Origin of the sequence: Streptomyces sp. NPDC058307, assembly GCF_042880295.1 — a bacterium.
GTDB lineage: Bacteria > Actinomycetota > Actinomycetes > Streptomycetales > Streptomycetaceae > Streptomyces.
Genome location: NZ_JBHVYZ010000046.1, coordinates 1 through 55,551, shown reverse-complemented (window position 1 = coordinate 55,551; position 55,551 = coordinate 1). Strand labels below are relative to the sequence as shown.

The following is a 55,551-nucleotide window of genomic DNA, read 5'->3' as shown; positions in this document are numbered from 1 at the left end:
ACCGAGGCCCTGCGCGTGGCGACGGCGCTGGCCGCCGGGCCCGCCAGCGCGATCAGCTGGACCAAGCGGTCCCTCAACCACTGGTACCGCACCGCCCAGCCGATCTTCGAGGCCTCGCTGGGGCTGGAGTTCTTCGGATTCGGCGGGCACGAGGTCGTCGAGGGACTCGCCGCACACCGCGAGAAGCGGCCCGCGGACTTCGAGGGCGTCAGCGGCAAACACCCGCTCGACCTGTGACCACCGACCGTACGAGAGGAACCGAACATGGCGCCGCAGCAGACCATCACCGAGGCCCCCCTGCTGGTCAAGGGGTTGACCTATGAGGAGATGCCGGTCGGGCAGGTCTTCCGGACCGCCCGCCGCACCGTCACCGAGACCGATCTGGTCAACTTCGTCACCTGGGGCGGCTTCACCGAGCCCCTCTTCTGGGACGCCTCGCACGCCGCGGACGGCGGCTACACCGGGCGACTGGTGCCGGGCGGGCTGACGTACTGCCTGGCCGAAGGACTCGTCCTGCAGACGAACGTCCTGCACGGCACGGGCCTCGCCTTCCTGCACATGGAGCTCGACGTGCTGGGTCCGGTGTACGTCGGCGACACCGTGTACGCCGTCGTGGAGACCACGGGGTCCCGGCCGTCCAGCAAGCCCGGCCGGGGCGTGGTGACCAGCCGGATCACCGTGCGCAACCAGCGGGACGAGGACGTCCTCGTCTACACGCCGGTGCGACTGATCCGCGGCAGGGACTACGAGGCTCCGGCATCCTGAGACCGGAGTCGGGCTAGGAGGTTGTGCCGTCCTGAGCCCGGGGCGCGGTCGGCACCAGGCTCAGGCCGGTCGGCCGCCCCGCTTCGGGTACGGGGGCGAAGGCGCCGCTGCGCAGCCAGTCGGAGGGAATCGGGGGGCGCGGCGGGGCCTCGTGGTCCGGGACCGCCATCGAGTAGAGGCGGGTGTAGCGGAACTTGGCCTCCAGGTTGTCGAGGACCGACCAGTACTCGTAGGCGCACACCTCCACACCGGCCGCGGTGAGTCCGGCCAGCCAGGAGAGGCGGGCGCGCAGCAGGGACCGGCGGCGGTCGTCGTCGCTGTGTCCCGTGGCGTCGACGAGGTCCAGGTCGCCCATGCCGTTGTCGATGACGGACAGTGGCGGCAGCGCGTCGCCGTACAGCTCGTAGAGGCCGGCGACGGCGTCGGCGAGTCCTTCGGGGATGATCGGCCAGCCGTAGGCGGTGGTCTCCACGTCGTCGAACGGGACGATCGCGAAGCCGAGGCCCACGAGCAGGCGGTTCACCTCGTTGAGGGCGCTCAGACAGGTTGTCGTCGGCAGCACGCGGGGCAGGTTCTCCGGCGCGGTGACGCGGAACGGGGTGTGCCAGGACAGGCCCAGCAGGTCCTGCTCGGTGGTGATGGTCTCCAGGTCGCCGGGGTGTACGCAGCCGCTGTCCGCGACCGGTGCGTCGCCGTCCTCGGTGACCATGTGCTCGCCGAGCAGCAGGGGGTCGAGGAAGAGTCGGTTGGTCCAGCTCTCCAGGCGTTCCAGGGCGAGACGGTCGTAGGGGTCGTCGGTGGCCGGGTAGCCGCCGACGAGGGTGACCGTGGTGCCGATCCGGCCGCGCGCGCCGGTGGCTCTCAGGGCCTGGGTGGCGAGGCCGTTCGCGAGCAGGATGTGGTGGACCGCGGGCAGTCCGGCCCGGCCCGCGCCCCGGTTCGGGGGATACATTCCGGCCACATGGTCGGCGAGGGTGGGACCGGCGAGGTCGGTGGAGGTGATCCAGCGTTCCACCCGGTCGCCGAAACGGCGGCCGAGTTCGGCGGCGTAGGCGGCGAAGTGCTCGGCGGTGTCGCGGGCGAGCCAGCCGCCGGCCGCCTCCAGCCAGGGCGGCAGTGAGCGGTCCAGCAGGGTGAGCGCGGGCCGGATGCCGCGCGCGAGCAGTGCGTCGAGCGCGCGGTCGCAGCGGTCCAGGGCTTCCCGGTCCCAGCCGCCTGGGCCGTCGGGCTGGAGGTGCGGCCATCCGGCGACCATGCGGTGGGTGTCGGCGACGACACCGGTCAGCTGCCGGAGGTCGTCGGTCCACTGGTGGAAGTGACCGCCGCGTTCCGGCAGGGGCGGCGGTGGCGCCGCGATGGTGTCCGCGGTGGCGACCCCCCAGTCGACACGGCGAAGGGATTCGTGCAGGAAACCATCGCTCATGGTTACCGTCCAGGCGGTGAATGGTTTAGCGCATTCAGCTGAATGTCCGCCGACCGGACGCTAACAGGTCAAACAAACTACGACAATGTTTCGGCCAGATCTCCCGATACGGGATCAGACCGTACCCAGGATGAAGTCCGCCGCCCGCCAGGCCATGGCCATGATCGGCGCGTTGAGATTTCCGGACACCATGGTCGGCATGACCGAGCAGTCGACGACCCTCAGTCCTTCGATGCCACGTACCCGCAGCCGGCCGTCGACGTCGTCGTCCTCTTCCGGGCCCATGGCGCAGGTGCCGAGCGCGTTGTCCTCGATCCGCCGGAAGACCGGCAGCATGGTGTCCCAGCCCCAGCCGGGGTTGCCGAGGCGTTCCAGCTCGTCGTAGTCGGCGCGGTCACCGCGGTTGTAGACCATGCCGTTGACCGAGCTGGATCCGCCGAGCGTCCGGCCCCGGACCCAGTGCTCGACGCGGCGACTGGGGCCCACCGGCTCGACCGGGTAGTGCCAGGCGAACCGGGGGTCGCCAAGGAGCTTGCCGAATCCCTTGGGCAGCCTGATCAGCGGTGTGGAGTCCCGGCCGCCCGCCTCGATCAGCAGCACGGACGTCTTCGGGTCCTCGGAGAGACGGTTCGCGAGCACGCAGCCCGCGGACCCCGCGCCGACCACGATGTAGTCGAACGTCGTCATCCCTGGGCCTCCCGCGCCGGTGCCTGCTCGTCGACGTCGAAGGGGCGGAACTCCTCCTCCTGCCACCAGGGGTACAGGGGCGGCATGTCCTTGCTGACCCGGCCCGGGAACTCGGGCGGCCGTTTGGCGAGGAACGACTGGACGCCCTCCACGGGGTCCGGGCCGCCGCCGATCTGGCTCATGATCCGGGAGTCGAGCCGGTGGGCGGCCATCGGGTGCGGCTCGCCCAGCATCCGCCACATCATCTGGCGGGAGAGGGCGACGGAGATCGCGGAGGTGTTGTCCGCGATCTCCCGGGCGAGCTCGTACGCCGCCGGCAGCAGTTCCTCCGGCGGGTGCACGGAGCGGACCAGCCCGGCCGCGAGGGCCTCGTCCGGCCCGAAGACACGGCCCGTGGCGACCCATTCCACGGCCCGCTGCATGCCGACGGCCCGGGGCAGGAACCAGCTCGCCGCCGACTCCGGCACGATGCCGCGGCGGGCGAAGACGAACCCGAACTTCGCCGAGGTCGACGCCATGCGGATGTCCATGGGCAGGGTCATGCTGGCCCCTACGCCCGCCGCCGGGCCGTTGATCGCCGCGATCACCGGCTTGGTGCTGGAGAAGATCCGCAGCGCGACCCGGCCGCCGGTGTCCCGGTGCCAGGCGCCCGCCTTGCGGTGGTCGAAGGAGGAGCCGCCGGAGCTGACGTCGGCGCCCGCGCAGAAGCCGCGCCCGGCGCCGGTCACCACGATCACCCGGACCTCGTCGTCGGCGTCGGCCGCGTCCAGGACGTCGAGCAGGTCGGCCATCATCCGGGGGTTGAAGGCGTTGAGTTTCTCGGGCCGGTTGAGGGTGACGGTGAGGATCCGGTCCGCCACCTCGGCCCGCACGGTCTCGTACTCCTGCACGGACATACGCGTCCTCCGTCACTCCAGCGAGCCGTTTCCAGAAAGCTTAATTAGTTATAGCATTCAACTCTACTGACTCGTTCGATGACGACTGATGGCGGTGGAGATGACGGACCTCTTGGTGACGGCCGTCGGGCCGGTCCGGCTGATCGAGCTGAACCGGCCGGACCAGCTCAACGCGATGAGCGAGGAGCTCCACGCGGGTCTCGCGTCGCTGTGGGACTCGCTCGCCGACGACCCGGAGGCCCGGGTGGTCGTGCTCACCGGGCGCGGCCGGGCGTTCAGCGCCGGGGGCAACTTCGACATCATGACCCGGGTCCAGCGCGACCGCGCGTTCCGGGAGCAGAACGTCGACGAGGCCCGGCGGATCATCACCGGCATGGTCCGCTGCCCGCTGCCGGTGATCGCGGCCGTCAACGGGCCCGCGGTGGGTCTGGGATGCAGCCTGGCGCTGCTGAGTGACCTGGTCCTGATGGCCGACGACGCCTATCTCGCGGACCCCCATGTCCAGGTCGGACTCGTCGCCGGCGACGGCGGTGCCCTCGTCCTCCCGCTGCTCGTCGGCCTGACCCGCGCGAAGGAACTGCTGTTCCTCGGCGACCGGGTGAGCGCCGAGGACGCGGTCCGGCTGGGCATCGCCAACCGTGTCGTACCGAAGGACAAGCTCCTGGACGAGGCGATGGACCTGGCCGTGCGGCTGGCCGCGCTGCCCGCGCAGGCGCTGCGCGAGACCAAGCGCGCGGTGAACCTGCATCTGGAGCAGGCGCTCACCACCGTGCTCGAACCCGCTCTGCTGGCCGAGCAGAGGACCATGCACTCGCCGGACCACATCGCGGTCGTCGAGAACATCATCGCGTCCCGCGCCCGTCGCCGGACCGCCGGGGAGGGCTGAGGCATGGACTTCGCGTTCAGCGAGGAGCAGGAGGAACTGGGGCGCACCGTACGGGCGTTCCTGGCCCACACCTCGCCCGAGACCGAGACGCGCCGCCTGATGGAGACGCCGGAGGGCTTCGACCGGGCGCTGTGGCGCCGGATGGGGACGGAGCTCGGGCTGCAGGGCCTGGCGGTCCCCGAGGAGTACGGCGGTGCCGGGTGCGGACCGGTCGAAGTGGGCGTGGTGATGGAGGAGATGGGCCGTGCGCTGCTGTGTGCGCCGTTCCTGTCCTCGGTGGTGCTGGCGACGACCACGCTGCTGCGCTGCGCCGACGAGGACGCCCGCAAGCGCCTGTTGCCGGGCCTGGCCTCCGGTGAACTGGTCGGGACACTCGCCCTGACCGAGGACTCGGCCCGCTGGGACGCGGCGGGTGTCCGGCTCACCGCACGGGAGAGCAACGGGAGTTGGCTGCTGAGCGGGCACAAGATGTTCGTCCTCGACGGCGCCACCGCTGATGTCGTCCTCACCGTCGCCCGAACCGGCGACGGCACCGGTGACGGCATCGGTGACGGCATCGGTGACGGCATCGGGGTGTTCTGGGTGGACGGCGACGCGACCGGCCTGACCCGCACACCGCTGCCCACGATGGACCCGACCCGCCGCCAGGCCCGCCTCGACTACCGGGACGTACCGGCGACCAGGCTGCGTACGCACGGCGACGGCTGGGACCTGGTCTCGGAGGTGCTCGACCGGGCCGCGGTGGCGTTGGCCGCCGAGCAGGTCGGGGTGGCCTCCCGCGCGCTCGACATGGCGGTGGAGTACGCCAAGGTGCGCCACCAGTTCGGACGCCCCATCGGCTCCTTCCAGGCCGTGAAGCATCTGCTCGCCGACGTCCTGCTGGAGGTGGAGTCGGCGCGCGCCGCCGCCCACTACGCCCTGCTCGCGTCGGAGAACTCCGAGAGCGCCGACCCGGAGCTGCCCGCTGTGGCCAGCCTGGCCAAGGCGTTCTGCTCCGACGCGTGCGTACAGGCGACACAGGAGAACATCCAGGTGCACGGCGGCATCGGCTTCACCTGGGAGCACCCGGCCCACCTCTATCTGAAGCGGGCCAAGACGTCACAGCTGCTGTTCGGGGATCCGGCGTACCACCGGGAGCTGCTCGCACAGCGAATCGGCCTGGACAGCGGCACGGACAACGGCATGGAAAAGGACAAGGGAGCGGCATGAAGGTCGACGGCAAGCTCAACGTGTGGAGCACCACGGAGGTCGTGGAGGAGGCCCGGCACCACGAGAAGGCCGGCTACGACGGCCTGTGGGCGTCGGAGTCCAAGCACGACCCCTTCCTGCCGCTGGTGCTGGCGGCCGAGCACACCGACCGGCTGGAAGTGGGAACGGCCATCGCGGTGGCCTTCGCCCGCTCCCCCATGCAGCTCGCGTACACCGCGCACGACCTGCAGACCTACGCCGGCGGACGGTTCTCGCTCGGCCTCGGCAGCCAGATCAAGCCGCACATCGAGCGGCGCTTCGACATGCCGTGGAGCCGGCCCGCGGCCCGTATGCGGGAGTACGTGAGCGCGCTGCACGCGATCTGGGCCGCCTGGAACGAGGGCGCGAAGCTCGACTTCCGCGGCGACTTCTACACCCACACCCTGATGTCGCCCTTCTTCTCTCCCCCGCCCGCTCCCGGCGGCGCGCCGAAGGTGTTCGTGGCCGCGGTCGGCCAGGCGATGACCCGGGTGGCGGGCGAGGTCGCCGACGGGCTCCTCGCGCACGGCTTCACCACAGAGCGGTATCTGCGGGAGGTGACCCTGCCGACCGTGGAGGCGGGGCTCGCCGCGTCCGGCCGTACGCGGGCCGACTTCGCCGTGTCCCATCTGCTGCTGACCGCGACCGGTCGCACGGAGGAGGAGATGACCCGCGCGATCGACGGCACCCGTGCCCAGATCGCCTTCTACGGCAGCACACCCGCCTATCGCGGGGTGCTGGAGCTGCACGGCTGGGGCGAACTCGGCGACGAGCTGCACGCGTTGTCGACGTCCCGGCGCGAGGACAAGTGGGAGGCGATGAGCCGCCTCGTCGACGACGAGGTGCTGCACACCTTCGCGGTCGTGGCGGAACCGGAGCGGGTCGCGGGCGAGATCCGGCGCCGCTACGGGTCGCTGGTGGACCGGGTGTCCTTCTACACGGCGTACGAGATCGACGCCGAGGTGTGGGAGCCCATCGTGCAGGAGCTGCGCACTCCCGAGTGACGCTCGCCGAGCCGGTGGGGGGTGTCAGCCGAGCAGGTCCAGGACGGTGGTCATGGACCTGTTCTGCAGCAGATAGTCCTCGGCCTCCTGCAGGTGCACGCGCCACAGCTCCTCGGCGGCCTCAGTCCGGCGCGCGGCGACCAGTTCGACGAGCGCTCCGTGGGCGCGGAAGCCCCGGCGGTTGGCCCGTACGTTCTCGGGGGTACCGGCGTCGAGGTCGACGTGGGACCAGTTCGCCTGGTCGATGATGTTCCGGACCATGCCGTTGAGGACGCTCAGCGTCTCGTTGCCCGCCAGCTCGACGACGAGGGCGTGGAACTCCATGTGGGCGCGGATGAACGCCGAGGGGTCGTCCATGAGCCGCTCGGCCTCGGCGACGGCGGCCCGCAGCCGCTCGAGGTCCTCGTCCGTGCGCCGCTCGGCCAGCAGCCCGGCGCACGGCGCCTCGATGACCGTACGGGCGTCGTAGACGTCCTTGAGGGTGGTGCCCCGGTATTCGAGGACCACCCCGGCGTACCGGGCCGCGACCGTGCCTTCCGGGGTCTGCACGCGTGCCCCGCCCCGGGCGCCCCGGCGGACGCTGATCAGCGACTCCGACTCCAGGACCCGGAACGCCTCACGCAGCGTCGGCCGGGAGACGGCGAACTCCGCCATCAGCGCCGATTCGGCCGGCAGCGCCTCGCCCTCGGCCAGCTCTCCGCGCACGATCTTGCGGCGCAGCTGTGCCGCCACCAGCTCGGCCATCTTGGGGACGCGAACCTTGACACCGTTCACACCCCCGCCGGCACCGCCCTGCCGCCCCGTCGTACTCGTCACCGGGCCCACCTCCGTCCGACCCACAGGTGCGGGACACAGTCCGAGCACCGGGTAGACGGTTCACTCTACTAGATAACTGATTGAACTAGGTTACCGAGTTCGCGGCAATGAGATGTTCGGCCAGCGCGAGCAGCAGGTCGCGGCCGACCGCCCGCTGTCGCATGTCCCCCATCACCAAGGGGACTTCCGGGTCGAGGTCGAGCGCTTCCCGGATCTCCCGCTCGCTGCGCTCCTGGCGGCCGTGGAAGCAGTTGACGCCGATCACGAAGGGGATGCCGCGGCTCTCGAAGAAGTCGATGGACGCGAAGCTGGACTCCAGCCGCCGGGTGTCGGCGATGACCACCGCGCCGAGCGCGCCGTGCACGAGGTCGTTCCACATGAACCAGAAGCGCTCCTGGCCGGGCGTCCCGAAGAGGTAGACCACCAGTCGGGGGTTGACCATGATGCGGCCGAAGTCCATGGCCACCGTGGTGGTGGCCTTCCGCTCGACGCCCTCGACGTCGTCGACGCCCACGCTCGCGACGGTCAGGTACTCCTCGGTGCGCAGCGGCGCCACCTCGCTCACCGCCCCGACCAGGGTCGTCTTTCCCACCCCGAAGCCACCGGCCACAAGGATCTTGACCGCCGCGGGAGCCGAGCCGTCATAGGGTCGGCCCGCGGGGTCAGAGTCTACGAAGGCCATCCCTCACCGCCCGAAGAAGTGTCATGTCCATTGTGTTCCCTACCGCTACGGCGATCGGCGGGCGGGTCGTCGCCCTGCCCAGCGCCACCAGGTCGTCGATCAGGATCTTCGTCACCGCCACGGGCAGGTTCAGTTCCGCGGCGATCTCCGCCACCGCCGCGGGTGTGCGGCACTGCTGGAGGATCGAGCGGTGCTCGGGCTGCAGGCCGCGCAGACCGGCCCGGCCCGGTGCCGGTTCGACGGTCGTCACGAGGGTGATCAGGGTGAGGTCGTCGCGCGCGGGTGCCGTTCGGCCCTGGGTGATCGTGTAAGGCCTGACCGACAGCTCCTCCGCATCCCCTGCTTCGAGGCCGTCCATCCAGTGGCTCACTCACGTACACCGCGCTCGTCGGCGGGCGCCCCGAAGCGCGTCTCGGTGCTCATGCGCTGGCCCACCTGCTGCATCAGGGTGTGCATGGCCACGGCCATCAACTCGGCATCCACTTCCTGGGACGCCACGACAGCCAGATGAGTGCCACGGCCCGCGGCGGAGATGAACAGCCACAGGTCGGCCAGCTCGACGATCACCTGGTGCACCGAACCGCCGCCGAACAGCTGGCCGACCCCGCGGGCCAGGGACTGCTGCCCTGTGGCGATGGCGGCGAGGCGCTCGGCGTCGCCGCGGGCGATGGCGGCGGACTGGCTGACCACCAGCCCGTCGTCGGACAGCACGATGGCGTGGTGCGTTCCGGGAACCTGTTCGACCAGGCCGTCCAGCAACCAGTCGAGGTCCGGATGGGTGGCGGTCGTTCGCATTGTCATGGTCAGTCTTCCGTCGGGATGCGTCTACGCTGCGGCAGCACGTCGGTGGGTTCGTGGTCGGTCGGGGGAACGTCACGCCGGACCATCCGGGACTGGCGCTGGAAGGCGCCGATCGTCGCGCCGGAGCGGGTGGGTGCGGACCGCCGGGCCGATGTCCGCTCGTCGGTCGGCTGGGCACCCGGGCCGGCGTTCGGGTCCCGCAGTTCGTCGGCGAGACTGGCCAGGCGCACCCGTTTGGGCAGCGGTCGCACGTCCGGCGCGACCTCCACGCGCAGGGTGCCGTTCCCGTGTGGTGCGGCGACCGTCTGCGGCACGGGGTGCGGGCGCGGCGGCGGGGTCCACACATCGCTCAGGGGTGCCGCGGCTGCGGGCGATCCGACGCGGCCGGTCACCAGGGTGTCCACGTCCGCGGCCGTCCCGTGCTCCGCGCCGGGCCCGTCCGCGACGGCCGTCTCAGGGGGCGGCGGCCAGGCGGCGTCGGCCGCTTCGGGCGCCGGTCCGGTCGGTCCGGTCGGTCCTGCGGCCTCGACGACGAGTTCGTCGGGGATGAGTACGACGACCCGGGTGCCGCCGAACGAGGAGGGCCGCAGTTCCACCTGGAGGTCGAGGGCACGCGCCAGCCGGGCCACCACGTAGAGGCCGAGCCTGACGTCGTCCGCCCGGGACATGACGTCCATGCGGGGCGGCTCGGTCATCAGCCGGTTGGCCTCGTCGTACTGCTCGGGGTCCATGCCGACGCCGCGGTCCTCGATCTCCACCGCGAGACCGCGGCCGACCCGGGCGGCGTACACCTCCACGGGCGTCGGCGGCCGGGAGAAGCCCACCGCGTTCTCCATGAGTTCGGCCAGTACGTGGATCACCAGGCCGACCGCGCGCTCGGCCAGCCACACCCGGTCCTCGACGTCGATCTGGATCCGCCGGTAGTCCTGCACCTCGCTCTGCGCGGAGCGGAGCACGTCGAGCAGCAGGACGGGCTTGCGCCAGCGCCGCTGCGGCTGGCCACCGCCGAGGATCACCAGGTTCTCCTCGTAGCGCCGCAGCCGGGCGGTCAGATGGTCGAGGTCGAACAGGCCCTCAAGGACCTCGGGATCCTCGTGCCGGCGCTCCAGTTCGCTGAGCTTCTTCATCTGGAGTCCGATGAGCAGCTGGGTGCGCCGGGCGATGCGCTGGAGCAGCTTCTCGAAGCCGCGGAACTGCGAGACCTGAGCCATCGTCGTGTCCAGGGCGCTGTGGCGGGCGAGGTTCAACGCCTGGCCGAGCTGGCCCAGTTCGTCGTCGCCGTGCTGGATGGCGGGGAGTTCGGCGTCCAGGTCGACGACGTCTCCGCTGCGCAGGCGTTCGACCACGGCCGGCATACGGGTCTGCAGGTCCAGGGCGGCTGCACGCAGCGCGGAGATCCGGCGGCGCAGTGTCCGGGTGAGCAGCGCGCTGACCAGGACGACCAGAAGGACCGCCACCGCTCCCATGACGCTGGTGACGATCAACCGCCGTACCATCGCGTTCAGTTCCTTCTCGGTGGCCGCCGTCAGGGTCGCCGAGTAGGTGGCGTTGAGCTGTTGCAGCTGGGTGGTGACCGGCCCGACGCTGTCGCTCCACGTCGTACCGAGTCCCTTGGAGAACTTGCCGGTTCCGGTGCTGGACAGGACGTTCTGCTCAGCCTTCGTCTTCTGCTTCCACGCGCCGCCCGCCATCAACTTCCGGTAGAACGCGGCCTGGTCGTCCGGGACCAGGGGTACGACCTTGTTGTCGTAGACGAAGTGCTGGGAGCCGATCCACCCGGCCAGCTGCCCGCGTTCGGTGCCGGTGAGCCGTCCGGTGACCGTGCCGCGGGTGAAGAGCGCGTTCTCCCGCGAGATCATCTCCATGCCCCAGACCGAGTCGATGGCCGGCCGGGCGAGGTAGTCGATGTTGGGCAGACCCACGTGGCTCAGGGTGGTGAACACGTTCAACTGGCCGGAGATGAGGGCCGTGTAGCGGTCGAACGTCTGCTGCTGGGAGGCGGTCCGCTGGTCCACCGCCGCCCGGTAGTCGGAGAGTTTCCGCAGGTTCCTGCCCACCTGGACGACCTTGGCGCGGATGTCGTCCGGGGCGCTCCAGCCGCTGTCGGGCAGTTCCTGGACGGTCGTGACGTCGGCGTCGGTGCGGGCGCGCTGCGTGCGCAGCGCCTTCTGGTAGCCCGCGGGGTGGCCAACTCGGCGCCGCTGAGCCGTCGTTCCTCCTGGAGGTCGAAGAAGGCCGCCATGATGGGACGTGCCGCCGCGTTGGAGGCCGCGTTGCGGTCCTTCTGTCTCTGCCAGTCCGTGTAGAGCTGCGCGGAACTCGCCAGCCACAGGGCCACGAGGGTCACGCTGGGCACCAGAGCCAGGATGAGCAGGACGGTGCGGAGTGAGGGCTGTCGCCGGGCTCCGCTGCCCCTTGGGCCTTGGCCTTGTCTCTTCGACGCACGCGCGTGCACTGCCACTGAGGTCCCCAGCGATGCTCCAAGTGACAGGCCACTCCGATGGGCCCGCACGATGACGCGCCGATGCTACCGCTCGATACCGCTATCTAAATACACTTAGCTCACCCAGTTTTCACAAGAGTGAGTCAACCGCTTCGGTCAGCGCTCCGGCACGAAGTACGGCAACGTGATCGCGTTGGTCAAGGGCCGGAAGTCGACGCGCACCCGCATGCCGATGGCCACGGAGTGCGGATCGCCGGCGTCGACGTGGGAGAGCAGGGTGCCGCCGTCGTCGAGGTCGACCACGGCGAGCGCGAAGGGCCCGTCGAAGCCGGGACCGGGTGCGCGGTGCACCACGGTCACCGAGTACACGGTCCCGCGGCCCACGCTCGGCACGTAATGCCAGTTCGGCGCCATGCACCCGGGACAGGCGGGCTCGGGGACGAAGAAACGCAGCTCACAGCTCGGGCAGTAGGGGACGACCAGTTGGCCGCGTCGGGCCGCGTCCCAGAACGGTTCGGACAGTTCGGTGGGGACGGGTACGGGCCGGCTCATCGCGCTCTCCCCAGCAGGCTCATCTCGTAGTGCTGTGCGCCGGACCCGGCGTTCCCGACGACCGCGAGCTCGGCGCCCTCGACCTGGTGCACGGCGGTGCCGCGCAACTGCCGTACGGCCTCGACGACTTTGAGCGTCATCTGCTGCGTCCCGTTCCACGCGTACGACAGACAGCCCCCGTCGGGATTGACGGGATGCTTGCCGCCCACGGCGATGGCACCGCTGGCCGCCAGTGGTCCGCCCTCGCCCTCGCCGCACAGGCCGAGGGCCTCCAACTGCCGGATGATCTCGAAGGAGTTGGGGTCGTACAGGGAGAAGACGTCCACGTCGAGCGGGCCGACACCGGCCATGGCGTAGGCGCGGGTGGCGGCGTCCCGGCCGAGCTGACCGACTTCCCGGTGCAGGGCCGGGTTGGCGTACGCCGCCTGGTGGTACTCCATGCCACCGCCGAGGACGGCGACGGGCACATGCGGCAGGTCGCGGGCCCTTTCGGCGGTGGTGACCACCATGGCTGCGCCGCCTTCGCCGACGATGCAGCAGTCCAGCAGGTGGAAGGGCGTGGCCACCATCCGGGAGGCCAGCACGTCGTCGGCGGTGTACGGGCCGCGGCCGTACATCATCGCCTCCGGGTTGGTCGTGCCGTTGTTGCGAATCGTGGCGGCCACTTCGGCGAGTTGCCGGGAGGTCGTGCCGTACTCGTGCATGTGCCGTGCCGCGACCAGCGCGAACTGGGCGACGACATAGCTGCCCCACACGTCGGCGAACTCCAGCGGCACGCCCGCCCCGACGGGACCGGCTCCGCGCGAGACGAGCTTGCAGCCGCCGACGACGACGGTGTCCGCGTATCCGGCGCTGATGGCGGCGGCCGCCTTCAGCAGGCCTCGCGAGCCGGCGTTGTCGAGCATCGAGTCGCTGGTCCAGCGCAGGTCCCGGCCGAGCATCCGCGCCCAGGAGCTGCCCTCGCCGGGTACGCCGCCGGGGCCTGGCCAGTCGACCTGGGCGCCGTCGACGTCGGCCGGGGTGAGTCCGGCGTCCGCGATCGCGCCGCGTACCGCTTCGAGGGCGAGGTCCATGGCGTCGCGGTCGGGAAGCTTCAGCGCCTGTTCGGTGGCGTGCACACCGACGACGACGGGTTGGCGGGGGTTCACCGGGTCACCGCCCCGCGCCGAGCTGTTCGCCGCCGGGATAGCCGCCCCCGCCGAAGCGCTCGTCGAGCGTCTCGTAGTCCTTGGCGTAGTCCTTGGTGCGCGGCAGTGCGTCGACGAACTCGACCGTCTTCGGCTTCTTGTACGAGGCGATCCGCGCCCGGCAGTGCTCGATGACGTCCTCCGCCGTGACCGGCTCGGCGCCCGGCTGGAGCACCACCACGGCCTTGACGTCCTGCGCCCAGCGCTCGTTGGGCACGCCGATCACGGCGGCCTCCTTCACCGCGGGGTGGGACTCGATGCAGTTCTCCACCTCGGCCGGGAAGATGTTCTCGGCAGCCGACTTGAGCATCCGGGTCGTCGTCCCGAGGAAGCTGATCGTGCCGTCGGCCTCGCGCCGGCCGAGGTCGGTGGTGTGCCACCAGCCGAAGCGGAAGCGTTCCTCGTTGATCTCGGGCCGGTTCCAGTAGCCGAGGTGCACGAGGTCGCCGCGGACACAGATCTCGCCGGCCTCGCCGACCGCGCACTCGTTGCCGGTGCCGTCCAGGACGCGTACGGCGGTGAAGGGGCCGGGGCGGCCCGCGTTGCCGGTGCCGGTGCCGCCGTAGGCGCCGGTCACCGCGAAGCCGGTCACCTCGGTCTGCCCGTAACCGCGGCCCATGCCGCCGCCGTTGCGGGTGAAGCGGCTCTCGTCGGTGGGGACGGTACCCTGCCACAGCTGCGCGGCGACGCTCGCGCGCAGGTGGGACAGGTCGTGCCCGGCCTCGCGGTTCAGCGCGACGAGCTGCGCGATGGTCGGGGGCATCAGGTAGGCGTGCGTGCACTGCTCGCCCGCCAGCAGCGGGAGCAGTTCCTCGGCGACCACGCGGCGGACGACCACGTTCTTGCCGCCGTGCACGAAGGCCGGGACACCCCAGAACTGGTAGTTGCCGATATGGAACATGGGCCCGGCGCCGAGGAACGACGTCTCCGTGCCGATGTCCCCCATCCAGGCGGCGCTCGCGCCCATGGCGAGCAGGTTGCGGTGCGAGAGCATCGAGCCGGACTGCCTCCCGGAGATCGCCGCGGTGTAGATGACCAGCAGGGCGGCGTCGGGGTCGACGTCGGCGACGGGGTCCTCGGGTGAGCCGGAGGACAGGAAGGACTCGTAGGAGTCGGCGCCCTCGGTGTCGTGCTGCAGCCACAACGCACGGTGGTCGCTGCCGAGTTCAGCCCGCGCCTTGGCGACCGTGCCGCCGATCTCCTCGTCCTGCCAGACGACGACCTTGGGGTCGAAGTCCTCGACGGCGAAGGCCATCTCGGGGGCGGCCCAGCGCCAGTAGCCGGGGCAGACCATGGCGCCCACCTTCGCGGCGGCGCCGAGCAGCTCCCAGATCCGGAAGGAGTTCTGGCCCAGCCACAGGATGCGGTCGCCGGAGCCGACGCCCGCGTCCGTGAGGGCGCCTGCGAGTCGGTTGGTGCGCTCGTCCAGCTGGGGCCAGGTCAGCCGGACATCGCCGTCGACGAGGGCGACCTTGTCGGGGAAGGACCTTCGGTGCTCACGGATGATGTCGCCGAACGTCAGGCGGCGGGCGGGATTCACAAGAATGCTCCCCATGGTCGGTCAGACGCGGCCGATGCCGACGCCCTTCACGTTGATGAACTCGTCCAGACCGGCCTTGCCGCCTTCCCGCCCGAACCCGCTCATGCCGACGCCGCCGAAGGGTGTGGCGGGCGAAGTGATCGGATTCGGGCCGGGGTTGACGTAGACCGTCCCGGCCTTCAGGCGCGGCACAAGGCGGTTGACGCGCGTGATGTCACGGGACTGGATGTAGGCGGACAGGCCGTACTCGCTGTCGTTGGCCAGGGCGACGGCCTGGTCCTCGGTGTCGAACGGGGTGATGGCCAGGACCGGGCCGAAGACCTCCTGCTGGGCGAGGTCGCTGCGGTTGTCCACGTCGGCGAAGACGGTCGGGGTCACGAAGTAGCCGTCGGATTCGATCCGTTCGCCGCCGTACACGAGCCGGCCGGCACCGTCCTCGATCGCCTTGGCGACCATGCCCTGGACGCGGTCGCGGGCGGCTTCGTTGATGAGCGGGCCGATGTACGTCGTCGGGTCGAGCGGGTCACCGACCGGCAGGTGGGCGACCACCCCGGTGACCCGGGCGATGACCTCCTCGTAGATGGAGCGCTCCACCAGCAGCCGGGTGGGCAGTGCGCAGCCCTGGCCGGTGTTGCTCATGGCGAAGGCGGCGCAGTACGGGACGACGGAGTCGAGGTCGGTGTCGGCGAAGAGCAGGTTGGCGGACTTGCCGCCCAGTTCGAACACGACCGGCTTGAGGCTGAGGGCCGCGTCGGCCATGATGCGGCGCGCGGTGGCGGGACCGCCGGTGAAGGAGATCTTGTCGACGCCGGGGTGGGTCACCAGGGCCGATCCCGCGTCGCCGAGCCCGGTGACGACGTTGACGACGCCCTCGGGGATGCCCGCCTCGCGGGCCAGGTCGGCGAAGAGCAGCGCGGAGAACGGCGTGGACTCGGCTGGTTTGATGACCACGGTGTTGCCGGCGGCGAGCGACGGCGGGACCTTCATGGCCAGCGACAGCGCGGGCGAGTTCCAGGTGATGATGTGGCCGATGACGCCGTACGGCTCGGCGATGGTGTACTCGACGTTCTCGTGCGGGCTGTAGGCCGCGCCTACCATGCCCTCGATCTTGTCGGCCCAGCCCGCGTAGTACTCGGTCCACTCGGCGACGTGCGGTCCGACGTTCTCCGCCCAGCCGCCGATGCACACCCCGTTCTCCAGCGGGCAGATCGCCGCGAAGTCGGGGATGTGGTCGCGCAGCAGTCCGGCGAAGCGGGTCAGCAGCCGGCGGCGCTCGGCGGGGCGCATGGTGCCCCACACCTCGAAGGCCTGACGGGCGGCGGCCACGGCCTGGTCCACCTCGGTGGGCCCGGCGAGCGGGATGAGCGCCTGGACGAGGCCGGTCGCCGGGTTGCGGTGCTCGTAGAGTCCGCCGCTGGTGTCGGTGACGTCCTTGCCGCCGATGACCAGACGCGGCTGCGGCAGGTCGTGCTCCGCTCTGTCCTGGTGAAGCTGCACATCGACCGTGACCACGGGTACCTCCTAGAGACCGCGCAACACTGCGCACATCCAGGCTAAATAGCTAACCTATTTAGCCAAGGTAGTCAATAAGTTCAGAACACTCCGGGCCGCGGACCACAACTCCGGCCGCGGACTACAGGCCCAGCGACCGCCCGATGATCTCCAGCATGATCTCCGAGGTCCCGCCGAAGACCCGCTGTACCCGGCTGTCCCGCCAGATGCGCGCGATCTCGTACTCGTTGACGTAGCCGTAGCCGCCGAAGAGCTGCATGCAGCGGTCGATGACCTGCCAGCCGGTCTCGGAGGTCCAGTACTTGGCGGCGGCGGCCTCGTCGGCCGTCAGCTCGCCCTGGAACAGGGCCATGATGCAGCCGTCCACGTACACCCGGGCGGCGTTCAGCGTGGCCCTGATGTCGGCGAGCGCGAACCGGTTGGCCTGGAACTCCCCGATGGGCTGCCCGAAGGCGGTGCGGGTCTTGGCGTAGTCCAGCGCCAGCGTGTAGGCCCGCTCTGCGGCGGCCAGCGAGGAGACGGCGATGGCGAGCCGTTCCGTGGGGAGGTTGCCCATCATGTGGTAGAAACCGCGGCCCTCCTCTCCGATGAGGTTCTCGGCCGGGACCCGGACCTCGTGGAAGAAGAGCTCGGCGGTGTCCTGGGCCTTCATGCCGACCTTGTCGAGCTTGCGTCCCCGCTCGAAGCCCTCGGCTCCGCGCTCGACGACGATCAGGCTGATGCCCTTGTGGCCGGCCTCCGGGTCGGTCTTGCAGGCGACGATGACCAGGTCGGCCAGGATGCCGTTGGTGATGAAGGTCTTGGAGCCGTCGATCACCCACTCGTCGCCGTCCCGGCGGGCCGTGGTGCGGATGGCCTTGAGGTCGGACCCGGCGGACGGCTCCGACAGGGCGAGCGCGCAGATTGTCTCCCCACTGATCACCCCGGGCAGCCAGCGGGCCTTCTGCTCCGAGGTGGTGAGGTTCATCAGGTAGGGCGGGAGCACGTCGTTCTGCAGCCCCAGTCCGATGCCGACCGTGCTGGTGGCCGCCATCTCCTCCGCCATGATGGCGTTGTAGCGGAAGTCCCGGATGCCCTGGCCGCCGTACTCCTCCGGGAACTGCCAGCCGATGAGTCCGGCCTTGCCCGCCGCCGCCCACGCGGCCCGGCTCACCTGCCCGTCACGCTCCCACTGCTCGGCGTACGGGGCGCATTCACGCAGGTAGAAGGTGCGGGCGGTCTCGCGGAACAGCTCGTGTTCCTCGGCGAAGATCGTTCGGCGCATGCTCGGCTCCACTCACGCATCTCGCTTATTTAGCTGAAGTAGTTATACGATAGCGCTGTATCGGGACCTAGGCGAGGGAGGGCGCGTGAGCGTACGGGACAAGGTGGCACTCGTCACCGGAGCGGGACGCGGTATCGGCGAGGCGATCGCCGACCGGCTCGCCGCCCAGGGGGCCGCGGTCGCCGTCTGCGACCTGGACGCGGAGGCCGCCACCAAGGTCGCGGGCCGGCTCGTCGAGCGGTACGGAGTGCGGGCGACGGGGGTCGGCGTGGACATCTCCGACAGCGCGGCCGTGCACGCGGCCGTGGAGCGGGTGACCGTCGACCTCGGTCCGGTGGACATCCTGGTCAACAACGCGGCCGTCGACGTCATCGGCCGCTTCGTCGACAGCACCGAGGACACCTGGAACCGGATCATCGACGTCAATCTGCGCGGCACCATCACGGTGACCCGGGTGGTGCTCGACTCGATGATCGAAAGCGGTGGCGGCCGGATCGTGCACATCGCCTCGGACGCCGGCCGCGTCGGCTCGTCCGGCGAGGTGGTGTACTCCGCGACGAAGGGCGGCGTCATCGCCTTCGGCAAGGCACTGGCCCGCGAGGTCGCCCGGCACGGCATCACCGTCAACAGCGTCTGCCCGGGACCGACCGAGACCGCGCTGCTCGGACAGGTCGCCGACTACAGCCAGAAGATGTACGACGCCACGGTGCGGGCCATCCCGCTGCGCCGCGTCGCCCAGCCCGCCGAGATCGCCGGTGTGGTGGCCTTCCTCGCGTCCGACGACGCCGCCTACATGACCGGGCAGACGCTCTCGGTCAGCGGCGGACTGACGATGGTCTGAGGTGAGCACCGTGCTGCGTGTCGAACTCCGCGACCGGATCGCCGTATTGACCCTCGACCGGCCGGGGCAGCTCAACGCCATCGGCACCGAGACCGTCGACCGGCTGACACAGGCCCTCGCCGACCTCCGCGACAACGACGACGTACGCGCCCTGGTCGTCACCGGTGCGGGACGGGCCTTCTCGGCCGGTGCCGACCTCGGTGAGATCGAGTCGTTCACGGCACCCGGGCAGTTCCGTGCCTTCGTGGGGCGCCTGACCGAGGCGTTCGCGCTCCTGGAGAACTTCCCCAAGCCGTCGGTCGCGGCCGTCCACGGGTTCGCCTTCGGCGGCGGTCTGGAGCTGGCCCTCGCCTGCGATCTGCGGGTGGCCGAGCGCGGCGCCCGGCTGGGCCTGCCCGAGATGAAGCTCGGCGTGCTGCCGGGCGCGGGCGGCACCCAGCGGCTGCCCCGCCTCCTGCCGCCGGCTATCGCCAAGCAGATGATCCTCACCGGCGAGCCGATCGACGCGGAGCGGGCCCACGCGCTCGGGCTCGTCAACGAACTCGCCGAGCCCGGCGGTGCGCTCAAGACCGCCGAAGCCCTGGCCGCGAAGCTGACCGCCGGGGCCCCGCTCGCGCTCGCGGCGGGCAAACGGCTCGTCGACTACGGCCTCGGCATGGACCTGGAGGCGGCGATCGCGTACGAGCGCGAGACCGTCGCGGTGCTGTTCTCCACCGAGGACCGGGCCGAGGGGCTCAAAGCCTTCCGGGAACGCCGACCGGGCGACTTCCGCGGCGTGTAGCAGGCGTACAGCAGGCGTACAAGCGCCCGATGATCTGGAGGTGGGCCCGTGCGGCCACTGGAGGGCTATTCCGTGGTCGAGCTGGGCATGTGGGTGGCGGCACCGGCCGCGGCCACCATGCTCGCCGACTGGGGCGCGGACGTGGTGAAGGTGGAGGCGCCGACCGGCGACCCCAACCGGTACACGCTCAAGCATGTCGGCCAGGACATCGACAGCGCTCCTCCGTTCGAGACCGACAACCGCGGCAAGCGCGGAATCGTCCTCGACCTGCGCTCCGAGGACGGCAAGGACGTACTGGAGCGGCTGTTGGAGCGAGCCGACGTATTCGTCACCAACCTGCGCCCTGGTGCTCTGGAGCGGCTGGGTCTCGGACCCGACGAGCTGCGGGCTCGCCACCCCCGCCTGGTCGTCGGCACGTTGACGGGCTACGGCTGGACAGGCGCCGAGCGCGACCGCGCGGGGTACGACGTCTCAGCGTTCTGGGCCCGGCCCGGCATCGCGGCCATGCTCAACCCCGCCGGGGAGCCGCCGCCCGGCATCCGGCCCGGCCTCGGCGACCGTACGGCCGCGGCCAACCTGGTCGCCGGGGTGCTGGCCGCGCTGCTGCGGCGCGAACGCACCGGCGAGGGCGGGGTGGTGGACGTGTCCCTGCTGCGGTCCGGGACGTACGCCAACGGAAACGACCTCGCGCTGCAGAACTTCTTCGGCAAGCGCGGCCGTACCCGCCACCGCACCGAGCACGAGTCACCGCTCTACAACTCCTACCGGGCCGCCGACGACCGCTGGTTCTGGCTGGTCGGCCTGGAGGGCAACCGGCACTGGCCCGGGGTCGTCAAGGCACTCGGCCGCGAGGACCTCGCGACGGACGAGCGCTTCGCGACCGGCAAGGCCCGGCGCGGCCACGTACGCGAACTGATCGCCGCGTTCGACGAGGAGTTCGCGAAGCGGCCGCTGGAGGAGTGGGCCGAGCGCTTCGACGCCGAGGGCGTGTGGTGGGCGCCCGTGCAGACCCTGGCGGAGGTGGCGGCCGATCCGCAGGCGGAGGCGGTAGGTGCCTTCGTCGAGCAACCCGGCATGGGTGAGGCGCCGCCCCTGCGCACGGTGGCGACTCCGGTCGCCTTCTGGGGCGTCGACGAGAAGCCGCGCGGCGGCGCTCCGACACTCGGCGAGCACACCGACGAAGTGCTCCGCGAACTCAACTGAACTCATCTATCTGGAGGTACGGCGTGGGCATCCTCGACGACAAGGTCGCCATCGTCACCGGCGGCGGCAGAGGGCTTGGCCGGGCGCACTGCCTGGCGCTCGCCGAAGCCGGCGCGACCGTGGTGGTGAACGACCTCGGCTCGGGCATACACGGCGAGCAGACCGGCGACTCCCCCGCCGACGAGGTCGTCGCCGAGATCACCAAGCTCGGCGGCCGAGCGCTCGCCAACCACTCCTCGGTGACCGACTGGGCGGCGACCGAGACCATGGTCGCGGACACCGTCGCGGAGTTCGGCCGCCTCGACATCGTGGTGAACAACGCGGGGATCGTGCGCGACCGCATGCTGTTCTCGATGACGGAGGCCGAGTTCGACACCGTCATCGCGGTGCACCTGAAGGGCACCTTCGCCCTCACCCGGCACGCCTGCGCGTACTGGCGTGAGGCGTCGAAGCGGGGCGAGCGGGTGACCGGCCGCGTGATCAACACGACGTCCGGGACCGGCTTGTTCGGCAACCAGGGCCAGTCCAACTACGGCGCCGCCAAGGCCGGGATCGCGGGCCTCACCGTCCTGACCGCTCTGGAGATGCGCCGCTACGGCGTGACCGCGAACGCCATCTCGCCGATCGCGGCCACCCGGATGACGGACGGGCTGGCCGTCGGCGAGTCCCTCCAGGCCGTCGAGGGCTTCGACCCGCGCGATCCCGCCAACGCCTCCGGTGTCGTCGTCTACCTGGCCTCCGACAGCGCGGCCTGGCTGACCGGCCAGGTCCTGCGCATCGAGGGCAACCGCCTCAACCGCCTGCAGGGCTGGACGGTCGCCGGCGTCCACCCCAGCCACTCCGGCCAGGCCCTCACCTACGACGAACTCGTCGACGCCGTACCGCAGTTGTATGGTGCTGTTCCCGCGGGCCGGGCGACGGGCGTCGGCCAGTGAAGAGCCACGACGCCGCCGCCCTCGTGCTGCGCGCGACCCTCGGCCCGATGCTCTTCGCGCACGGCTGGAACAAGGTTGCCGGACCGGGTGGGCTCAAGGGGACGACGGGCTGGTTCGAGGCACTGGGCCTCAAGCCTGCCGAGGTGCACGCCCGGATGGCGGCGGGCACCGAGATGGCCGCGGGCGTCGGTATCGCGCTCGGGGCGGCCAACCCGCTCCCCGCCGCGGTGGCCGTCGGCCTGATGACCGTGGCGGCCCGCACCGACCACCGCGGCAAGGGCTTCTTCGTCTTCAAGGGCGGCTGGGAGTACGCCGGTGTCGTGGGCGGCGCGGCCGTCGCACTGGCCGCGCTGGGCAACGGCCGGTACTCGCTCGACGGCCTGCTGCGCCGACAGGACGCGGGCGCCCGGCACGCCTTGCTGGCAGCCGGGGTCGGCACGGTGAGCGCGGCGGCGCTGCTCGCGCTGTGCTACCGGCCCGAGAAGAAGTCCGACGCGACAGATCAAACAGATCAATGAGACCGATGAGGGCAACAAGGGAGAGTCGACATGGACGCGGCTGACTTCAGCGCGGTGCTGTCCGAGGTCCGGCGTTTCGTCCGGGACCGCGTCGTGCCGCTCGAGGCGGAGATCGACGAGAAGGACGAGATGCCCGCGGACATCCGCGAGGCGGCCAAGAAGATGGGCCTGTTCGGCTTCGCGCTGCCCGAGGAGTACGGCGGGCTGGGGCTGTCGATGTACGAGGAGGCCCAGTTGATGTTCGAGCTGGGCTACACGACCCCGTCCCTGCGCTCGATGTTCGGCACGAACAACGGCATCGCGGGTCATGTCCTCATGGTCGGCGGTACGGAGGAGCAGAAGGCGCACTGGCTGCCGAGGATCGCCTCGGGTGACGTGCTGGCGTCGTTCGCGCTCACCGAGCCCGACGCGGGTTCCGACCCCTCGACGCTCACCACGAAGGCACACGGCGACGGCGACGAGTGGGTGATCAACGGCGCCAAGCGCTACATCACCAACGCCCCCCTCGCCGACGTCTTCATGGTCTTCGCCCGCACCGACCCCGACGCCCCGCGCACCCGCGGCATCTCCACCTTCCTGGTCCCGGCCGGCACCCCGGGGCTCACCGTGGCTCCCAAGGACCACAAGATGGGTCAGTTCGGCGCCTGGACCGCGGATGTGTTCTTCGACGACGTACGAGTCCCCGCATCCGCCCTCGTCGGCGGGGACGCCGGTCTCAACCGGGGCTTCTCCACCGCGATGGGCTGCATCGCCCACGGCCGCGTGCACATCTCCGCCCTGATGGTCGGCATGGCCGAGCGCCTGGTCGACGAGTCGGTCGCCTACGCGAGCACCCGCAAGCAGTCCGGGAAGCTCATCGGCTCCTTCCAGCTCGTCCAGGGCCTGATCGCCGACTCGCAGACCGACTACTACGCCGGACGCGCCACCGTCCTGGAGGCCGCTCGCGGCTTCGACGCCGGCACGGACACCAAGGTCGGCCCGTCCTGCACGAAGTACTTCGCCAGCGAGATGGTGTGGCGGGTCGCGGACCGCGCCGTGCAGATCCACGGCGGCGCCGGCTACATGCGCGGGGTCGCCGTCGAGCGCTTCTACCGCGACGCCCGGCTGTTCCGCATCTACGAGGGCACCAGCCAGGTCCAGCAGGTCATCATCGCGAAGGCACTGCTGGGCGATGCAGCGCGCGGCTGAAAAAGCCACATAGGTGAAGGCCCCGGTTCCCCGGGGCCTTCACCTATGTCGCGTCCGTCAGATCCCGAGCCGGTCCAGCAGCCGCTCGTGGTACACCGCCGGACCGCCGAACAGCAGCTGTGAGGACTTGGCCCGGCGGAAGTACAGGTGGGCCGGGTGTTCCCAGGTGAAGCCGATGCCGCCGTGGACCTGGATGTTTTCCATGGCGGCGGACATGTACGCCCGTGAGCAGCACGCGTGGGCCACGGCCGCGGCGACCGGGAACTCGTCCGAGCCCTCGTCGGCGAGCAGCGCGGCCTCCCGGCTCGCCGCCTCCGCCAACTCCACCTGGACGAGCATGTCGGCGCACTTGTGCTTGACCGCCTGGAAGGAGCCGATCGGCCGGCCGAACTGATGACGGACGCGGGCGTAGTCCGCACTCGTCTCCAGGCACCGGCGCGCCCCGCCCGACTGCTCGGCGGCCAGCCCGACGGAGGCGATGTCGAGGACCCTGGCCATGATGCGCCCGCCCGCCCCCTGCGTCCCGACGAGTGTCGCGGGAACGGCGTCGAACGTCATCCGGGCCATCGCCCGGGTGGCGTCCAGCGTCTCCATCGGTTCCGCCGCGAGTCCCACCGCGCCCCGCTCCACAGCGAACAGGGTGGGACCGGCGACGGTACGGGCGATCACGAGGATCAGGTCGGCCGTCGTACCGTCGATGACGAAGGACTTGCGGCCGCGTACCGTCCAGCCGCCGTTGTCGCCGTCCGGGACCGCGCGCGCCGAGACCATGGCGGGGTCCCAGGAGCCGTGGTCCTCGGCGACGGCGAGGGTGGCCGTGGTCCGTCCGGCCGCGATGCCGGGGAGGAAGCGTGAACAGGCGTTCCTGTCCCCCGAGGCCAGCAGGGCCTGGGACGCCAGGAGGACGGTGGCGAAGAAGGGGGCGCAGAACAGCGCTCGGCCCATCTCCTCCAGCACGACGCCGAGTTCGACGAGGCCGAAGCCGTCGCCGCCGTACTCCTCCGGGATCGCGAGGCCGGGCAGGCGCAGTTGGTCGGCCGCCTGGGACCACACCGCCGGGTCGAAGCGCGGCTCGCTCTCCATGAGCTTGCGTACGGCCTCCTCGGGCGACTTGGCGTCCATGAACTCCCGTACGGACGCCCGCAGTTCCCGCAGTTCGCTCTCGTCGGCGGTCACGGCCGTACCTCCTTGGCAGCGGCGGTCACCGGTTCCTTGGGCAGGCCGAGGACGCGTTCCGCGAGGATGTTCTTCATGATCTCCTCGGTGCCGCCGAGGATGCGCAACGCCGGGGTGGCCAGGAGCAGTTCGGTCCAGGCGTACGTGCCCCACTGGCCGGTGTCGGCGATGATCCGGGGGCCGAGCACGTCGGACACGAAGTGCGCGGCCCGGGTCAGGTTCTGGCCGTACATGAGCTTGGAGACGGACATCTCCGGGCCCGGTGCGACCCCGCCGCGCAGTTTGCGCAGGGCGCGGGCGTTGAGGTGCTCGGTGGCCAGGACGTCCACCAGGAGTTCCGCGAGACGGGCGCGCAGGGCGCGGTCGTCCCAGGTCCAGGTGGCGCGCATGAGCGCCGAGAGGTGGTCCGGGGACAGGGCGGCGCCCACCGGGCCGACCCCTTCGCTGCCGACGGTCGCGCGCTCGTTCATCAGGGTGGTCAGGGCGACGGTCCAGCCGCCGTCGACCTCGCCCAGGCGGTGGTCGTCCGGGATGCGGACATCGGTGAGGAAGACCTCGTTGAAGTCCGCGCCGCCGGTCATCTGCCGCAGCGGCCGCACCTCGACACCCGGGGTGTCCATGGGGACCAGGAAGGCGGTGATGCCGCGGTGCTTGGAAGCGTCCGGGTTCGTGCGGGTCAGGGCCAGGCCGATCTGGCTGTGCTGGGCGACCGACGTCCACACCTTCTGGCCGTTCAGCACCCAGCTGTCGCCCTCGCGGACGGCCCGGGTCGCCACGCTCGCCAGGTCGGATCCCGCGCCGGGCTCGCTGAACAGCTGGCAGGCGATGGCGTCCCCGCGGTACATCGCCGGCAGCCAGCGGTCCTTGATGTGGGGCTGGGCGTGCGCCAGGATCGTCGGCCCGATCATGCCCAGGCCGATCACACTGAGCACCCCGGTGTCGGCGACGTCGTACTCCGACTCGACGGCGTCGTAGAGCAGGTCGTGGACGGGGGTCAGGCCCCGGCCGCCGTACTCCACCGGTCCGGTGATCCAGCCGAAGCCGTTCTCGTAGCGGATCCGCTGCCACTCCCGGGCGCACTGCACGAACTCCCGTTCCTCGTCGGGCGGGAGGCTGCTGAAGTACGCCATCGAGTCGTCGCCCTCGCCCCAGGTGACGGCGGTGCGGTCGGGGGCCTTCGCCACGTGCGCGTCGAGGAAGCGGCGTGCCTCGGCGGCGAAGTCCTGCATGTCGTCGGATTCCATCGCGTTCGCTCCGCGGTCGGGGAGAGGTTCAGAGGGAGGGGGTTCAGGTCGAGAGGATCGTCACCGCCGACGCGCCGGGCGCGCCGTACAGGTGGGTGTAGCCGACGCGGGGCGTTCCCGGGATCTGGCGGGCGCCCGCCGAACCGCGCAGCTGGAGGACGATCTCGTGGATCTGGCGCAGCCCGGACGCGCCGATCGGTTCCCCGTTGCCGAGCAGTCCGCCGTCGGTGTTGACCGGGAGCCGGCCGCCGATCTCCGTGGCGCCCTCGGCGACGAGGCGTTCCTGCTCGCCGTCCTTGCAGAGGCCGTTCTCCGCCATGTGGATGATCTCCGACCCGGCGTCGGTGTCCTGGAGCTGGGCGACGTCGACGTCCTCGGGACCGATGCCCGCGCTTTCGTACGCGGCCCGGGAGGCGTCCACGCTCGGGCTGTCCACGGGCTCCCCGACCGGGAAGGACGGGCTCTGCACCTCGAACGCGCCGAGCCTGCGGCTGCGCAGGGCGGTGGAGCGGACCCGTACCGGCTTCCCCGTGTACTTGTGGGCCTGGTCCGCCCGGCACATCACGATCGCCGCGGCGCCCTCGTTCGGGCCGCAGTACATGAACTGGCGCAGCGGGTAGTTGAGGACCGGGGAGGCGAGGATCTCCTCGGGCGAGAGGGGCGTACGGCGCCAGGCCTTCTCGTTGCCGGCCGCGTTGCGGAAGTTCTTCGACGCGACGCGGGCGAGCGTCTCGTGGGAGATGCCGTGCTCGTGCATATAGCGGTTGATCTTCATGCCGAAGAAGTGCGTGGTGAGGAAGAGCCCCGTCTGTCCGTACCAGGAGGGGATGCCGGCCACCGACGGGTCGGCGGCGAACGCGCCGCGCGGGTGCTTGTCCAGGCCGATCGCGATGGTCAGGTCGTGCTCGCCGGTCTCGATGGCGCGGGCGGCCAGCGCCACCGCCGTACCGGCGGTGGCGCAGCCGTTGAAGACACCGCGCAGGGGTACGCCGGTCAGGCCGAGCCGGCCGACGATCGCGTCCGGGTTGGCGACCTCGTAGCTGCCGATGTAACCGCCCTGGATCTGCGGCCAGGTCACTCCCGCGTCGGTGAGCGCCAGCCGTACGGCGTCGGCGCCCATGTCCAGCGCCGGCTTGCCGGCGAACCGGCCGAAGGGGTGCAGGCCCACCCCGATGATGACGGCCTCGGTCATGACGCCTCCTGTTCGGCATGGGTGGACTCTTCGACCGGGGCGAACGCGAAGGTGACGACCTCGGTGCCGTCGTCCTCCACGGTGTAGGGCACGAGCGTCAGCCGCATGGTCTGCCCGATCCGCAGCTTCTCCGGGTCGGGTTCGGTGAGCCTGGCCTCGACCAGCAGCTCGCCGGGGAGCTCGATGTATCCGACCGCGTACGGCTCGAAGGCCTCGGGGCCGTCGTACGGCGGGGACGGCGGGCGGAAGTCCTGGGTCGTGTACGTCCACAGCGTGCCGCGGTCCGCCAGGAGCCGTTCCTTCGACTCCTCGCTCGTGCACCGGACACAGGTAACGGCCGACGGGAAGCTCACCAGGCCGCACACCCGGCACTCGGAGCCGATCAGCCGGAGGGGCGCGGCGGCTGGCGGCCAGGTGAACAGGCCCTCGGCGACCGGGCGTTGGGTCGTCGCCATCTCAGACCCCGTTCCGGTTGCCCAGGGCGTCGGCGTTCGGAGCCGCCTTGGCCACCAGGTTCGGGACGACGGAGGACAGCTCCTCCGGCGTCCAGCGGGTCTCGGCACCCGCGGTGGGGCCGTTGGCCCAGCCCTCCAGCACGGTGATCCGGTTGCCGACGACGCCGAACACCCGGCCGGTGACCTCGCGCGAGGCGGCCGAGCCCAGCCACACCACCAGCGGCGAGATGGCCTCCGGGGTCAGGTCCTGACGCTCGGCGGCCTTTTTCATCATCTCGATGTCCTCGGTAAGCCGGGTCAGCGCGGTGGGCGCGATGGCGTTCACCGTCACGCCGTAGCGGGCGAGTTCGGCGGCGGCGATGATCGTGAGGCTCGCGATGCCGGCCTTCGCTGAGCCGTAGTTGGACTGGCCGGGGTTGCCGAAGATGCCGGACGGGGACGTCGTGTTGATCACCCGGGCGTCGTTGCCGTGACCGGACTTGGCGCGCTCGCGCCAGTGCGCGGCCGCGTGGTGCAGGGTGGCGAAGCTGCCCTTGAGGTGGACGGCGATCACACTGTCCCAGTCCCGCTCGGTCATCGACACGATCATCCGGTCGCGCAGGATGCCGGCGTTGTTGACCAGCACGTCCAGGCCGCCGTAGGTGTCCACGGCCTGTTGGACGAGCCGGCCGGCGCCCTCCCAGGTGGAGATGTCGTCCGTGTTGGCCACCGCCTCGCCGCCGGCCGCGACGATCTCGTCGACCACGCTCTGGGCGGGCCCGGCCGAGCCGCCCCCGCCGTCCCGTCCGCCGCCCAGGTCGTTGACGACGACCTTGGCCCCGTGTGCGGCGAACGCCAGGGCGTGTGCCCGGCCGATCCCGTTGCCGGCGCCGGTGACGACCGCGATCCGGCCTTCGACCACTCCTTCAGACATGCTCAATTCCTCCATCGGATAGGTCAGTTGGCCTCGGCGAGCAGGACTCGCGGGTTGTCGTTGCCGCAGCCGCACCGGCCCGCGACGACGCGTCCGGTGATGCCGAGCGGTGTCTCGGGCAGGGACGAGGTGCGCCCTTCCGCCGCCGCCACGGTCAGCTGTCCGTCCCGCTCGCCGAACCGCCATTCGGCGGCGTTGACATGTGCGCCGCTGCGCTCGGGGCACTCCAGCGCGAGAGCCGGTCCCACCGCAGAGATCACGGAGGCGGTCACCCCCACTGCCCGCAGGACCGGTACGGCGGTGGGCCGGGCCAGCACCACGGGCGTGGAGCGGAACATCTCGCCGATGTCGGTCGTGCCGGCGAGCCCCTCCAGCGTCTGGGCCGACAGGCCGATGACCGCGTGCGGGGTCAGTTCGCGGTGGAAGACCGCGGTGCGGCGGTGGTCCCAGCCCATCGCCTCGGCGATGCCGTACGGCACCTTCAGCGTGCGCAGGGCGCCGATCACCGCGCGTCCCCAGAAGCCCTCGAAGCCGGAGGCGGTCAGCAGGGCCCGCTGGCCGGCGGCGAGGCCGTGCTCCCTCAGCCGTGCGGTGGCCCACTCGGTGTCGCGGGCGAGTTCCGCCCAGGTCAGCTCCAGGTCCCGGACGCCGTCGGCGGTGGGGAAGCGCATGAGGTAGGCGAGTTCGGGGCGGTCGAGCGTCCTGGCCCGGGCCAAGGTGTCGGCGCGGGCCATCAGGTCTTCACCACCCGGGGGAACTTGGCGACGCTGGTCATGGTCTTCAACAGGTCCTCCTCGGTGCGCATGTCGAGCACCGGCTTGACTCCGGTCCGCTCGCGCACGGCCTCGCTCAGGCGTCCGGCCAGGGCGTCGACGTCGCCGGTCAGGTGGGGGTCGTAGCCGACACGCAGCCGCAGTTCCTCGACCTCGCGCCGGTCCCGGACGATCTGGAAGACGCCCGCGACGGTCTCCGGCTGGTCCTCGACCGCCTGCCAGACGTCCCGCAGGACGACGGAGCGTCCCTGGACCACCGTCTCGTCGCCGCGCCGCCCGGCCACCCACATACGGGCGTGGGTGCGGCCGCAGCCGCAGGTGTCGCGGGAGAGGCGGACGAGGTCCTCGCTGCGGTAGCGGATCAGCGGTGCGGCCCGGTTGTCCAGGTCGGTGGCGACCAGTTCGCCCAGGTCGCTCTCGGGGACGTCGCGCCACCCGTGGTCGTCGACCTCGACGCACTCGGCGAACACGGTGTCCTCCCACAGGTGGAAGCCGTCGTGCTCGCGGCACTCCCAGGCGGTGCCGGTGTCGGCGGCGCTGGTGTACTCGTAGACGTCGATGCCCCAGTCGTCGCGGATCCGCTCCTTCATCTTCCGGCTGAGGGGCTGGCCGGCGCAGGAGGCGCCCTTGAGGGAGGAGAAGGCCTCCCTCAGGTCGGTCTTCTCGGCCAGGTGCTCCAGCTCCACCATCTGCGGGTACATCATCTGCAGGTAGGCGGGGCGGTAGGTGCGCAGGGCCTCGACGACGCCGGGCATGTTGCCCATCCAGGTGTCGACCTCGATGACCACCGCGCCCAGTGCCTGGAAGCCGGCGTCCATGAAGTTGCGGAAGGTGCCGGGCGGGCTCAGGACCCGGTCGCCGGGCCTGAGGCCCAGTTCCCACAGGTCCCGTACCTGTGCGGTCACCAGCGGTGGGGCGTCCTGCCAGATCTCGGCGAAGAACTCCGGGTCGCCGGTGGTTCCGGAACTGGAGGAGACCGAGGTCAGCTCCTGGACCGGGACGCAGAGCAGACCGGCGAAGGGGTCGCCGGTGCGGCTGCGGTAGGCGCGGATCATGTCCTTGGTGATGAAGGGGACGCGTGCCCGGAAGTCCTCCAGGGACTGGATGTCACGCGGGTGGACCCCGTGCTCGTCCCACAGCTCCCGGTAGAAGGCCGAGTTGGCGTAGGCGTACTCCACGAGCTCCAGGAGCTGTTTCTCCTGCCGCGCGCGCAGTTCCTCGCGCGGCATGGTCTCCACCTGGGGCTCGAAGTACCTGTCAGCGGTGTCCCTGTCACCGACCATGGCGCCTCCTCGCGGCTCAGTGCCCAGATCTTCCAGCTATCAGCGCAATCAGTCAACCAATTCGACGGATTCGACGCGAGACTCGCGTTCCACCGATCTATATAGTTAACTATTAGAACTCATTGAACCACAGGAGGGCTGTCGTGAAGATCGTTGTCTGCGTGAAGCACGTCCCCGACGCCACGGCGGACCGCACCTTCACCGAGGCCGGCACCACCGACCGCGCGTCGGTCGACTCGCTGCTGTCCGAACTGGACGAATACGCCGTCGAGCAGGCGCTGCGCCTGGCCGAGTCGGACCCCGACGCCGAGATCAGCTATCTCACCGTCGGACCCGACGACGCGCGCGACGCCCTGCGCAAGGCACTGGCCATGGGCGGTGACGCGGCGATCCATGTGAGCGACGAGGACATCGAGGGCAGCGACGCGTTCGGCACGTCGCTGGTGCTGGCCAAGGCGATCGAGTGGCACGGCTTCGATCTCGTGCTGTGCGGGATGGCCTCGACGGACGGCACCATGGGCGTACTGCCCGCGTTGCTGGCCGAGAGGCTCGACGTGCCGGCCGTGACCCACCTCGAAGACCTCGCGATCGAGGACGGAACCGTCACCGGGCGCCGCGAGGGCGACGGCGCCACCGTACGGATCCAGGGCGCCCTGCCCGCCGTCGTCTCGGTGACCGACCGCTCCGGGGACGCCCGCTACCCCTCCTTCAAGGGGATCATGGCCGCCAAGAAGAAGCCGCTGGAGACCCTGGACCTCGCCGACCTCGGCATCGAGGCCGCACAGGTCGGGTCGGCCGGGGCGCGAACGGCCGTGGACACCGCGACCCGGCGCCCGCCGCGCACCAAGGGTGAGATCGTCGCCGACGAGGGGACGGGCGGCATCGGACTGGCCGCGTTCCTCACCGCCAAGAAGTTCATCTGACCGCGTTCCGCGCGCCCCGAAGCCGACCGCGCCCCGCCCTGAAATACCTGCCCGAAGGAGTTGCATCACCGTGGCCGAGATCCTCGTCCTCGTCGACCACGTCGACGGTGCCGTACGCAAGCCGACCCTCGAACTGCTCACCCTGGCCCGCCGCCTGGGCGACCCCTCGGCCGTCTTCCTCGGGCCGGGCGCGGACACCGCGACCGAGACCCTCGGCCGGTACGGCGCCCAGAAGATCTACGTCGTGGACGCCCCGGAGGTCGACGAGTACCTCGTCACCCCGGCCGTGGACGCCCTCACGCAGATCGCCGAGCGCACCGGTCCGGCCGCGATCCTGGTGCCGTCCGGGCCGGACGGCAAGGAGATCGCCGCGCGGGTCGCCCTGCGGCTCGAGTCCGGGCTCATCACCGACGCCGTCGATGTCACCGCTGGACCCGAAGGACCGGTCACCGAGCAGTCGGCGTTCGCCGCGACCTACCAGGTCACCGCGCACGTCACCCAGGGCGTGCCGGTGATCACGGTCAAGCCGAACGCCGCCGCCCCCGAGGCCGCCCCCGCCGAACCCGTCGTCGAGAAGCAGGACGTCACCTTCGGCCCGGCCTCGCACGCCGTGCGGGTCCTGTCCCGCACACCGCGGGAGCGCGGCGACCGGCCCGAACTCACGGAGGCCGACCTCGTCGTCTCCGGCGGTCGCGGGGTGAACGGGGCCGAGAACTTCGCCCTCATCGAGCGGGTCGCCGACGCACTCGGTGCGGCGGTCGGGGCCTCCCGCGCGGCCGTGGACGCGGGCTGGTACCCGCACAGCCACCAGGTCGGCCAGACCGGCACCCAGGTCTCCCCGCAGCTCTACCTCGCGGCCGGCATCTCCGGCGCGATCCAGCACCGGGCGGGCATGCAGACGTCCAAGACCATCGTCGCCGTCAACAAGGACGCCGACGCACCGATCTTCGAGCTCGCCGACCACGGCGTGGTCGGGGACCTCTTCGCGGTGCTGCCGCAGCTGGCGGAGGAGATCGAGCGGCGCCGGAGCTGATCTCTCATCGGCCCGGCCTTCCCTTCGGCCATCCATACAACTAAAATCGCTAACTGATTACATCCATTGAGCTTGCAGCCCTGACCCGAAGGAGCGTCATGACGAAGATCTGGGTCAACTCCGGGGACTCCCATGTGATGGAACCCGCCGACGTGTGGACCGAGCGGATGTCCGCGCGGCTGGGCGCGCGGGCGCCGCGCAGTGAGCGCGGCGAGAAGTACGAGATGCTCTACATCGACGGCGAGCGCATCGACCGCCAGCTCGGCGACTTCATGGACGCGATGCGCCCGCCGGGCGCCTGGGACCTGAACGTCCGGCTCAAGGACCTCGACCAGGAGGGCGTGTGGGGCCAACTGGCCTTCCCCTCCATGGGGTTCTGGCTCGTGTCGATCACCGACCGGGAGCTCGCCCGGGAGACGGTACGGGCCTGGAACGACTGGGCCCACGACGAGATCCTCAGCAAGAACAAGCGCGTCATCACCACGGCGTGCGTCTCGACGGCCGACATCGACGACGCGGTCGCCGAGGTCGAACGGGTGGCGGAAATGGGCTTCCAGGCCGTCTTCCTGCCGTGTTCGACGCGACCGGGCGAGGAATACGCCCTGGACCGCTGGGAGCCGCTGTGGACCGCGGTCGAGCGGGCGGGGCTTGTGCTCGGCTTCCACATCGGCACCGGCGCCCAGAACGTCGTCTTCCGCGGACCCGGCGGCGCGGTCGTCAACTACATGGAGACGACCTACCCCGGCATGCGCGTGGTGTCCCACATGGTCGCCGGCGGCGCTCTGGACCGCCACCCCGACCTGAGGATCCTCATCGCGGAGGGCGGCGCGGGATGGATGCCGGCCATCGGCGACCGGATGGACGAGGCCTACCGCCAGCACGGCATGTTCGTCCGGCCGAAGCTGAGCCGGCTGCCCAGCGAGATCATCAGGCAGCAGGTGTACGCCTCCTTCCAGCACGACAAGAGCTCGGTGGAGATCGTCGAGTCGACCGGCTACCGCAACGTGATGTGGGGCGACGACTACCCCCACCTGGAAGGCACCTACGGCCACACCCAGTCCACGCTCCACGACCTGTTCGACGGCGTGTCGGACGACATCCGTGAGCGCGTCACGCGCGGCACCTTCAACGAGCTCTTCCGCCTGCCGGAGCAGACTCCCCAGGAAGCGGCCGTCTGAGCGGCGCCGACGGAACCACTGCGGTGACCACTCCCCCGTACCCCTCGTATCCCTCGTACCCCTCGTATCCCTCGTATCCCGAGGACCTGGAACGGCCCGGGCTCGTCAGGACCGGGCGGTCGACCTTCGTCCGGCCCATCCGGCCGGAGGACGCCGACCGCCTGGTCGCCTTCGTCGGCACCCTGTCCCGGGCCACCCTCGCCTATCGCTCCCTCGGCCCGGTGGTCCGCGCCCGCGACGACGTCATCCGGCGCGGCGCCCACGTGGACTACCTCAACGAGCTGGCGCTCGTCGCCCTGGCCGGCGACGAGATCGCCGGCCTGGTGCGCTACGTCCGCGACCCGGAGGAACCGGAACACGCCGAGGTCACGTTCACCATCCGGGACGACCACCAGAGCGAGGGGTTCGGCAGGCTGCTCCTGGAGCACATCGCCGGCGCCGCGCGAGCCCGGGGCATCCGGGTGCTGGAGGCGGACGTCCTCGCCGACAACGCCCGGATGATCAACGTGTTCCTCGGCTCCGGCTACCGGATCGAGGCCGGTCCGCCCGGCCAGGTCATCCACTTCGAGATCGCCGTCGATCCCCAGGCCCAGGCCGTGGCGCGGGCCGAGCGCCGCGAGCAGACGGCCGTACGACGCTCGCTCAAGCCCCTGCTCGAACCGCGCTCGGTCGCCGTGATCGGCGCCAACCGCGACCCGCTGACGATCGGCCACGAGATCGTCGCCAACCTGCTGCGGGGCGGCTTCGCCGGCAGCGTCTTCCCCGTCAACCCGCGGGCCGACCGGATCGCCGGAGTGCGGGCGTACGCAAGCCTGCGGGACCTGCCCGAGCCGCCGGACCTGGCGCTGGTGGCCGTACGGGCCGAGGCCGTACCCGGCGTCGTACGGGAGTGCGCGGACGTCGGCGTCAAGGCGGTGGTCGTCGTCTCGACGGGCTTCGGGGAGACGGGCGTCGACGGACGAGCCACCGAGCTGGAGCTGGCCCGCTTCGCCCGTGCCTCCGGAATGCGGCTGGTGGGCCCGAACTGTATGGGCGTGGTCAACACGACCCCCGCGGCGCGACTGGCCGCGACCTTCTCGCCCGCGTTGCCGACGCCCGGCCGGGTCGCGATGTCCAGCCAGTCCGGACCGCTCGGACTCGCGGTGCTCGACTTCGCCCGGCGGCTGCGGCTCGGCTTCTCCGGCTTCGTGTCGGTGGGCCACGCCGTCGACGTGTCCACGAACGACCTGCTCCAGTGGTGGGAGGAGGACCCGGGGACATCGGTGATCCTGTTGCACGTCGAGACCTTCGGCAATCCGCGCCGGTTCGCCCGCGTCGCGCGCCGGATCGCGCCGCGCAAACCGATCGTCGCCGTCCACCCGGGGCACGCCGACTCCGCGGTGAGCTCACTGTTCGCCCAGTCCGGCGTGATCCGCACCCGCAGCCTGCAAGAGCTGTTCGACGTGGCCCTGCTGCTCGCCCACCAGCCTCCCCCGCCCGGCAACCGGGTCGCCGTGATCACCAACGCGGGCGGCCCGGCGGCGCTGACGGTCGGCGCGTGCGAGGCGAGCGGTCTGTGCGTGCCCGCGCTCGGTGAGCACACCCGGCAGACACTGCGTACGGCCCTGGCGCCGCGCGCCGACGTCGCCAACCCGGTCGACCTGACCCCGATGGCCACCGCCGCGCACTACCGGCAGGCCCTGGACGCCGTCCTGGCCGACGACGGCATCGACGCGGCCATCGTGCTGTTCATGCCGCCGCTCGCGGACAAGCCCGACGAGGTGGCGTCGGCGATCCTCGACGCGGCCGCGGCCCGGCCCGACAAACCCGTGCTGGCCAGTTTCCTGGGTGGTGCCGGCGTCGCCGATCTCCTGCACCGGGGCGACCTGGTGGTACCGACGTACACGTTCCCCGAGGCCGCGGCCACCTCGCTCGGACACGCTGCGGCCTACCAGACCTGGCGCAGCACCCCCGCGGGCGTCGTACCCGACCTCGCGGGAGTCGACGCCGAGCGGGGCCGGGCGCTGATCGCCACCTGTGCCCGCGGGCCGCTCCCGGCAGCGGTCGCCGCCGAGCTGCTCGCCTCGTACGGGATCGCCGTACGCGGGGGCGAACCGGGCCCCGGACCCGACGCGTTCCTCACCGTCCGAGCCGACCCGGTCTTCGGCCCGGTGGTCGCCTTCGGCCTCACCGGGGATTACGCCGACCTCATGGCGGACGTCGCCCACCGCGTCACCCCCCTCAGCGACCGCGACGCCCGCGAGATGGTCCGCTCGCTGCGGGCGACTCCCCTGCTGGAGAAACAGGGGGTGGACTTCGGTGCCCTTGAGGAGACCGTCCTGAGGCTCTCGGCGATGGTCGAGGACCTGCCCGAGATCGAGGCGCTGGAACTGCGCCCCGTACGACTGCTGCCGGCCGGGGACGGAGTCGCCGTCTCACACGCGACGATCCGGCTGGCGGACAACACAACAGGAGGCGCTCCGGCATGAAGGTGGGCATCTACTTCGACCTGCGCAACCCCCCGCCGTGGCAGCAGAGTTGGTCGCGGGTCTACGGCTTCGCCCTGGAGATGTGCGAGGAGGCCGACCGGCTCGGCCTCGACTCGGTGTGGTTCTCGGAACACCACGGTTTCGAGGACGGCTATCTCCCCCAGCCGCTCACCATGGCCGCCGCGGCCGCCGCCCGCACCCGCCACGTCCGTCTGGGCACGGCGGTCATTCCCGCCCCGCTGCACGCGGCCCCCGAGCTCGCCGAGCAGGCGGCGCTCGTGGACATCATCAGCGACGGCCGCCTGGACCTCGGACTCGGCACCGGCTACCGGGTGCCCGAGTACCGGCTGTACGGCGCCGACCTCACCAAGCGCTACACCACCACCGATCAGCGGGTACGGGAGATCCGCGGCCTGTGGGCCGAATCCCTGGTCACCCCGGGCCCGGTCCAGGATCCGCTGCCGATCTGGCTCGGCTACCAGGGCCCGCAGGGCGCCCGCCGGGCCGGCCGGCTCGGTACGGGGCTGCTGTCGCTCAATCCGGCGCTGCTGACGCCGTACCGGGAGGGGCTCGCCGAGAGCGGGTACGACGTGGCGGCGGGCCGTATGCAGGGCTCCTTCACGACGTTCGTCACCGAGGACCCCGAGGGCGACTGGCCCGTGGTCCGCAAGCACCTGGCGTACCAGTGGGACAGCTACCGCCGGTACATGGTGGAGGGCACCGACCAGCCGCTCCCCCGCCCCATCGACCCCGAGAAGTGGCGGGAGACGGGGCTGAGCGCGACAGGTGTCGGCCAGTTCCTCTACGGCACCCCACAGAACGTCGCCGACGCGATCAGGGCGTACGTGGCAGGGTTGCCGGTGGAGGGCGTGTTCCTGTGGGCCTCGCTGGCCGGGATGCCCGAGGAGATGGTGGCCCGGCAGGTCCAGCTGATCGCCGGGAAGCTGCGTCCGCTGCTTGCCGATGTCTGACACGCCGAGGTCTGGCCCACCGAGGTCTGCGCCACCGCTTTCTGGCACTTCGACGCCTGACAAGACCTGACAAGACCTGACAAGAGGAGTCACACGATGTCCACGACGCCGTCGAGCGGTCCCTGGGCGGGGGCCGACTTCCAGGAACCGCCCCGGACTCCCGGCGGGGTGGCCCTGTGCGGGGCGTGCCGCGCCGCCGGTTCCTGCCGGCTGGGAGTGGAGCACGAGCGGCTCGACGAGGACGGTTCGGCGCGGTTCGAGCTGTCCTGCCCGCGGGACCAGGAGGGCGGGCCCGATGTGGCGCACGGCGGCTGGACCGCGGCCGTACTGGACGACTGCCTCGGCCATCTGCCGCTGCTGCACCGGGTGTTGAGCGTGACGGCAGAACTGACGGTGAGCTTCGTGAAGCCGGTGCCGGTGCAGCGGCCGCTGGAGGTCCGGGCCTGGGTGGAGAAGCGGGAGGGCAGTCGCTGGTACATCGCGGGCGAGATGCTCCTGTTGCCGACGCGGGCTGTACTGGCCCGGGTCTCCGGGATCTGGGTGACCCGGGACCAGGGCCACTTCGCACGACACCAGGAGTGGCTGGCCGGTCAGGACGGCGAGGGTCAGTAGACGCAGTCGGCGGGCTGGGGCGCCGAGGCCGGCCCGGGATGAACAGCCGGCAGACCGGAACGCCCGGGCTGCGTGGAAGGAACGGCCGACAGGCCGAGGCGGCGGAGCCCAGAAGCAACAGAGGGCAGGCGTCCGGGCGGCGGGTCCAGAAGCAACAACCGGGGGGCCGGGACGGCGACGCCCGGGAGCAACGGCCTGCAGGGCCGGACGGCGAGGCCCAGAAGCAACAACCGGCAGGCCACGCCGGCAAGGGCCGTCCGGAAGGAACAGCCGGCAGGCGTCCGGGCGGCGGCCTCAGAAGCAACAACCGGAAGACCGGGGCGGCGGAGCCCAGAAGCAACAATCAGCAGGCCCGGACGGCGAGACTCAGCAGCAACAGCCAGGAGGCCGCGGCGCCGGGCCCCGCCGCCCGGAAGGAACCGTGGGCAGGCCCGGGCGGCGGGGCTCAGTAGGACCGGAGGCCCATGCTGCGGGCTATGCCGTTGCGCTGGATCTGGCTCGTGCCTCCGGAGATCGTGGCCACGATCGACTCCCGGTACCGGAAGCTCATCACGCTCTCCGTCGAGAATCCGTGCCCGGCGCAGACCTGCATGCCGAGCCGGGCGGCCGCCACGTACGTCTCCGAGCCCTTCAGCTTCGCCATCGACCCTTCCCGTGTGCACGGCTTGCCCTGGGCGAGCAGCCAGGCCGCCCGGTAGGCGAGCAGCCGGGCGGAGTCGATCTCGGTCTGCAGGTCGGCCATGGCGTGCGCGAGGGCCTGGAAGTTGCCGATCGGGCGGCCGAAGGCGTGCCGGTTGCGGGCGTAGTCGAGCATCTCGTCGAGTGTGGCCTGCGCCGCGCCCAGATAGCCCCCGCTGATGATCACTTTCTCCAGCTCGATGTTGGAGAGCATCACCTTCCAGCCCTCGTCGCGCGGGCCGACGAGGTTCTCCTTCGGCACCAGGGCGTCGTTGAAGAAGACCTCGTTGGTACCCAGGATGTGCCGGGCCAGTGTCGGCGTCCGGCGCACGTCGACGCCCTCGGTCGCGGGATCGACGAGCAGCAGGCTGATGCCGCCGTGCTTGGGCTCGCGGGGCCCGGTCCGCACATACGTGGCGATGGTCGTGTCGGGCAGACCACCACCCGTGCACCACGCCTTCTGACCCCGGACGAGGAAATTGTCCCCGTGGTCCTCGGCGGTGGTGCGCAGCGCGGCGGCGTCGGACCCGCTGTCCGGCTCGCTGAGGCCGACGGCGAGCCGATGGCGGCCCGTCATCACCTGCTCGCGGATGAAGTCGCGCTGCGCCTCGCTGCCCCACCGGAACACCGTGATCCCGGGGATGAGGACGCCGATGTAGCACATGGCGACGTCGAAGCTGGCCCGCCCCAGTTCCTCGGCGATCAGGATGAGCTCCAGCGGTCCGCCACCGTCGCCGCCCTCGTCCTCCGCGAACGGGAGCGAGAACCACCCCAGGTCCGCCATCCCCCGGAACAGCTCGGGCGGTACGACGCCCTCCTCGTCCCACTGCTTGGCCTTCTCGGCCGGGCACACGTCGGCGACGAACTTCCGAGCCGTCGCACGCAACAGGTCCTGCTCGTCGGTCAGCCCGAAGTCCACGGATACTCCTCGCCAGCACTGGGGTATTCATCTATCTAATTGTTCTATGTTAGCGGATAAGGCGTGCCGGCAGTACTGCCGCATCACAGCCTCGTGCGCCAAAGGGGGCCCAGGACGGAACGAAGAAGAACGACTCTCCACCCGACGTAGTGTCAGGTCCATGGTGTCCTTGTTCGCGTTGCTCGGTCCTCCCGCGATCACGATCTTCGTCTTCGCGGCCGGAGCACTCCCCTACGCGGTGTGGGTGACGAGGAAGAAGCCCTCGCTGCCCGCCCGCTGGGCCGTGATCGGCAGCGCGGCAACCATCGCCGCCTACGGGGCCGGAACCGTCTACGGGCTCGCTTTCACGAACCCGCTCGACGTGTGCGGGTCCAGGACCGGCAACGGCGTGTATATGGATGCCGGGCGGGACTACAGCCTGACATCGGTGAACGTGGACGCCTTCCCTCCGTCCGTCACCTGTCACTGGACCAGCGGCCACAGCACCGAAGAGGTGTGGTTCTGGGCCACACTCCTGCTGTACGCGGGCATGGCCTGCTCGGTCATCTGCCTCGCCCTGCTTCTCCGCAACCGAATGCGAAGGCCCGCGTGAGCCCGTGAGCTGACCGCGAGGACGTCCGAAGTGAGATGCCGGCCGTGCCGACGGGCCGGGTGCAGGAGGGTGTGGATGAGCCCGGCTGCCGATGCCTCGCCCCTGGAAGCCGGGGTGGAGTCCGATCCGGGCAAGGTAGATCTCCGCAGGCTGGTACTCGACGCTCGAAGACCATCACAAGGGCGGCGGCGCCCGAGCCCGTGCCGCGGTTGGCCTTGGTCCGCAGCCGGACAGTGGAGAAGGCAGGCTCTACGAGGTTCGTGCTCCGCCGGTGGCCCCCGTGCTCGGCCGGGAATCGCAGAACACCAGCCGCTCCTCCTGATCACCGGTGACTTCTAGACGGCCCGGAAGTACTTCGCGCCTCGGAGCTGGGGCGAACACGGAGGCGAGCGCCATCGGCCACCGCACGATCGAGCACCTGCACACGCTGCTCTTGGCGACCTCACGGCACGAGACGGAGATACGGCGCCGCGTGGCCGCCGTACGGATCGACCCGCGCGACCGGGCGATGCAAGGCTACGACCGGGACCGGGCGGACGCCCCCTTCCGGAGTCTGGCGGTCGGCGGGACCGCCCTCGTCCTCACGCTCGGCGTGCACCGCACGCTGGAGCTGCCCGACGAGGTCCCGTCCCGGGCCCAGGAGTGGAAGTACCTTCCCGCATGGCAGACGGAGGGCTCGCCGGATCAGCCGGCGACCCTGACCGGCGGGGCGCACTCCCGAGCAGGCCCGGCAGGTCCCCCAGAACTTCGCACCCCGGCTCCGGCTGGTGAGCGAGCTGCACGGCGCGGGTGTGCGTACGGCAGCGGGCGCCGACACGCGCACGGGGTGCGTGGTCCCGGGCTTCGCCCTCCTCGACGAGCCGGCGCTGCTCGTGACGGCCGGCCCCATCCCGGCCGAGGCCCTGCGCGCGGCCACGCAGGACACGGCCCGCACCCTCGGTCTGTCCGCCGTCGGCACCGTGGCCCGTGAACAGGCCCCCGCCGCCCGGGGAGGGGGCGGCCATGACGGGCTGCGGCCGCCCCGGACACCCCTGGCGCCGCCCGGGGCGGCCTGGCCGACGAGAGGTGCCGGCCACAGCTCACAGACGCGCTGCTACGGCGGCGAGTGTCCGTCGGGGTGCCATCACACCGGGATACCTTCAGCTGACCGACTCGACAGGCATCTCCAGCAACGGGAGCAGGTGTCAGCGGGTCGTGAGCATCCCTTCACGCAGTCGGGCAAGGGTGCGGGACAGGAGCCGGGAGACGTGCATCTGGGAGACGCCCAGGCGTTCGCCGATCTGCCCCTGGGTGAGTTCCTCGACGAACCGCATGTGGATGAGCTGCCGCTCACGCTCGTCGAGTCCCGCGATCAGCGGGGCAAGGGCGTGGAAGTCCTCCACCAGCTCCAGGTCCGTGTCCTGGGTGCCGATGAAGTCCTGCAGAGCGGCTTCGCCCTCCTCGCTGCCGCTGATCGTGGCGTCCAGGGAGGCGGAGTTGTAGCCGTTGGCGGCCAGCCGGGCCTCGCGGACCTCGTCCTCGGGCAGGCTCATCAGCTCGGACAGTTCCTTGACCGTGGGGGTCCGGCCCAGTCGGCTGCGCAGTTCCTCGGTGGCGCGGGCCAGCTGGACCCGGGCTTCCTGCAGCCGGCGCGGAACGTGCACGGCCCAGGTGGTGTCGCGGAAGAACCGCTTGATCTCCCCCACGATGTAGGGGATGGCGAACGAGGTGAACTCCACCTCCCGGGACAGCTCGAAGCGGTCGATCGCCTTGATGAGCCCGATCATGCCGACCTGGACGATGTCCTCCATCTCCTCCGGCCCGCGGCTGCGGAACCGGCCGGCCGCGAAGCGGACCAGGGACATGTTCATCTCGATCAGCGTGTTCCGGGCGTACTGATACTCCGGGGTGCCTTCCTCCAGCGTGGCCAGCTGCTGGAAGAACAGCTTCGAGAGTTCCCGGGCGTCCTTGGGCGCCACCCGGGACGGATCAGCGACCTCCGGCAGCTCGTCCGTCCGCGTCCGTGCTGCCACCATGCTCCTGGTCGCCATGCTGTTCCCCTCCCAGGTCGATCCCGCCGCCACGGCCGGCCGAGCGGCCGACGACGCTCCGCCTACCCCGACATCCTGCACCCACTCCTTCATTTTCTCCAACGGCCAATAGGTCGGCCAATACGTCGGCCAATACGTCTGCCACTCCGTCGGCCATTACGTCAGCCATTACGTCGGCCACTACTGAGGTCGGCGTCCTGTGATGGCACCGCCCAGGTCGTCGGGCAGCGCGATGCGGGCCGTGATGCGTTTGCCGACCGGCTCCCGCTGCGCTTCGAAGCCCTGTGCGACGGCCATGACGATCTCCAGGCCGTGCTGCCCGACTCTGCCCGCATCGGCGGCCCGGGCCACCGGCAGGACCGGATCGCTGTCCCACACGACCACTTCCACCACGGCGCCGACGATCCGCAACTCCATCAGCACCGGCCCCGGAGCGTACTTGCGGGCGTTGGTGACCAGCTCGCTGACCACCAGCTGCGTCAGGTCCATCACGCGTGCGGAGACCGGCAGGCCGTGCTCCGCCTGGACACGGGCAAGGAAATCCACCGCCCGGTGACGTGCTTCGGCGATGCAGGATCCGTCACCGTCCAGGGCAACGGTGTCCTGTATCACAGGCGCACCGGGCATCACGCCGCCCTCACCATCGGGGACTGATTTCGCTGGGTCCACCCTTGTTCCTCCCCCCGTTCACACGCCTGCGCCTACCCGGCACCACGCCTCACATGTCCCGTGAGGACTGAGCAATGGGCCGCACACGAGTTCGCCGTAGCATCGGGCACAGTATCGGCGCACAATCGTGTCGGTGCCTTGAGCCCCCCCATCAGTGAGAGCAGTCGGCGAGGACACGGTGACAGACACCCATGGAGCAGGGCCCGGCCGGCTGTCGATCGGCCACACCGCCGTCGACGGTATCCCTGTGGTCACCGTGCGCGGCGAGATCGACCACACCGTCAAGGACATGCTGAGCCAGGCCCTGCTCTCCCACGACGGCGCGACGCCGCCGCGGACCGTCGTGGACCTGAGCGGTGTGACGTTCATGGACTCCAGCGGCATCAACGTCCTCGTCGCCGCCCACAAGAGCATGAGCGACGCTCACGGGTGGCTGCGCCTGGCCGCCCCCCAGGCATCGGTGCTGCGGCTGATCGAGCTCGTCGGCCTTGACCAGGTGATTTCCTGTCATCCCACCGTCGAGCAGGCACTGACCGCCTGACCCGAGCCGTGCTACCCGCTTCATGGTCCGGGACACCCTGCCGACGTGAGCGCCGCCGCACAGCTCCTGCCGGACGGCACCGCATGCTGGTCGACGGCCACTCTGCGTTCGACCCGGCCCGGTGGCGAGGTGAACACCGTGAAGAAACTGAGTCCACTGCCCGCAAGATCAGTGAAGAAACCAGGGAAATCGACCGCGTGTTCCTGCATTTGCCGGGCACGAGGAGCGACGGAGGTTGATAACTATGGTTCCCCTGCTTCTCGTTCTTCTTCTGGCACTGGTCCTCTTCGGCGCGGGCTTCGCGCTGAAGGCACTGTGGTGGATCGCCGTCATCGTCCTGGTCGTCTGGCTGCTGGGCTTCGTGATGCGCTCCGCGGACACAGGCGGCCGCAAGGGCCGTTGGTATCGCTGGTAATCCCCACCTGTCAGTGACATGCCTGTGGGCTCCGGATGCATCCGGAGCCCACAGGCATGTCAGGACTGCGCGCTGGAGCGGATGAGCCGGCCGGGTGCCGAGGAATGGCACAAGGGCCTCTCGGCAACAGCAACGGCATCCGCTGCCGGTGCCGGTGCCGGGATGGTTGAAGGACCGGAACGGCCGCCCGGAGGGCTACTGCCGCCCGAAGATGATCAACACGGTGCGCTACCTCGCCGACTACGGCACCCAGTGGCCGTCGATACACAGCCTCGGCGGACGCAACCCCGGCCGCCCCGCGGACGACGACCCAAGGTACCGGTGAACACGGCGACGGCCCGGCCGTCGCCGTCGGATCTGAATCCAGCCGGCCCGGTTTCTTGGCCCGGTGTCTTGGTCGGCAAGTCCTGGACGGTTCTCCTCCCTCTCCCCACTTGCCTGCATCTCGCCACCCGAAGAAGCCGGTCGGCGTGCAGAGAAGACGGTTCGCGCGCCGACCTCGTATGACCGCCGGCGCGAGAAAGAATCCTCGGCCCGAGGGTCATACAAACGTGCCCGCCGGAGCGTCAACGGCTCGTAAGGACAAGCCAGTTGGACCTCGCCCCGGGAGCATGCCGATGAAGCGCACCGACGCCACACGCCGGACGGTGATATCGAGTGGACGCAGCACGCGGCGCGCGATCACCGCGGCGGGCGCGATCGCCGCGCTGGCTTCGCTCGTCCTGACCGGTTGCATGGCGGACACCGACGCGGTCCACCGCACCTCGCCGGCTGTGAGGGCCGATGCCACCACGGCCGGCGAGAAGCTCACCTACGCCCAGGACCTGCGGATCTCCGACGCCGAGCAGCACCTGATCACGAGCTGCATGAGGAAGCAGGGTTTCCGCTACTGGGAGGAGAAGCCGCTGAGCCTGGCGGAGAGCCGGCCGGTCGGCTACGTCCAGGACGACGTCGACTGGGCGCGCAGCCACGGCTACGGCAGCCGGATCATGGCGAAGGAGGACCGAGCCCGCCTGCGCAACCCCAACATCGCCTACCGCAAGTCCCTTTCCCGCTCGCGCCAGAGGGCCTACGACATCGCGATGGACGGCGACCGGGACGCCGTAGTGCTGAAGTCGCGGACGCCGTCCGGCGGCACGATCACCAAGCAGTCCGGCGGCTGCGTCGGGCAGGCCGAGAAGACGCTGTACGGCGATCCGGCGGCATGGTTCCGCGCCGACGTGACCGTCAGCAACCTGCGCCCCCTGTACGTGGGCAAGCTGCTGGGCGACAAGGAGTTCAAGAGCGCGGTGGGTTCCTGGTCGCGCTGTATGAGCGAGGCGGGCCACCCCTTCCCCGACCCCGACGCGGCCCGCCGGTCCACGCGCGAGCACAGTGCGGAGCAGACCCGGGCCGAGGAGGCCAGGACCTTCGCGAACGAGATCCGGATCGCGGTCGCCGACGCCACCTGCGCCCGTTCCGTCTCCCTGCGCTCGATCGGCGAGCGGCGCGAGGCCCATTACGTCGGCGAACTGACCGGAAAGTACGGCCACGCCCTCGACGCCCACCTGCGGATGCAGCGGCAGGCCCTCACCCGCGCCGAGCGCACCGTGCCCGCCCGCACCTGACCGGGCAGCGCCGGCCCCAGAAACTTCCGTGACCCGGAGTCACGGACTGACCCCGCGACGACGCTCGCGGATCGTCACACCACCACCCACGCCTCCCAAGAGGCGGAAGCAGAACAGGAATCCGTCATGCGCAAACTCACCGTCTCCCTCGCCACCCTGGGCATCGCGGCCCTCGGCATCGCCATCCCGGCCACCGCCCACGCGGGCCCCGGCTGCAACGCCAACTGGAACGCGCACGGCCGTGACGGTGACGTCCGCGCCTGGGACGGCACCGACTGCGGCGGGGAACTCCTCGGCGTCACTCCCGGCAACGACCCCGAGTGGGGCGACGGCGCCGGCGCCTTCCAGGGCAATGACGTCAACCGCGCCTCGTCCGTCATGAACAGCGGATTCGTCGGCGGCAAGGACGTCGTCGCCTTCTACTGGCTCGCGAACTACAAGGACACGGCATACGGCTGCCTCCAGCCGGGCGAGAAGTACGTGGACGACCTCAGCCGGAACAGCTACACCAACAACGTGAACATGAACAACTCGATCGAGTCGCACGCCTGGGTGACCGCGAGCGCCTGTGCCCCGGGCTCCTTCATCAGCTGAAGCCCCTTGTACAGCCGTAGTTGTCCTGTCCGGTCACGGCCCGTCGGCATCGCGTCGACGGGCCGTGCCGTCATGCGCGGATCGGTGCCGGTGTCCCGGGCAACCTGACGCCTGCGTGTCCGGCCGATGAGATTGCCGGTTGTCCGAAGTCTTCCTTGTGACATGCCCGCCCCGCCGACTGATCAGGAAGCGGCGGGCCCGGTGTCACGGAGGAGAGACGGAGGCCAGGATGCACCAACCCATTCGGCTGTACATGTCGATGTCGCTCGACGGCTACATCGCCGGGCCGGACGACCGGCCGGGTCAGGAGCTCGGACGTGACGGCGGTCGGCTTTTCGACTGGCTCGACGACCGGGAATCCGACGGTCCGAGCGGCCAGGTCTACCGTGAAGCGCTGGCGACCGGCGCGGTGATCTCCGGGCGGCGGACCTTCGAACTCGCCGGGCGCTGGCAGGGCGACCACCACGACGGCGTACCGATCCTCGTCCTCACCCACCAGGTGGATGACGGGGACGTGCCACCCGGGCACGCGCGTTTCGTCACCGACGTCGAGGAATGCGCCCGTCAGGCGCGCGCCGCCGCCGGGGGCCGGCCGGTCATGGTCCACGGGGCCGGGGCGGCCCAAGCGCTTCTCCGAGCCGGGCAGATGGACGAGATGGAGATCCACCTGGTGCAGGTTCTTCTCGGGGGCGGTCGACGCCTGTTCGACCACCTCGGTGGTGATCACATCGAACTCGACCTCGTCCGACGGCTCGAGGACCGGGACGTCACACACCTCCGCTACCGGGTGCGCCGACCCGAGCAGGCCGCATGAAGACGCTCTTCGTCGCCTACCGCGTCACCGATCTGGATCGCTCGCTGCGTTTCTACACCGCCTTGGGCTACGGCGAGCTGGGCAGGGTCGATGTCGGTGACGGGTGCCGCCTCGTGATCCTCAGGTTCCCCGGCGAACCGGCGGCCTCCCTCGAACTGGTCCACCGTCCCGCCGACGGACCGGTCGACGTGGGCAGCGGAATCGACCACCTCGCGATCCAGGTGGACACGCTGACGGCCACCCTGAAGACACTGACAGAAGCCGGACTGGAGCCGGAGCCCGTCCGGCTTCCGGGCGGCCCTCACGGTCCGAAGACATCGTGGCTCACGGACCCGGACGGTTACCGGATCGAGCTGGTGGAATGGCCGTCGGGACATCCCGACGGCATCACCGCAGCGGACTTCTCGTGAGGTGGCCACGGTGAGCGGGGACGCCCCGAAGGCTTCCTGCGAGAACACGGCGGCGCAAAGTGGGCGACGGCCACCCGCACAAGGCCGTTGAGCGCGCCGCCGACGTCGCTGCCGCTCAGTGCGTGGTGACCGGATGCCGGTCCGCTGTCTGCCGGTCCGCCGCGGCTCGGGGCGGGAGCTTGGCGCCCTCGATGTCGACGTCCGGTGTGATGCGGTCGAGTGGCCCGGGCAGGCCCCAGGCACGGCGGCCGAGAAGGGCCATGACAGCGGGGACGAGCGTCATGCGGACCACGAACGCGTCGATGAGGACGCCGAAGGCGAGGGCGAAGCCGATCGACTTGATGATCGGGTCGTTGTTGAAGACGAACCCGCCGAAGACCGCGGCCATGATCAGCGCGGCGGCGCTCACCACCCGTCCGCTGCTGGCCACACCTCGTGTGACGGCTCCGGCCGCGTCCCCGGTGTGCTCGTAGTGCTCACGCATCCGGCTGACGAGGAACACCTCGTAGTCCATGGCGAGTCCGAACAGCACGCCGATCAGCAGCACGGGGAGGAAGCTGGTCACCGGGCCGGCGGAGGGGATGTCGAGCAGGCCGTTCAGATGCCCCTGCTGGAAGACCCAGACCGTGGCGCCGAGCGACGCGGCGATCGACAGCAGGAAGCCGAGGGCCGCCTTGAGCGGGACCAGGAGTGAGCGGAAGGCGATGGTCAGCAGGATCAGCGCGAGGATCACGATGATCGCCACGAACAAGGGGAGGGCGTCGGAGAGTTTGCCGGAGACGTCGATGCCCGCAGCGGTCGCGCCGGCAATGTAGAGGGTGCCGCCGGCCTTCGCCACCTCGGGGGCGTCCGCGCGCAGGCGGTGCACCAGGTCGGTGGTGGCCCGGGCGTCGGGGCCGGTCTTCGGGACGACGGCTACGACGGTGAGACCGGCGTCGGCGTTCGACACGGGCTGGGCCACGGCGGCGACGCCGGGGTCGGCGGCCAGTGTCCTGCGCAGCTCGGTCACGGTGGTGGTGCGCTCGCACGCGGGGATCCCTTCGCTGTCGACGACTGCGGTGAGGGTGGCGTTGAAGCCGGGCCCGAAGCCCTCGCTCAGCAGGTCGTAGCTCTTGTGCTGGGTGGTGTCGGCGGGCTGCGAGGCGAAGCTGGGCAGCCCCAGGCGCAGGTCACGGGCCGGGACCGCCAGGGCGAGCAGTCCGATGACGCCGGCAAGGACAACGAGCAGCGGCTTGCGGGTGACGGCACGGGCCCAGGCCAGCCCCCAGGCGCCGGGGGCGCGTTCCTTCGTACGGCGGGCCCGCGGACGCAGCCGTTCTCCGAACAGGGCGAGCACGGCAGGTACGAGGCTGACGGCGACCAGGACCGCGAGCAGCACGGTGGCCGCGGCAGCCAGGCCCATCACCGTCAGGAACGGGATGCCGGTGACCGCCAGCGCCGCCAGGGCGATGATCACGGTCGCGCCGGCGAAGACGACCGCACCGCCGGCGGTGGCCACCGCACGTGCGATGGAGTCCTCCACGTCCTGTTCCGGGTCGGCGAGTTGCTCGCGATGCCGGGAGATGATGAACAGGGCGTAGTCGATGCCGACGGCCAGGCCGATCATGAGGGCCAGCACGGTGGCCGTGTTCGTCATCTCCACGAAGCGGGAGGCGAACTGCACGCCCAGGACGCCGATCGCCACGCCCACCAGTGCCGTCAGCAACGGCAGTCCGGCCGCTACCAGGGAACTGAGGGCGAAGGCCAGCACGGCGAAGGCGGCCACGACGCCGACGATCTCCGCGGGGCCGCCGACTTCGGTCACGGGCTGCATCGCCGAGCCGCCGAACTCGACCTCCAGGCCCGCGCTTTCAGCGGGAGCCATCGCCTCGGACAGGGCGTCCTTCGCGCTCTGCGGGACCTTGGCGGCCTCGTCCTTGAACTGGACGTCCGCGTAGCCGATGCGCCCGCCGGGCGCGATCGCGCGGGCCTGTACCGGGTCGGTGACGCGGATGACGCCGGCTATGCCGGTCGCCTTCTCCAGGCTCGCCCCCATGGCCTTCCGAGCCGTGGGATCGGTGAGCTGCGAGCCCTTGGGAGCTGCGAAGACGACTCGGGCCGTGCCGCCGGAAGCCTCGGGGAACTTCTGCTCCAGCAGGTCCTGGGCCCGCTGGGACTCGATACCGGGAACGGTGAACTGGGTGGTGACCTTCCCGTGCAGGGTGATCCCGAGGCCACCGACCACGGCGAGCAGCAGCAGCCAGACCGCGACAACCCGACCGCGGCGGCGTGCGGCCCAACGTGCCCAGGCGTAGAGGCGTGAGGCCATGTCCGCTTCATCTCCCTTGTCTTGATCAGCAGAACAAGTCTGCACTCTAGAGTATTTTTACATCTGACTGCAAACTTGCCTTGGATGCTACATTACTGCCCATGACGACTGAAGGTCTGCGGGAACGGAGCAAGGCCCGGCGGAGGGATGCGATCCTGCGGGCGGCGTACGAGCTGTTCGCCGAGCGCGGTTTCGAGGCGACGACGATCGCGGACATCGCCGAGCGCGCCGAGGTGTCGGCCCGCACTGTCACGCTGTACTTCCCGTCGAAGCTGGAGTTGGCGCTCGCGCAGTCCGCGGCGATGGCGGACCGGCTCGCGGTGGCGCTGCGGGAGCGGCGAGTCGGCCGGCGGGCGGTGGACGCGCTGGAGGACTGGGTGCGTGAGGAGCTCGCCCAGCCGAGCGAGCTCGACGACCTGGCGGAGCGGATGCTCGATCTGAACCCGCAGCTCAAGGCCGTCGCCAACGCGCGTATCGCGGATGTCGTGGAGGAGGGCGCCCGCCTGCTCGCGGAGGAGCAGGGCAGCGCTCCGAGTGACTTCGGCCCCCGGATGGCGGCCGCCGCGGCGGCCGCCGTCGTCAGCGAGTTGTGCCACCGCCACGACGCGTCCGACATCGACGCGGCGATGGCCTTCCTGCGCGCGGGCCTCAGCACGCTGCCCGGTACGCAAACGGAGTGACGGCTGCCACCCGCGGCGGCTGCGTCTCCGGGACGGCGCCTGCCGAGCGCCGGCCCACGGGGCCGGCCCGCCGCCGGTCATGGAGCCGTACCGGTCCCTCCCCAGCGGTGTCCTGATCGACCGCGCTGCCGATCCTCACCCGAGCCGATCGTTTCCTGGGACCCGCCAGTTCGACGACGGCCTTGGCCGAGTCGGCCAGCGCCTCCACGGTCGCCACCTCGCCGTCCAGCCGGCGGGATACCGCCCACGACCACGGACAACCGGGTGGGGGGCGAGCCGAGGCGGTCACTCGGACTCCTTCCGCGCCTGTCCGATGGCCCCGGCGTGGCGCGGCAGCCGGACCGACAGCAGGGGAGATCGGCCCACTGGCGAAACCGGTCGCCCTGACCGGCGAACTCTCCCTCCGCGACCAGATGGCGGCCGTCGTCCTGGCTTACCGGAGCGGACTGGTACGTCCTGGCGGATGACACGGTCGGACGTCCGGGATGACTTCCGACGACCTCGTTGATCCCTAGCTTCAGGGCACGTCGAGCATGCGGGAGTTCCTCACCGCCCCGGCTCACCGGCGTCGTCGCTCCAACGCGCACGCAGGGCACAACGAAAGGCAAGGCCCCGACATGGCAACCGAAGACACCGCGGCGACGCCCGAGCACCGCGTGCAGGTGGACCTCGTCTCGTCCACGCCCAAGAATGTGCTGATCGTCGTCTCGAACCCGGCCACGTCCACGCTCGGCTGGCCGGTGGGTTTCTGGGGGGCCGAGCTGACGCACCCGTACTACGAGCTGACCGAGCGCGGCGTCAAGGTGACGATCGCGAGCCCGGCGGGTGGCAAGGTCGAGATGGACCCGATCAGCGATCCCCGCGACCCGTCGAAGTGGTCCGCGGACGATCTGATCACCCTGGGGTTCGTCCACACACCCGAGCTGATGGCACTGCTGGAGAACACGCCGGCCCTCGCCGACCTGGCCCCGGACGACTACGACGCGATCATGGTCGCCGGCGGTCTCGGCCCGATGTTCACCTTCCGCGGCCACCCGGAGCTCGAAGACACGATCCGGAGCTTCTACGAGTCGGAGAAGCCCACAGCGGTCTACTGCCATGGCACAGCCGCACTGGTCGACCTCAGGCTCTCCGACGGCTCCTACCTCGTCGAGGGAAAGACCGTCACCGGCTTTGCCAACATCGAGGAGGCCTTCAACGACGCGGCCGTCGGACAGCAGGTGACCCCTTGGCGGGTCGAGGACGAACTCAGGGAACGCGGAGCCAACTACATCCAGGGCGGTCTCTTCAAGGCGTTCGCCGTACGCGACGGCAGACTGATCACCGGTCAGCAGCAGTACTCGGCACGCAAGGTCGCACAGCTCGTGATCGAGGCACTCGGAGTCTGAGTCTGACGCACGGACCCGAAGCGAGCTGCAGCTTCCTCGCGGAATTGGTAGAGAATTCCCTTGGTTAATTCAACGAGTCAGTCGGACTGCTCAATCGCGCTATGAAATGGCATCGCTTCCAACCTGCCACATTTCATAGTTCCCACATTCTGCCGTGATCTCGGCCGCCGCCTGAGCCGCGGCGAAGAAGTCGTCGACCACCGGTGAGGTGCGCGATGCCGCCGCCGCGAGGCACACCTGGTCGGGCGCCAGATCCGGGATGGGCACGTACGCGACCTCCGGATGCGAGTAGAACACGGACGCCGAACGGGCCAGGAACGAGATGCCCCGGCCGGCCGCGACATGCTCGAGCGTCTCGTCCACCCCGCGCACCGCGTACCCGGCGTTGGGGTGCGGGCGCCTGGTGGGCTGTGTACTCGGGTCGGCGTGCCAGAGCAGCGGTTCGCCGGCCAGGTCGGCCTCGGTGACCTCCTCCTTGCCGGCCAGACGGTGGCCCGCGGGCAGCACCGCCACCCTCGGCTCGGTGTACAGCGGGGTCACGCGCAGGCCGGTCTCGTCGATGGGCAGCCGCACATAGGCGACCTCGACGCGGCCGTCGAGCAGCATCGCGGCCTGGTCGTCCGATTCGATCCGCTGCACGTCCACGACCACGTCCGGGTGCCGGGCCTCGAACGCCCGCGCCGCCGGGATGACCGGGATGCCGGCCCGGAAACCGACCATCAGCCGCCGGCTGCCACGGGCTGCCACGGACACCCGGCGGCGGACCGCGTGGGCGGAGGCGAGCAGCGGGCCGACGTCGGCCAGCAGCTGTCGGCCCGCGTCGGTCAGCGCTACGCCGTGGCGATCCCTGGTGAACAGCGGGGCGCCGAGATCCTGCTCGAGCGCGCGGATCTGCCGACTGAGCACCGGCTGCGCGATATGCAGCTCATCGGCGGCGCGGCCGAAGTGCAACTGGTCGGCCACGGCGGCGAAGTAACGCAACTTGCGCAGGTCCAGATCCATGGAGTCCGTCTCCCAGTCGGTGATGTCTTCAGGGTATCACCACGGTTAAAAGAGGTCTTGGACACCCGCTCAGGACAATGGCAACCTGAATAGTGGCTATTGAGGCCGAAGCAAATTCGGCGCAACAATTCGACACTATTCAACGGAGTTATTGTGGGAAAGCTCGATGGCAAAGCAGCGGTGATCACCGGCGCATCCACCGGCTTGGCACTGGCCGGCGCCAAACTGTTCGTCGAGGAAGGAGCGCACGTCTTCATCCAGGCCCGGCGGCAGGAAGCACTGGACGAAGCGGTCAAGCTGATCGGCCGCAACGTCACCGCCGTCCAGGGTGACGCGGCCGATCTGGACGACCTGGACCGCCTGTACGACACCGTCAAGCGGGAAAAGGGCTCGATCGACGTGGTGTGGGCCAGCGCCGGAATGGGCGAACCCGCCGTCCTCGGCGAGATCACCGAGGACCAGTTCCACCGCGCCTTCTCGCTCAACGCGCGCGGCACCCTGTTCACCGTTCAGAAGGCACTGCCGCTGATGAACGACAACGGCTCGATCCTCATGACCGGATCCAATGCCTCCCTCGGCGCCTTCCCCGGCTGGAGCCTTTATGCGGGAAGCAAGGCCGTTCAGCAGGCCTGGGCCCGCGTCTGGCTCAACGAACTGCGCGACCGCAAGATCCGGGTCAATGTCCTGACCCCCGGCCAGGTCGCCACCGCCAAGCAGGAAGAACTGTTCGACGAGGCGACCAGGGCCCAATTCGAGTCCCTCATTCCCCGCGGAAAGATGGGCCGCCCCGAGGAAATCGCCACCATCGCGCTGTTCCTCGCCTCGGACGACTCCAGTTACGTCAACGGCCTGGAACTGGTCGCCGACGGCGGCACCACCGCCATCTGAACTGGAAAGAGAGCACCTCTCATGAGCAGCATCACCCTTATCGGTACGGGGAACATGGCCCGCGCCATCGGCACACTCGCGATCGCAGGCGGCAACACCGTCGAGGTCATGGGACGCGATCAGTCCAAGGCCGATGACCTGGCCAAGGCTCTGGGCGGCGGCGCGACGACGGGCACGTGGGGCGCCGTCCCGGCCGGGGACATCGTCATCACGGCCCTGTTGGCCGACGGTGTCGTCCCGGTCGTCGCCGAGTACGCAGACGCCCTCGCCGGCAAGGTCATCGTCGACATCAGCAACCCCTTCAACGCCACGTTCGACGGACTGGCCCACAGCGAGGAGACCTCGGTCGCGCAGGAAGCCGCCAAGGTGGCCCCGGCCGGCGCCAGCGTGGTGAAGGCCTTCAACACCATCTTCCGTAACGTCCTGGGGAACGGCCGGCCCAACGTCTTCATGGCCGGCGACGATGAGCAGGCCAAGGCGGACGTGGCGGCATTCGTCGAGAGCCTCGGGCTGCGCCCGCGGGACGTCGGCGGCCTGAGGATGGCGCACTGGCTGGAAGGAATGGGTCTGGTAACGGTGGGCCTGGCCGGCAACGGCGTCGGCCACTGGGACTTCGCCCTGGGCGTCGACGAATTCAAGGACTGAGCCTCCCGGATACTCCGGTTCGACGGGCTGCCGGCCGCCGCGCTCGGCGACGGCCGGCCCTTTGGGAACGGCCGGCGCCGCCCTCGACGGAGACATCGTTGTCCTCGCGGTGCCGTAGAGCGCACCCGCACCACCCCTACCCGCACCACATCATTCACAAGGAGCAGTAGCGTGCGCGTTTTCGTCACTGGCGGGACCGGCCATTCCGGTTCGTACATCGTTCCCGAACTCATCGCCGCGGGGCACGAGGTCACCGGCCTGGCCCGGTCGGACACGGCCGCGGCAGCGCTGTCCGCGCTCGGCGCGAAGGTGCGTCGCGGGGAACTGGAGGACCTCGACGGGCTCAAGGAGGCGGCCGCGGACTCCGACGGCGTCATCCACGTCGCACACAGGCAAGACCTGCTTCCCTCCGGCGGCTTCGACGCCGTGGCCGCCGCGGAGGTCCCGATCATGCTCGCGTACGGCGAGGCCCTCGCGGGAACCGGAAAGCCGCTGGTCGCGGCGGGGAGCATAGGATCGCCCGGGAACCTGGGCCGGCCGGCCACCGAGGACGACCCGGCCCTTCCCGGCGGCGATGAGTACAAGGGCACCCTGCGGGTCCGCAACGTCGTGGAAACCACCGTGATCGGCCTCGCCGAGCAGGGAGTGCGCTCTTCGATCGTGCGGATCGCCAACATCGCGCACAGCACGACCGATCGGGCCGGCTTCCTCCCCATACTGATCGGGCTCGCGAAGGAGAAGGGCTTCATCGGCTACCCCGGAGACGGCGCGAACCTGTGGAACGCCGTGCACGTCCGCGATGTCGCCTCCTTGTTCCGCCTGGCGCTGGAGAAGGGGCCGGCCGGCAAGTACTGGCACGCGGTCGGGGAAGGTGGCATCCCGTTCGCGAGATCGCCGAGGCCATTGGCAGCCGCCTGGGCGTGCCCGCCGTGAGCATTCCCGCGGACGTACTCATGGTGCCGGGATACTTCGGCTTCCTCGCGAACATCGTCACGCAGAGCTACCCGGCGTCCAACCTCATCACCCGCCACACCCTCGGCTGGGAACCCGCTCAGCCCGGCCTGCTCGCCGGTCTGGACAACGGCCACTACTTCTCCGCCGACTGACGGCAGGAACCCGGATCGCAATGATTCCGGCAAATGCCAAGGCTTCGGCTCTTCCGGAGGGACGCTGAGGACATGACGACAGTGGGATTCATCGGAAGCGGACACATCGGCAGTACCGTCGCGCGGCTCGCCGTCGAGGCCGGGCACCAGGTCGTGCTCAGCAACTCCCGTGGTCCCGAAACGCTCGCGGACACGGTCGCGGAACTGGGGCCGCGGGCGTCGGCGGCGACGAGCGGGGAGGCCGCGGCGGCCGGTGACATCGTCGTGGTCACGGTGCCGGTCAAGGCATTCCCCGACCTGCCCGCCGCGCAACTGGCCGGGAAGACGGTCATCGACACGTGCAACTACGGTCCCGAGCGTGACGGACACATCCCCGAGCTCGACAACGGGTCCCTCACCTCGAGCGAACTGCTGCTGCGGTACATCCCGGACGCCCTGGTCGTGAAGGCGTTCAACAACATCTTCTTCAAGCACCTGCTGTCACTCACCCGCCCGGCGGGGGCGGCCGACCGCTCCTACCTGCCGATCGCCGGGGACTCGGCGTCGGCGAAGGCGGCGGTGACCGCATTCATCGAGTCCATCGGGTACGGCGTCGTGGACGCGGGAGCGCTGGCCGACGGCTGGCGGCAGGCGACGGGGACGCCGGTGTGGGGGACCCCGTACGGGCCGTACTCGGTTGAGAAGGGGCAGTCGGTCGGCGAGGACGCCATCCGCGCGGCACTGGCCACCGCAACGCGATAGCCGCACGTTGACGCGGGCCGCGCTGTGGGTCCGGCCGTGTCGTGGGGGCCCCCCCCCCCCGGGGGGGGGGGGGCCCGGCGCCCGCCCCCCCCGCGCCGCCCCCGCCGGGGGGGGGGGGGGGTGTGTGGTTAGCAGGGTGGGAGTTGGTGGGG

Annotated in this window: 55 protein-coding genes and 2 pseudogenes (1 of these 57 only partly in view); 31 read left to right on the top strand and 26 right to left on the bottom strand. The window is 70.5% G+C overall.

Annotation, left to right across the window (positions count from 1 at the left end; all coding sequences use genetic code 11):
- Positions 1 to 237, top strand: the final stretch of a protein-coding gene (locus tag ACFVYN_RS28660; protein ID WP_390003385.1) for an enoyl-CoA hydratase/isomerase family protein. It extends 585 nt beyond the left edge of the window; 237 of the gene's 822 nt are visible here — the last part of the coding sequence; its start codon lies off the left edge, out of view; the stop codon is at positions 235 to 237.
- Positions 238 to 264: 27 nt separating this feature from the next.
- A complete protein-coding gene (locus ACFVYN_RS28655) occupies positions 265 to 765 on the top strand; it encodes a MaoC family dehydratase (protein WP_390003384.1) in 501 nt (166 codons plus the stop codon).
- A gap of 13 nt (positions 766 to 778) precedes the next feature.
- Here the strand turns inward: ACFVYN_RS28655 and ACFVYN_RS28650 are convergent, their stop codons facing one another.
- From ACFVYN_RS28650 to ACFVYN_RS28640, 3 genes are all read right to left on the bottom strand, one after another.
- Positions 779 to 2,188, bottom strand: a complete 1,410-nt coding sequence (locus tag ACFVYN_RS28650; protein WP_390003382.1) for a glycoside hydrolase family 1 protein — start codon at positions 2,186 to 2,188, stop codon at positions 779 to 781.
- Positions 2,189 to 2,302: 114 nt separating this feature from the next.
- The gene (locus tag ACFVYN_RS28645) at positions 2,303 to 2,875 is read right to left on the bottom strand and encodes a GMC oxidoreductase (protein WP_390003380.1); all 573 of its coding nucleotides are present in this window, start codon (positions 2,873 to 2,875) and stop codon (positions 2,303 to 2,305) included.
- Positions 2,872 to 3,771 (bottom strand): crotonase/enoyl-CoA hydratase family protein, encoded by a 900-nt coding sequence (locus tag ACFVYN_RS28640; protein WP_390003377.1) that lies wholly within the window; start codon positions 3,769 to 3,771, stop codon positions 2,872 to 2,874. Before ACFVYN_RS28640 ends, ACFVYN_RS28645 begins: the two co-directional genes overlap by 4 nt.
- 100 nt (positions 3,772 to 3,871) lie before the next feature.
- On the opposite strand from ACFVYN_RS28640, the gene ACFVYN_RS28635 reads away from it, so the two are divergent.
- Genes ACFVYN_RS28635 through ACFVYN_RS28625 form a run of 3 tightly spaced genes read left to right on the top strand, consistent with a single transcriptional unit; the run spans position 3,872 to position 6,888 of the window.
- Complete coding sequence (locus tag ACFVYN_RS28635; protein WP_390003376.1) at positions 3,872 to 4,657, top strand: enoyl-CoA hydratase/isomerase family protein; 786 nt, start codon at positions 3,872 to 3,874, stop codon at positions 4,655 to 4,657.
- Between the two features lie 3 nt (positions 4,658 to 4,660).
- Entirely contained in the window at positions 4,661 to 5,866 is a 1,206-nt protein-coding gene (locus tag ACFVYN_RS28630) for an acyl-CoA dehydrogenase family protein (RefSeq protein WP_390003373.1), read from the top strand.
- Positions 5,863 to 6,888, top strand: coding sequence for a TIGR03617 family F420-dependent LLM class oxidoreductase (locus ACFVYN_RS28625; protein WP_390003371.1), 1,026 nt, complete (start codon positions 5,863 to 5,865; stop codon positions 6,886 to 6,888). Before ACFVYN_RS28630 ends, ACFVYN_RS28625 begins: the two co-directional genes overlap by 4 nt.
- A gap of 24 nt (positions 6,889 to 6,912) precedes the next feature.
- Here ACFVYN_RS28625 and ACFVYN_RS28620 read toward each other — a convergent pair whose 3' ends face one another.
- The 10 genes from ACFVYN_RS28620 to ACFVYN_RS28575 form a co-directional block, all read right to left on the bottom strand.
- Positions 6,913 to 7,704 carry a FadR/GntR family transcriptional regulator gene (locus ACFVYN_RS28620; RefSeq protein WP_390003368.1) on the bottom strand — a complete coding sequence of 264 codons (792 nt, stop codon included), beginning with the start codon at positions 7,702 to 7,704 and terminating at the stop codon, positions 6,913 to 6,915.
- An 85-nt stretch (positions 7,705 to 7,789) separates the two neighbouring features.
- A complete protein-coding gene (locus ACFVYN_RS28615) occupies positions 7,790 to 8,386 on the bottom strand; it encodes an ATP/GTP-binding protein (RefSeq protein WP_390003365.1) in 597 nt (198 codons plus the stop codon).
- Positions 8,367 to 8,744, bottom strand: a complete 378-nt coding sequence (locus ACFVYN_RS28610) for a DUF742 domain-containing protein (protein WP_030660822.1) — start codon at positions 8,742 to 8,744, stop codon at positions 8,367 to 8,369. Before ACFVYN_RS28610 ends, ACFVYN_RS28615 begins: the two co-directional genes overlap by 20 nt.
- An 8-nt stretch (positions 8,745 to 8,752) precedes the next feature.
- Positions 8,753 to 9,181 carry a roadblock/LC7 domain-containing protein gene (locus tag ACFVYN_RS28605; RefSeq protein WP_390003426.1) on the bottom strand — a complete coding sequence of 143 codons (429 nt, stop codon included), beginning with the start codon at positions 9,179 to 9,181 and terminating at the stop codon, positions 8,753 to 8,755.
- 8 nt (positions 9,182 to 9,189) lie between these two features.
- A complete protein-coding gene (locus ACFVYN_RS28600) occupies positions 9,190 to 11,517 on the bottom strand; it encodes a nitrate- and nitrite sensing domain-containing protein (RefSeq protein ID WP_390003361.1) in 2,328 nt (775 codons plus the stop codon).
- A 269-nt stretch (positions 11,518 to 11,786) separates the two neighbouring features.
- Positions 11,787 to 12,182, bottom strand: coding sequence for a Zn-ribbon domain-containing OB-fold protein (locus ACFVYN_RS28595; RefSeq protein ID WP_390003358.1), 396 nt, complete (start codon positions 12,180 to 12,182; stop codon positions 11,787 to 11,789).
- Entirely contained in the window at positions 12,179 to 13,330 is a 1,152-nt protein-coding gene (locus ACFVYN_RS28590) for a thiolase family protein (protein WP_390003355.1), read from the bottom strand. The genes ACFVYN_RS28595 and ACFVYN_RS28590 overlap by 4 nt, the downstream gene beginning before the upstream one ends.
- Positions 13,331 to 13,334: 4 nt before the next feature.
- A complete protein-coding gene (locus ACFVYN_RS28585) occupies positions 13,335 to 14,909 on the bottom strand; it encodes an AMP-binding protein (RefSeq protein ID WP_390003352.1) in 1,575 nt (524 codons plus the stop codon).
- A gap of 21 nt (positions 14,910 to 14,930) precedes the next feature.
- Positions 14,931 to 16,421 carry an aldehyde dehydrogenase family protein gene (locus ACFVYN_RS28580; RefSeq protein ID WP_390003349.1) on the bottom strand — a complete coding sequence of 497 codons (1,491 nt, stop codon included), beginning with the start codon at positions 16,419 to 16,421 and terminating at the stop codon, positions 14,931 to 14,933.
- A 121-nt stretch (positions 16,422 to 16,542) separates the two neighbouring features.
- Positions 16,543 to 17,685, bottom strand: coding sequence for an acyl-CoA dehydrogenase family protein (locus tag ACFVYN_RS28575; RefSeq protein WP_390003346.1), 1,143 nt, complete (start codon positions 17,683 to 17,685; stop codon positions 16,543 to 16,545).
- An 85-nt stretch (positions 17,686 to 17,770) separates the two neighbouring features.
- Here ACFVYN_RS28575 and ACFVYN_RS28570 point away from each other — a divergent pair, with 85 nt between their 5' ends.
- Genes ACFVYN_RS28570 through ACFVYN_RS28545 form a run of 6 tightly spaced genes read left to right on the top strand, consistent with a single transcriptional unit; the run spans position 17,771 to position 23,151 of the window.
- Complete coding sequence (locus ACFVYN_RS28570) at positions 17,771 to 18,526, top strand: SDR family NAD(P)-dependent oxidoreductase (RefSeq protein ID WP_390003344.1); 756 nt, start codon at positions 17,771 to 17,773, stop codon at positions 18,524 to 18,526.
- A gap of 1 nt (position 18,527) precedes the next feature.
- Positions 18,528 to 19,307, top strand: coding sequence for an enoyl-CoA hydratase/isomerase family protein (locus ACFVYN_RS28565; RefSeq protein ID WP_390003341.1), 780 nt, complete (start codon positions 18,528 to 18,530; stop codon positions 19,305 to 19,307).
- 48 nt (positions 19,308 to 19,355) lie between these two features.
- Positions 19,356 to 20,510, top strand: coding sequence for a CaiB/BaiF CoA transferase family protein (locus tag ACFVYN_RS28560; RefSeq protein WP_390003338.1), 1,155 nt, complete (start codon positions 19,356 to 19,358; stop codon positions 20,508 to 20,510).
- A 23-nt stretch (positions 20,511 to 20,533) separates the two neighbouring features.
- The gene (locus ACFVYN_RS28555; protein WP_390003336.1) at positions 20,534 to 21,445 is read left to right on the top strand and encodes an SDR family NAD(P)-dependent oxidoreductase; all 912 of its coding nucleotides are present in this window, start codon (positions 20,534 to 20,536) and stop codon (positions 21,443 to 21,445) included.
- Positions 21,442 to 21,963, top strand: a complete 522-nt coding sequence (locus ACFVYN_RS28550; protein WP_390003333.1) for a DoxX family protein — start codon at positions 21,442 to 21,444, stop codon at positions 21,961 to 21,963. The genes ACFVYN_RS28555 and ACFVYN_RS28550 overlap by 4 nt, the downstream gene beginning before the upstream one ends.
- A 30-nt stretch (positions 21,964 to 21,993) precedes the next feature.
- Entirely contained in the window at positions 21,994 to 23,151 is a 1,158-nt protein-coding gene (locus tag ACFVYN_RS28545; protein WP_390003330.1) for an acyl-CoA dehydrogenase family protein, read from the top strand.
- Positions 23,152 to 23,208: 57 nt separating this feature from the next.
- On the opposite strand, the gene ACFVYN_RS28540 is transcribed toward ACFVYN_RS28545, so the two are convergent.
- Genes ACFVYN_RS28540 through ACFVYN_RS28510 form a run of 7 tightly spaced genes read right to left on the bottom strand, consistent with a single transcriptional unit; the run spans position 23,209 to position 30,187 of the window.
- A complete protein-coding gene (locus ACFVYN_RS28540; RefSeq protein WP_390003328.1) occupies positions 23,209 to 24,327 on the bottom strand; it encodes an acyl-CoA dehydrogenase family protein in 1,119 nt (372 codons plus the stop codon).
- Entirely contained in the window at positions 24,324 to 25,571 is a 1,248-nt protein-coding gene (locus ACFVYN_RS28535; RefSeq protein ID WP_390003325.1) for an acyl-CoA dehydrogenase family protein, read from the bottom strand. The genes ACFVYN_RS28540 and ACFVYN_RS28535 overlap by 4 nt, the downstream gene beginning before the upstream one ends.
- Positions 25,572 to 25,614: 43 nt before the next feature.
- A complete protein-coding gene (locus ACFVYN_RS28530; protein ID WP_390003323.1) occupies positions 25,615 to 26,763 on the bottom strand; it encodes a thiolase family protein in 1,149 nt (382 codons plus the stop codon).
- Positions 26,760 to 27,218, bottom strand: a complete 459-nt coding sequence (locus tag ACFVYN_RS28525) for a Zn-ribbon domain-containing OB-fold protein (protein WP_390003321.1) — start codon at positions 27,216 to 27,218, stop codon at positions 26,760 to 26,762. The genes ACFVYN_RS28530 and ACFVYN_RS28525 overlap by 4 nt, the downstream gene beginning before the upstream one ends.
- Position 27,219: 1 nt before the next feature.
- Positions 27,220 to 28,131: an SDR family oxidoreductase gene (locus ACFVYN_RS28520; RefSeq protein ID WP_390003319.1), complete on the bottom strand. Its 912-nt coding sequence runs from the start codon at positions 28,129 to 28,131 to the stop codon at positions 27,220 to 27,222.
- A 23-nt stretch (positions 28,132 to 28,154) separates the two neighbouring features.
- Positions 28,155 to 28,865 (bottom strand): hypothetical protein, encoded by a 711-nt coding sequence (locus ACFVYN_RS28515; protein WP_390003317.1) that lies wholly within the window; start codon positions 28,863 to 28,865, stop codon positions 28,155 to 28,157.
- Complete coding sequence (locus ACFVYN_RS28510; protein WP_390003315.1) at positions 28,865 to 30,187, bottom strand: phenylacetate--CoA ligase family protein; 1,323 nt, start codon at positions 30,185 to 30,187, stop codon at positions 28,865 to 28,867. Before ACFVYN_RS28510 ends, ACFVYN_RS28515 begins: the two co-directional genes overlap by 1 nt.
- Positions 30,188 to 30,348: 161 nt before the next feature.
- Here ACFVYN_RS28510 and ACFVYN_RS28505 point away from each other — a divergent pair, with 161 nt between their 5' ends.
- From ACFVYN_RS28505 to ACFVYN_RS28480, 6 genes are all read left to right on the top strand, one after another.
- Complete coding sequence (locus ACFVYN_RS28505) at positions 30,349 to 31,110, top strand: electron transfer flavoprotein subunit beta/FixA family protein (RefSeq protein ID WP_390003424.1); 762 nt, start codon at positions 30,349 to 30,351, stop codon at positions 31,108 to 31,110.
- Between the two features lie 70 nt (positions 31,111 to 31,180).
- Positions 31,181 to 32,143 (top strand): electron transfer flavoprotein subunit alpha/FixB family protein, encoded by a 963-nt coding sequence (locus tag ACFVYN_RS28500; RefSeq protein ID WP_390003312.1) that lies wholly within the window; start codon positions 31,181 to 31,183, stop codon positions 32,141 to 32,143.
- 98 nt (positions 32,144 to 32,241) lie between these two features.
- A complete protein-coding gene (locus ACFVYN_RS28495) occupies positions 32,242 to 33,321 on the top strand; it encodes an amidohydrolase family protein (RefSeq protein ID WP_390003310.1) in 1,080 nt (359 codons plus the stop codon).
- 23 nt (positions 33,322 to 33,344) lie between these two features.
- Complete coding sequence (locus ACFVYN_RS28490) at positions 33,345 to 35,789, top strand: GNAT family N-acetyltransferase (RefSeq protein ID WP_390003307.1); 2,445 nt, start codon at positions 33,345 to 33,347, stop codon at positions 35,787 to 35,789.
- Positions 35,786 to 36,760 carry an LLM class flavin-dependent oxidoreductase gene (locus ACFVYN_RS28485; protein ID WP_390003305.1) on the top strand — a complete coding sequence of 325 codons (975 nt, stop codon included), beginning with the start codon at positions 35,786 to 35,788 and terminating at the stop codon, positions 36,758 to 36,760. The genes ACFVYN_RS28490 and ACFVYN_RS28485 overlap by 4 nt, the downstream gene beginning before the upstream one ends.
- A 96-nt stretch (positions 36,761 to 36,856) precedes the next feature.
- Positions 36,857 to 37,372, top strand: coding sequence for a PaaI family thioesterase (locus tag ACFVYN_RS28480; RefSeq protein WP_390003302.1), 516 nt, complete (start codon positions 36,857 to 36,859; stop codon positions 37,370 to 37,372).
- A 445-nt stretch (positions 37,373 to 37,817) separates the two neighbouring features.
- On the opposite strand, the gene ACFVYN_RS28475 is transcribed toward ACFVYN_RS28480, so the two are convergent.
- Positions 37,818 to 38,969: an acyl-CoA dehydrogenase family protein gene (locus ACFVYN_RS28475; protein WP_356240793.1), complete on the bottom strand. Its 1,152-nt coding sequence runs from the start codon at positions 38,967 to 38,969 to the stop codon at positions 37,818 to 37,820.
- A gap of 160 nt (positions 38,970 to 39,129) precedes the next feature.
- On the opposite strand from ACFVYN_RS28475, the gene ACFVYN_RS28470 reads away from it, so the two are divergent.
- Positions 39,130 to 39,561: a hypothetical protein gene (locus tag ACFVYN_RS28470; RefSeq protein WP_390003301.1), complete on the top strand. Its 432-nt coding sequence runs from the start codon at positions 39,130 to 39,132 to the stop codon at positions 39,559 to 39,561.
- Positions 39,562 to 40,745: 1,184 nt separating this feature from the next.
- Here ACFVYN_RS28470 and ACFVYN_RS28465 read toward each other — a convergent pair.
- The gene (locus tag ACFVYN_RS28465; protein ID WP_390003299.1) at positions 40,746 to 41,591 is read right to left on the bottom strand and encodes an RNA polymerase sigma factor SigF; all 846 of its coding nucleotides are present in this window, start codon (positions 41,589 to 41,591) and stop codon (positions 40,746 to 40,748) included.
- Between the two features lie 180 nt (positions 41,592 to 41,771).
- The gene (locus ACFVYN_RS28460) at positions 41,772 to 42,218 is read right to left on the bottom strand and encodes an ATP-binding protein (RefSeq protein WP_390003297.1); all 447 of its coding nucleotides are present in this window, start codon (positions 42,216 to 42,218) and stop codon (positions 41,772 to 41,774) included.
- A 220-nt stretch (positions 42,219 to 42,438) separates the two neighbouring features.
- On the opposite strand from ACFVYN_RS28460, the gene ACFVYN_RS28455 reads away from it, so the two are divergent.
- From ACFVYN_RS28455 to ACFVYN_RS28425, 7 genes are all read left to right on the top strand, one after another.
- Entirely contained in the window at positions 42,439 to 42,801 is a 363-nt protein-coding gene (locus tag ACFVYN_RS28455; protein WP_390003295.1) for an STAS domain-containing protein, read from the top strand.
- 244 nt (positions 42,802 to 43,045) lie between these two features.
- A complete protein-coding gene (locus ACFVYN_RS28450) occupies positions 43,046 to 43,216 on the top strand; it encodes a DUF5670 family protein (RefSeq protein WP_102911389.1) in 171 nt (56 codons plus the stop codon).
- A 166-nt stretch (positions 43,217 to 43,382) separates the two neighbouring features.
- Entirely contained in the window at positions 43,383 to 43,541 is a 159-nt protein-coding gene (locus tag ACFVYN_RS28445; RefSeq protein ID WP_390003292.1) for a hypothetical protein, read from the top strand.
- A 292-nt stretch (positions 43,542 to 43,833) separates the two neighbouring features.
- Positions 43,834 to 44,823, top strand: a complete 990-nt coding sequence (locus tag ACFVYN_RS28440; protein WP_390003290.1) for a hypothetical protein — start codon at positions 43,834 to 43,836, stop codon at positions 44,821 to 44,823.
- 126 nt (positions 44,824 to 44,949) lie between these two features.
- Positions 44,950 to 45,417, top strand: coding sequence for a hypothetical protein (locus ACFVYN_RS28435; protein WP_390003288.1), 468 nt, complete (start codon positions 44,950 to 44,952; stop codon positions 45,415 to 45,417).
- Positions 45,418 to 45,646: 229 nt separating this feature from the next.
- Entirely contained in the window at positions 45,647 to 46,231 is a 585-nt protein-coding gene (locus tag ACFVYN_RS28430; RefSeq protein WP_390003285.1) for a dihydrofolate reductase family protein, read from the top strand.
- On the top strand, positions 46,228 to 46,641 hold the full coding sequence (locus tag ACFVYN_RS28425; RefSeq protein WP_390003284.1) for a VOC family protein: 414 nt from the start codon (positions 46,228 to 46,230) through the stop codon (positions 46,639 to 46,641). The genes ACFVYN_RS28430 and ACFVYN_RS28425 overlap by 4 nt, the downstream gene beginning before the upstream one ends.
- A 115-nt stretch (positions 46,642 to 46,756) precedes the next feature.
- Here ACFVYN_RS28425 and ACFVYN_RS28420 read toward each other — a convergent pair whose 3' ends face one another.
- Positions 46,757 to 48,949 (bottom strand): MMPL family transporter, encoded by a 2,193-nt coding sequence (locus tag ACFVYN_RS28420; RefSeq protein WP_390003281.1) that lies wholly within the window; start codon positions 48,947 to 48,949, stop codon positions 46,757 to 46,759.
- Between the two features lie 101 nt (positions 48,950 to 49,050).
- Between ACFVYN_RS28420 and ACFVYN_RS28415 the strand changes: the two genes are divergently transcribed.
- Positions 49,051 to 49,629, top strand: coding sequence for a TetR/AcrR family transcriptional regulator (locus ACFVYN_RS28415; RefSeq protein WP_390003278.1), 579 nt, complete (start codon positions 49,051 to 49,053; stop codon positions 49,627 to 49,629).
- Positions 49,630 to 49,789: 160 nt separating this feature from the next.
- Here the strand turns inward: ACFVYN_RS28415 and ACFVYN_RS28410 are convergent.
- Positions 49,790 to 49,977: pseudogene (locus ACFVYN_RS28410) on the bottom strand (phosphotransferase); the annotation flags it as partial.
- A gap of 269 nt (positions 49,978 to 50,246) precedes the next feature.
- Here ACFVYN_RS28410 and ACFVYN_RS28405 point away from each other — a divergent pair.
- Positions 50,247 to 51,017, top strand: a complete 771-nt coding sequence (locus ACFVYN_RS28405; RefSeq protein ID WP_390003276.1) for a type 1 glutamine amidotransferase domain-containing protein — start codon at positions 50,247 to 50,249, stop codon at positions 51,015 to 51,017.
- A 99-nt stretch (positions 51,018 to 51,116) separates the two neighbouring features.
- Here ACFVYN_RS28405 and ACFVYN_RS28400 read toward each other — a convergent pair whose 3' ends face one another.
- The gene (locus ACFVYN_RS28400) at positions 51,117 to 52,019 is read right to left on the bottom strand and encodes a LysR family transcriptional regulator (protein WP_390003275.1); all 903 of its coding nucleotides are present in this window, start codon (positions 52,017 to 52,019) and stop codon (positions 51,117 to 51,119) included.
- 153 nt (positions 52,020 to 52,172) lie between these two features.
- Here ACFVYN_RS28400 and ACFVYN_RS28395 point away from each other — a divergent pair, with 153 nt between their 5' ends.
- From ACFVYN_RS28395 to ACFVYN_RS28380, 4 genes and pseudogenes are all read left to right on the top strand, one after another.
- Positions 52,173 to 52,907, top strand: coding sequence for an SDR family NAD(P)-dependent oxidoreductase (locus ACFVYN_RS28395; protein WP_390003272.1), 735 nt, complete (start codon positions 52,173 to 52,175; stop codon positions 52,905 to 52,907).
- A 21-nt stretch (positions 52,908 to 52,928) separates the two neighbouring features.
- Complete coding sequence (locus tag ACFVYN_RS28390; protein WP_390003270.1) at positions 52,929 to 53,552, top strand: NADPH-dependent F420 reductase; 624 nt, start codon at positions 52,929 to 52,931, stop codon at positions 53,550 to 53,552.
- 171 nt (positions 53,553 to 53,723) lie between these two features.
- Positions 53,724 to 54,658: pseudogene (locus ACFVYN_RS28385) on the top strand (SDR family oxidoreductase).
- 81 nt (positions 54,659 to 54,739) lie between these two features.
- The gene (locus tag ACFVYN_RS28380; RefSeq protein WP_390003421.1) at positions 54,740 to 55,399 is read left to right on the top strand and encodes an NADPH-dependent F420 reductase; all 660 of its coding nucleotides are present in this window, start codon (positions 54,740 to 54,742) and stop codon (positions 55,397 to 55,399) included.
- Positions 55,400 to 55,551: the final 152 nt, after the last annotated feature.

Excerpts from the sequence above, each read along its gene's own strand:
- ACFVYN_RS28515 (WP_390003317.1), bottom strand. The coding sequence starts at position 28,865 with ATGGCCCGCGCCGACACCTTGGCCCGGGCCAGGACGCTCGACCGCCCC.
- ACFVYN_RS28400 (WP_390003275.1), bottom strand. The coding sequence starts at position 52,019 with ATGGATCTGGACCTGCGCAAGTTGCGTTACTTCGCCGCCGTGGCCGAC.
- ACFVYN_RS28535 (WP_390003325.1), bottom strand. The coding sequence starts at position 25,571 with ATGGAATCCGACGACATGCAGGACTTCGCCGCCGAGGCACGCCGCTTC.
- ACFVYN_RS28595 (WP_390003358.1), bottom strand. The coding sequence starts at position 12,182 with ATGAGCCGGCCCGTACCCGTCCCCACCGAACTGTCCGAACCGTTCTGG.
- ACFVYN_RS28420 (WP_390003281.1), bottom strand. The coding sequence starts at position 48,949 with ATGGCCTCACGCCTCTACGCCTGGGCACGTTGGGCCGCACGCCGCCGC.
- ACFVYN_RS28450 (WP_102911389.1), top strand. The coding sequence starts at position 43,046 with ATGGTTCCCCTGCTTCTCGTTCTTCTTCTGGCACTGGTCCTCTTCGGC.
- ACFVYN_RS28435 (WP_390003288.1), top strand. The coding sequence starts at position 44,950 with ATGCGCAAACTCACCGTCTCCCTCGCCACCCTGGGCATCGCGGCCCTC.
- ACFVYN_RS28645 (WP_390003380.1), bottom strand. The coding sequence starts at position 2,875 with ATGACGACGTTCGACTACATCGTGGTCGGCGCGGGGTCCGCGGGCTGC.
- ACFVYN_RS28605 (WP_390003426.1), bottom strand. The coding sequence starts at position 9,181 with ATGCGAACGACCGCCACCCATCCGGACCTCGACTGGTTGCTGGACGGC.
- ACFVYN_RS28635 (WP_390003376.1), top strand. The coding sequence starts at position 3,872 with ATGACGGACCTCTTGGTGACGGCCGTCGGGCCGGTCCGGCTGATCGAG.
- ACFVYN_RS28465 (WP_390003299.1), bottom strand. The coding sequence starts at position 41,591 with ATGGCGACCAGGAGCATGGTGGCAGCACGGACGCGGACGGACGAGCTG.
- ACFVYN_RS28495 (WP_390003310.1), top strand. The coding sequence starts at position 32,242 with ATGACGAAGATCTGGGTCAACTCCGGGGACTCCCATGTGATGGAACCC.
- ACFVYN_RS28545 (WP_390003330.1), top strand. The coding sequence starts at position 21,994 with ATGGACGCGGCTGACTTCAGCGCGGTGCTGTCCGAGGTCCGGCGTTTC.
- ACFVYN_RS28405 (WP_390003276.1), top strand. The coding sequence starts at position 50,247 with ATGGCAACCGAAGACACCGCGGCGACGCCCGAGCACCGCGTGCAGGTG.
- ACFVYN_RS28650 (WP_390003382.1), bottom strand. The coding sequence starts at position 2,188 with ATGAGCGATGGTTTCCTGCACGAATCCCTTCGCCGTGTCGACTGGGGG.
- ACFVYN_RS28520 (WP_390003319.1), bottom strand. The coding sequence starts at position 28,131 with ATGTCTGAAGGAGTGGTCGAAGGCCGGATCGCGGTCGTCACCGGCGCC.
- ACFVYN_RS28425 (WP_390003284.1), top strand. The coding sequence starts at position 46,228 with ATGAAGACGCTCTTCGTCGCCTACCGCGTCACCGATCTGGATCGCTCG.
- ACFVYN_RS28630 (WP_390003373.1), top strand. The coding sequence starts at position 4,661 with ATGGACTTCGCGTTCAGCGAGGAGCAGGAGGAACTGGGGCGCACCGTA.
- ACFVYN_RS28525 (WP_390003321.1), bottom strand. The coding sequence starts at position 27,218 with ATGGCGACGACCCAACGCCCGGTCGCCGAGGGCCTGTTCACCTGGCCG.
- ACFVYN_RS28615 (WP_390003365.1), bottom strand. The coding sequence starts at position 8,386 with ATGGCCTTCGTAGACTCTGACCCCGCGGGCCGACCCTATGACGGCTCG.
- ACFVYN_RS28480 (WP_390003302.1), top strand. The coding sequence starts at position 36,857 with ATGTCCACGACGCCGTCGAGCGGTCCCTGGGCGGGGGCCGACTTCCAG.
- ACFVYN_RS28460 (WP_390003297.1), bottom strand. The coding sequence starts at position 42,218 with ATGCCCGGTGCGCCTGTGATACAGGACACCGTTGCCCTGGACGGTGAC.
- ACFVYN_RS28625 (WP_390003371.1), top strand. The coding sequence starts at position 5,863 with ATGAAGGTCGACGGCAAGCTCAACGTGTGGAGCACCACGGAGGTCGTG.
- ACFVYN_RS28655 (WP_390003384.1), top strand. The coding sequence starts at position 265 with ATGGCGCCGCAGCAGACCATCACCGAGGCCCCCCTGCTGGTCAAGGGG.
- ACFVYN_RS28530 (WP_390003323.1), bottom strand. The coding sequence starts at position 26,763 with ATGACCGAGGCCGTCATCATCGGGGTGGGCCTGCACCCCTTCGGCCGG.
- ACFVYN_RS28510 (WP_390003315.1), bottom strand. The coding sequence starts at position 30,187 with ATGGTCGGTGACAGGGACACCGCTGACAGGTACTTCGAGCCCCAGGTG.
- ACFVYN_RS28390 (WP_390003270.1), top strand. The coding sequence starts at position 52,929 with ATGAGCAGCATCACCCTTATCGGTACGGGGAACATGGCCCGCGCCATC.
- ACFVYN_RS28470 (WP_390003301.1), top strand. The coding sequence starts at position 39,130 with ATGGTGTCCTTGTTCGCGTTGCTCGGTCCTCCCGCGATCACGATCTTC.
- ACFVYN_RS28485 (WP_390003305.1), top strand. The coding sequence starts at position 35,786 with ATGAAGGTGGGCATCTACTTCGACCTGCGCAACCCCCCGCCGTGGCAG.
- ACFVYN_RS28610 (WP_030660822.1), bottom strand. The coding sequence starts at position 8,744 with ATGGACGGCCTCGAAGCAGGGGATGCGGAGGAGCTGTCGGTCAGGCCT.
- ACFVYN_RS28440 (WP_390003290.1), top strand. The coding sequence starts at position 43,834 with ATGAAGCGCACCGACGCCACACGCCGGACGGTGATATCGAGTGGACGC.
- ACFVYN_RS28640 (WP_390003377.1), bottom strand. The coding sequence starts at position 3,771 with ATGTCCGTGCAGGAGTACGAGACCGTGCGGGCCGAGGTGGCGGACCGG.
- ACFVYN_RS28575 (WP_390003346.1), bottom strand. The coding sequence starts at position 17,685 with ATGCGCCGAACGATCTTCGCCGAGGAACACGAGCTGTTCCGCGAGACC.
- ACFVYN_RS28430 (WP_390003285.1), top strand. The coding sequence starts at position 45,647 with ATGCACCAACCCATTCGGCTGTACATGTCGATGTCGCTCGACGGCTAC.
- ACFVYN_RS28415 (WP_390003278.1), top strand. The coding sequence starts at position 49,051 with ATGACGACTGAAGGTCTGCGGGAACGGAGCAAGGCCCGGCGGAGGGAT.